Origin of the sequence: Pseudomonas sp. PDM30, assembly GCF_019218985.1 — a bacterium.
Taxonomy (GTDB): Bacteria; Pseudomonadota; Gammaproteobacteria; order Pseudomonadales; family Pseudomonadaceae; genus Aquipseudomonas; species Aquipseudomonas jessenii.
In genome coordinates, this window is sequence record NZ_JAHUWM010000007.1 from 170055 (window position 1) to 227725 (window position 57671).

46 protein-coding genes, 1 other RNA gene and 1 pseudogene (2 of these 48 cut by a window edge) are annotated in these 57671 nt (G+C 60.9%); 26 read left to right on the forward strand and 22 right to left on the reverse strand.

The genetic code is table 11. The features are described 5' to 3' along the window. On the reverse strand, positions 1 to 1072 hold the 5' portion of the coding sequence (fadB, locus tag KW840_RS18200) for a fatty acid oxidation complex subunit alpha FadB (protein ID WP_057715656.1). Its footprint begins 1076 nt before the window's first position; the window shows 1072 of its 2148 coding nt (coding positions 1–1072); its start codon is at positions 1070 to 1072; its stop codon lies beyond the left edge, outside the window. Positions 1073 to 1691: 619 nt separating this feature from the next. Next, positions 1692 to 2129, reverse strand: a complete 438-nt coding sequence (locus KW840_RS18205; RefSeq protein ID WP_218496701.1) for a hypothetical protein — start codon at positions 2127 to 2129, stop codon at positions 1692 to 1694. Between the two features lie 104 nt (positions 2130 to 2233). Here KW840_RS18205 and KW840_RS18210 point away from each other — a divergent pair, with 104 nt between their 5' ends. After that, the gene (locus KW840_RS18210) at positions 2234 to 2674 is read left to right on the forward strand and encodes a universal stress protein (RefSeq protein WP_046041383.1); all 441 of its coding nucleotides are present in this window, start codon (positions 2234 to 2236) and stop codon (positions 2672 to 2674) included. Here KW840_RS18210 and KW840_RS29035 read toward each other — a convergent pair. Beyond that, positions 2668 to 2802, reverse strand: a pseudogene (locus tag KW840_RS29035) (outer membrane lipoprotein carrier protein LolA); the annotation flags it as partial. The gene KW840_RS18210 and the pseudogene KW840_RS29035 overlap by 7 nt on opposite strands. A 56-nt stretch (positions 2803 to 2858) precedes the next feature. Further along, positions 2859 to 4778 carry an ATP-binding cassette domain-containing protein gene (locus tag KW840_RS18215; RefSeq protein WP_008022990.1) on the reverse strand — a complete coding sequence of 640 codons (1920 nt, stop codon included), beginning with the start codon at positions 4776 to 4778 and terminating at the stop codon, positions 2859 to 2861. Between the two features lie 215 nt (positions 4779 to 4993). Between KW840_RS18215 and KW840_RS18220 the strand changes: the two genes are divergently transcribed. Further along, on the forward strand, positions 4994 to 6922 hold the full coding sequence (locus KW840_RS18220) for a transglycosylase SLT domain-containing protein (RefSeq protein ID WP_057715658.1): 1929 nt from the start codon (positions 4994 to 4996) through the stop codon (positions 6920 to 6922). Positions 6923 to 6976: 54 nt separating this feature from the next. Here the strand turns inward: KW840_RS18220 and KW840_RS18225 are convergent, their stop codons facing one another. Next, entirely contained in the window at positions 6977 to 8020 is a 1044-nt protein-coding gene (locus KW840_RS18225) for a Fic family protein (RefSeq protein WP_154946515.1), read from the reverse strand. A gap of 68 nt (positions 8021 to 8088) precedes the next feature. Further along, the gene (locus KW840_RS18230; protein WP_218496888.1) at positions 8089 to 9864 is read right to left on the reverse strand and encodes an ABC transporter transmembrane domain-containing protein; all 1776 of its coding nucleotides are present in this window, start codon (positions 9862 to 9864) and stop codon (positions 8089 to 8091) included. Between the two features lie 251 nt (positions 9865 to 10115). Between KW840_RS18230 and KW840_RS18235 the strand changes: the two genes are divergently transcribed. Then, positions 10116 to 10295, forward strand: a complete 180-nt coding sequence (locus tag KW840_RS18235; RefSeq protein WP_057715660.1) for a PA1571 family protein — start codon at positions 10116 to 10118, stop codon at positions 10293 to 10295. Positions 10296 to 10385: 90 nt separating this feature from the next. Here the strand turns inward: KW840_RS18235 and pdxB are convergent, their stop codons facing one another. Beyond that, positions 10386 to 11528 (reverse strand): 4-phosphoerythronate dehydrogenase PdxB, encoded by a 1143-nt coding sequence (gene pdxB, locus KW840_RS18240; RefSeq protein ID WP_057715661.1) that lies wholly within the window; start codon positions 11526 to 11528, stop codon positions 10386 to 10388. Positions 11529 to 11783: 255 nt separating this feature from the next. Between pdxB and KW840_RS18245 the strand changes: the two genes are divergently transcribed. Further along, the gene (locus KW840_RS18245) at positions 11784 to 13178 is read left to right on the forward strand and encodes an MATE family efflux transporter (protein WP_057715662.1); all 1395 of its coding nucleotides are present in this window, start codon (positions 11784 to 11786) and stop codon (positions 13176 to 13178) included. Between the two features lie 126 nt (positions 13179 to 13304). On the opposite strand, the gene tusA is transcribed toward KW840_RS18245, so the two are convergent. Together tusA and rlmM are read right to left on the reverse strand one after the other, a co-directional pair. Continuing rightward, positions 13305 to 13556 carry a sulfurtransferase TusA gene (gene tusA / locus KW840_RS18250; protein ID WP_056721984.1) on the reverse strand — a complete coding sequence of 84 codons (252 nt, stop codon included), beginning with the start codon at positions 13554 to 13556 and terminating at the stop codon, positions 13305 to 13307. 191 nt (positions 13557 to 13747) lie between these two features. After that, a complete protein-coding gene (rlmM, locus tag KW840_RS18255; RefSeq protein WP_057715663.1) occupies positions 13748 to 14821 on the reverse strand; it encodes a 23S rRNA (cytidine(2498)-2'-O)-methyltransferase RlmM in 1074 nt (357 codons plus the stop codon). Between the two features lie 222 nt (positions 14822 to 15043). On the opposite strand from rlmM, the gene acnA reads away from it, so the two are divergent. The 3 genes from acnA to KW840_RS18270 all read left to right on the forward strand — a co-directional run bounded on the left by acnA (position 15044) and on the right by KW840_RS18270 (position 20441). Continuing rightward, entirely contained in the window at positions 15044 to 17785 is a 2742-nt protein-coding gene (gene acnA / locus KW840_RS18260; protein ID WP_218496703.1) for an aconitate hydratase AcnA, read from the forward strand. Positions 17786 to 17978: 193 nt separating this feature from the next. Beyond that, the gene (locus KW840_RS18265; RefSeq protein WP_218496705.1) at positions 17979 to 18770 is read left to right on the forward strand and encodes a CPBP family intramembrane glutamic endopeptidase; all 792 of its coding nucleotides are present in this window, start codon (positions 17979 to 17981) and stop codon (positions 18768 to 18770) included. Positions 18771 to 18875: 105 nt separating this feature from the next. After that, a complete protein-coding gene (locus tag KW840_RS18270; RefSeq protein WP_218496707.1) occupies positions 18876 to 20441 on the forward strand; it encodes a PAS domain-containing methyl-accepting chemotaxis protein in 1566 nt (521 codons plus the stop codon). A gap of 188 nt (positions 20442 to 20629) precedes the next feature. Here KW840_RS18270 and KW840_RS18275 read toward each other — a convergent pair whose 3' ends face one another. Further along, a complete protein-coding gene (locus tag KW840_RS18275) occupies positions 20630 to 21307 on the reverse strand; it encodes an alpha/beta family hydrolase (protein ID WP_218496709.1) in 678 nt (225 codons plus the stop codon). Positions 21308 to 21401: 94 nt separating this feature from the next. Here KW840_RS18275 and ccoN (KW840_RS18280) point away from each other — a divergent pair, with 94 nt between their 5' ends. From ccoN (KW840_RS18280) to ccoP (KW840_RS18315), 8 genes are all read left to right on the forward strand, one after another. Next, on the forward strand, positions 21402 to 22826 hold the full coding sequence (gene ccoN, locus KW840_RS18280) for a cytochrome-c oxidase, cbb3-type subunit I (RefSeq protein ID WP_057715668.1): 1425 nt from the start codon (positions 21402 to 21404) through the stop codon (positions 22824 to 22826). A 10-nt stretch (positions 22827 to 22836) separates the two neighbouring features. After that, positions 22837 to 23445 (forward strand): cytochrome-c oxidase, cbb3-type subunit II, encoded by a 609-nt coding sequence (ccoO, locus tag KW840_RS18285; RefSeq protein WP_057715669.1) that lies wholly within the window; start codon positions 22837 to 22839, stop codon positions 23443 to 23445. An 18-nt stretch (positions 23446 to 23463) separates the two neighbouring features. Next, positions 23464 to 23661: a cbb3-type cytochrome c oxidase subunit 3 gene (locus KW840_RS18290; protein WP_218496891.1), complete on the forward strand. Its 198-nt coding sequence runs from the start codon at positions 23464 to 23466 to the stop codon at positions 23659 to 23661. Then, positions 23658 to 24611, forward strand: coding sequence for a cytochrome-c oxidase, cbb3-type subunit III (gene ccoP, locus KW840_RS18295; RefSeq protein ID WP_218496711.1), 954 nt, complete (start codon positions 23658 to 23660; stop codon positions 24609 to 24611). Before KW840_RS18290 ends, ccoP (KW840_RS18295) begins: the two co-directional genes overlap by 4 nt. A 482-nt stretch (positions 24612 to 25093) precedes the next feature. Then, the gene (gene ccoN / locus KW840_RS18300; protein WP_008050393.1) at positions 25094 to 26536 is read left to right on the forward strand and encodes a cytochrome-c oxidase, cbb3-type subunit I; all 1443 of its coding nucleotides are present in this window, start codon (positions 25094 to 25096) and stop codon (positions 26534 to 26536) included. After that, entirely contained in the window at positions 26536 to 27144 is a 609-nt protein-coding gene (ccoO, locus tag KW840_RS18305) for a cytochrome-c oxidase, cbb3-type subunit II (RefSeq protein ID WP_009042961.1), read from the forward strand. Before ccoN (KW840_RS18300) ends, ccoO (KW840_RS18305) begins: the two co-directional genes overlap by 1 nt. Positions 27145 to 27149: 5 nt before the next feature. Next, a complete protein-coding gene (locus KW840_RS18310; protein ID WP_003175465.1) occupies positions 27150 to 27335 on the forward strand; it encodes a CcoQ/FixQ family Cbb3-type cytochrome c oxidase assembly chaperone in 186 nt (61 codons plus the stop codon). Next, positions 27332 to 28309: a cytochrome-c oxidase, cbb3-type subunit III gene (gene ccoP / locus KW840_RS18315; protein ID WP_057715672.1), complete on the forward strand. Its 978-nt coding sequence runs from the start codon at positions 27332 to 27334 to the stop codon at positions 28307 to 28309. The genes KW840_RS18310 and ccoP (KW840_RS18315) overlap by 4 nt, the downstream gene beginning before the upstream one ends. Before the next feature lie 241 nt (positions 28310 to 28550). Here ccoP (KW840_RS18315) and KW840_RS18320 read toward each other — a convergent pair whose 3' ends face one another. Then, positions 28551 to 28769, reverse strand: a complete 219-nt coding sequence (locus KW840_RS18320) for a hypothetical protein (RefSeq protein WP_131726882.1) — start codon at positions 28767 to 28769, stop codon at positions 28551 to 28553. Between the two features lie 417 nt (positions 28770 to 29186). On the opposite strand from KW840_RS18320, the gene ccoG reads away from it, so the two are divergent. The 8 genes from ccoG to KW840_RS18360 all read left to right on the forward strand — a co-directional run bounded on the left by ccoG (position 29187) and on the right by KW840_RS18360 (position 37681). Next, positions 29187 to 30602: a cytochrome c oxidase accessory protein CcoG gene (gene ccoG / locus KW840_RS18325; RefSeq protein ID WP_090454077.1), complete on the forward strand. Its 1416-nt coding sequence runs from the start codon at positions 29187 to 29189 to the stop codon at positions 30600 to 30602. Between the two features lie 11 nt (positions 30603 to 30613). After that, positions 30614 to 31153, forward strand: a complete 540-nt coding sequence (locus KW840_RS18330) for a FixH family protein (protein ID WP_218496713.1) — start codon at positions 30614 to 30616, stop codon at positions 31151 to 31153. Between the two features lie 119 nt (positions 31154 to 31272). Continuing rightward, the gene (locus KW840_RS18335) at positions 31273 to 33726 is read left to right on the forward strand and encodes a heavy metal translocating P-type ATPase (RefSeq protein ID WP_218496714.1); all 2454 of its coding nucleotides are present in this window, start codon (positions 31273 to 31275) and stop codon (positions 33724 to 33726) included. 22 nt (positions 33727 to 33748) lie between these two features. After that, positions 33749 to 33967: a cbb3-type cytochrome oxidase assembly protein CcoS gene (gene ccoS / locus KW840_RS18340; RefSeq protein ID WP_056721958.1), complete on the forward strand. Its 219-nt coding sequence runs from the start codon at positions 33749 to 33751 to the stop codon at positions 33965 to 33967. Continuing rightward, positions 33960 to 34643, forward strand: a complete 684-nt coding sequence (locus KW840_RS18345; protein ID WP_218496725.1) for a sulfite exporter TauE/SafE family protein — start codon at positions 33960 to 33962, stop codon at positions 34641 to 34643. Before ccoS ends, KW840_RS18345 begins: the two co-directional genes overlap by 8 nt. 201 nt (positions 34644 to 34844) lie before the next feature. Continuing rightward, positions 34845 to 36227, forward strand: coding sequence for an oxygen-independent coproporphyrinogen III oxidase (hemN, locus tag KW840_RS18350; RefSeq protein ID WP_218496893.1), 1383 nt, complete (start codon positions 34845 to 34847; stop codon positions 36225 to 36227). Positions 36228 to 36317: 90 nt separating this feature from the next. Continuing rightward, entirely contained in the window at positions 36318 to 37052 is a 735-nt protein-coding gene (fnr, locus tag KW840_RS18355; RefSeq protein WP_046041331.1) for a fumarate/nitrate reduction transcriptional regulator Fnr, read from the forward strand. Between the two features lie 80 nt (positions 37053 to 37132). Further along, the gene (locus tag KW840_RS18360) at positions 37133 to 37681 is read left to right on the forward strand and encodes an adenine phosphoribosyltransferase (RefSeq protein WP_008057870.1); all 549 of its coding nucleotides are present in this window, start codon (positions 37133 to 37135) and stop codon (positions 37679 to 37681) included. A 139-nt stretch (positions 37682 to 37820) separates the two neighbouring features. Here the strand turns inward: KW840_RS18360 and KW840_RS18365 are convergent, their stop codons facing one another. From KW840_RS18365 to dnaX, 5 genes are all read right to left on the reverse strand, one after another. After that, positions 37821 to 38969: an acyl-CoA dehydrogenase family protein gene (locus KW840_RS18365; RefSeq protein WP_057715678.1), complete on the reverse strand. Its 1149-nt coding sequence runs from the start codon at positions 38967 to 38969 to the stop codon at positions 37821 to 37823. A 208-nt stretch (positions 38970 to 39177) separates the two neighbouring features. After that, positions 39178 to 39780 carry a recombination mediator RecR gene (gene recR / locus KW840_RS18370; protein ID WP_057715679.1) on the reverse strand — a complete coding sequence of 201 codons (603 nt, stop codon included), beginning with the start codon at positions 39778 to 39780 and terminating at the stop codon, positions 39178 to 39180. A 79-nt stretch (positions 39781 to 39859) separates the two neighbouring features. Continuing rightward, positions 39860 to 40891, reverse strand: a complete 1032-nt coding sequence (locus KW840_RS18375; protein ID WP_057715680.1) for an NADP-dependent oxidoreductase — start codon at positions 40889 to 40891, stop codon at positions 39860 to 39862. Positions 40892 to 41168: 277 nt separating this feature from the next. Beyond that, entirely contained in the window at positions 41169 to 41507 is a 339-nt protein-coding gene (locus KW840_RS18380; protein ID WP_007971455.1) for a YbaB/EbfC family nucleoid-associated protein, read from the reverse strand. A 67-nt stretch (positions 41508 to 41574) separates the two neighbouring features. Next, a complete protein-coding gene (gene dnaX / locus KW840_RS18385) occupies positions 41575 to 43656 on the reverse strand; it encodes a DNA polymerase III subunit gamma/tau (RefSeq protein WP_218496728.1) in 2082 nt (693 codons plus the stop codon). Between the two features lie 123 nt (positions 43657 to 43779). On the opposite strand from dnaX, the gene KW840_RS18390 reads away from it, so the two are divergent. Next, positions 43780 to 44577: an ABC transporter substrate-binding protein gene (locus tag KW840_RS18390; RefSeq protein WP_057715682.1), complete on the forward strand. Its 798-nt coding sequence runs from the start codon at positions 43780 to 43782 to the stop codon at positions 44575 to 44577. Positions 44578 to 44637: 60 nt separating this feature from the next. On the opposite strand, the gene ffs is transcribed toward KW840_RS18390, so the two are convergent. From ffs to KW840_RS18420, 6 genes are all read right to left on the reverse strand, one after another. Continuing rightward, positions 44638 to 44734: signal recognition particle sRNA small type (gene ffs / locus KW840_RS18395), an RNA gene on the reverse strand. Positions 44735 to 44845: 111 nt separating this feature from the next. Next, positions 44846 to 46012, reverse strand: a complete 1167-nt coding sequence (locus KW840_RS18400; protein ID WP_218496730.1) for a putative zinc-binding metallopeptidase — start codon at positions 46010 to 46012, stop codon at positions 44846 to 44848. A 211-nt stretch (positions 46013 to 46223) separates the two neighbouring features. Then, positions 46224 to 48581: an NAD-dependent DNA ligase LigA gene (ligA, locus tag KW840_RS18405; protein ID WP_218496733.1), complete on the reverse strand. Its 2358-nt coding sequence runs from the start codon at positions 48579 to 48581 to the stop codon at positions 46224 to 46226. A gap of 91 nt (positions 48582 to 48672) precedes the next feature. Beyond that, positions 48673 to 49527: a cell division protein ZipA gene (zipA, locus tag KW840_RS18410; RefSeq protein WP_008050196.1), complete on the reverse strand. Its 855-nt coding sequence runs from the start codon at positions 49525 to 49527 to the stop codon at positions 48673 to 48675. 257 nt (positions 49528 to 49784) lie between these two features. Next, positions 49785 to 53273, reverse strand: coding sequence for a chromosome segregation protein SMC (gene smc / locus KW840_RS18415; protein WP_218496735.1), 3489 nt, complete (start codon positions 53271 to 53273; stop codon positions 49785 to 49787). Between the two features lie 2 nt (positions 53274 to 53275). Continuing rightward, on the reverse strand, positions 53276 to 53935 hold the full coding sequence (locus KW840_RS18420) for a GntR family transcriptional regulator (protein ID WP_057715686.1): 660 nt from the start codon (positions 53933 to 53935) through the stop codon (positions 53276 to 53278). A gap of 277 nt (positions 53936 to 54212) precedes the next feature. On the opposite strand from KW840_RS18420, the gene xdhA reads away from it, so the two are divergent. Both xdhA and xdhB read left to right on the forward strand, forming a co-directional pair. Beyond that, positions 54213 to 55667 (forward strand): xanthine dehydrogenase small subunit, encoded by a 1455-nt coding sequence (gene xdhA / locus KW840_RS18425; protein WP_057715687.1) that lies wholly within the window; start codon positions 54213 to 54215, stop codon positions 55665 to 55667. Then, positions 55660 to 57671: the 5' portion of a xanthine dehydrogenase molybdopterin binding subunit gene (gene xdhB, locus KW840_RS18430; RefSeq protein WP_150758869.1), read on the forward strand. The gene runs 388 nt beyond the window's last position; the window shows 2012 of its 2400 coding nt (coding positions 1–2012); the start codon lies at positions 55660 to 55662; its stop codon lies beyond the right edge, outside the window. Before xdhA ends, xdhB begins: the two co-directional genes overlap by 8 nt.

Consider the following 57671-nt stretch of genomic DNA (forward strand, 5'->3'; position numbering starts at 1 on the left):
CGGCTTCGGCCAGACCCTGCTCGATACCGTGCTCGTTGATGTCCTTCATCAGGATCGGCGTGCCTTTGGAAGCCGACTGATAGGCGATACCGCCACCCATGATGCCGGCGCCCAGTACGGCGGCCTGCTTCACGTCCTTGGCGATTTCGTCGTAGGCCTTGGCCTTTTTCTTCAGTTCCTGATCGTTCAGGAACAAGCCGATCAGGCTCTGCGCGGCAGAGGTCTTGGCCAGTTTGACGAAACCTGCAGCTTCAATTTCCAGCGCCTTGTCGCGACCGAAGTTCGCGGCTTTCTGGATGGTCTTGATCGCTTCAACCGGCGCCGGGTAGTTCGGGCCAGCCTGGCCGGCCACGAAACCCTTGGCGGTTTCGAAAGCCATCATTTGTTCGATGGCGTTCAGCTTCAGCTTTTCCAGCTTCGGCTGGCGCTTGGCCTTGTAGTCGAACTCGCCGGAGATGGCGCGCTTGATCAGTTCCAGCGCGGCATCCTGCAGTTGCTCAGGAGCAACCACTGCGTCGACGGCGCCGACTTTCAGCGCGTCTTCAGGACGGTTTTCCTTGCCGGCGGCGATCCATTCGATGGCGTTGTCGGCACCGATCAGGCGCGGCAGGCGCACAGTACCGCCGAAGCCCGGGTAGATGCCCAGCTTGACTTCCGGCAGACCGATCTTGGCCTTGGTGGACATGACGCGGTAGTCCGCCGCCAGGCACATTTCCAGACCGCCACCCAACGCGATGCCATTGATCGCGGCGACGGTCGGGACGTTGAGGTCTTCGAAATCGCTGAAAATCTTGTTGGCTTCGAGGTTGCCAGCAACAAGTTCTGCATCCGGCAGCTTGAAGTTGTCGACAAATTCGGTGATGTCGGCGCCGACGATGAACACGTCCTTGCCACTGCTGACGATCACGCCCTTGATCGAAGCATCTGCCTTGATGGTGTCTACGGCCTGACGCAGTTCGTTCAGGGTTAGACGGTTGAACTTGTTGACGGACTCACCCTTGAGGTCGAACTTCAGTTCGACGATGCCACTTTCAAGAGCCTTAACCGTGATGGCTTTACCTTCGTAAATCATCAACTGATCTCCACGATATGGAAGCTGAACAGTACACGTCGGACGCAGGCGAACGGCTTGGCAGGGACGTTGATCGTCAATGCTACGCCCATTCCCCCGGCACACCCGCCAACGCGATAGTCGGGATTCTGTAGGAGCGGTCTGAAATACAAACGCTCAATTCATACGCCCGTTTGATTTGGGTGCGTCACCTTCACGGAATTTCCGACAATTGTCAATCGCCCGAAACATGGGTTGAAACGCGACTTTCCGGTCATATCCGTACTGCGAAGACCTTAAACACGCTTGAGCATGCAAGGTCATTCATAGAATCAATTGTTAGAAAGTTCGCCCTAATTCGCTGCAGCTCGTGTTTAACAAGCTACGCTGGCGGAACCCAGGGGAAAATTGTGAACGCTTTTGGCGAATGCCCAGCGTAAGATCAGCCAACACCGTTTTTACCGGCCTGCCTGGCCAACTCCAGCCCGATGATGAATGTCGGGCTTTTTATTGCCTGCGAAAAACACCTGCAGGAGCGAACCTGCTCGCGATGGACGTCAACGATGACGCGGGAAGCCTGGCACCCCGCGGCGCTCTCAGGTTCATCGCGAGCAGGCTCGCTCCTACAAGGGATCGGGGTTCAGGCGAGGGCTTTGAGGGTGGCGTCGATCTGCTGCAACACCTCGGCCCCGCCCTTCTCGCCCCAGTACAACGTGATCATTTGCTTGTCCGCCTCGACTTTGTAGACGTTGGCCGGCAATTTTTCGAAATGATCGAGCAGTGCCCTGTCTTCACAGATTTCCTGCCATTGATTGACCCAGACACCCGGTGATTTTTGCCAGTAACTCCAGCACGCCGGCTGATTGCCACGTCGAGGACGATGGTACTGGGCGCAGGGGCTCGGCGGCTCCTGGCTGAGCCAGTGCGGCCACTCCTGAGGCGCCAATTGCATGGCCAGCCCGATGCGTCGAGCCTCCATCCGCAAGGCGATGCGCCCGCTCTGAACTCGCGACGGCCGCAACCATGCCAGCGGACTCAGCACCACCAGCAGGATTGACACCACTATCCAGACCGTCATATCTGTACTCCCGAATTTGAATGAGCCCATTGTGTCACTTTGGAACCAATGCGCTTGAAACCAGCCATACTTACCAATATTGCATCCCTCAGGAGGAGCACCTCATGCCCTACAACCATATTCTGGTCGCTGTAGATCTGACCGAAGAGTGCGACCCTGTGATTCACCGCGCTCGCGAACTGTCGGTGAGCAACGGTGCGAAATTGTCGCTGGTGCACATTGTCGAGCCGATGGCGATGGCCTTCGGCGGCGACGTGCCGATGGACCTGTCACAACTGCAACAGCAGCAGTTCGATCAGGCCAAGGAGCGCCTTGACCGCTTGATCCTGAAATACCCGGAGCTCTCCAGGGAATACAGCCACCTGACCTACGGCCAGCCACGCCAGGAGATCCACCACCTGGCCAAGGAGCAAACCTGCGACCTGATCGTGGTGGGCAGCCATGGCCGGCATGGTCTGGCACTGTTGCTGGGCTCCACCGCCAATGACGTGCTGCATGGCGCGCCTTGCGATGTGCTGGCGGTGCGTCTGCAAAACAAAAGCTGACAACACACCCCTGTAGGAGCGAGCCTGCTCGCGATGAACCTGAGAGCGCCACGGGGTGTCAGGCTCCCCGCGTCATCGTTGACGACCATCGCGAGCAGGCTCGCTCCTACAGGGGGATTGCATTTCATATGAAAAGCCCGGCGTTCATCACTGAACGCCGGGCTTTTTTTTGTTACCGGGTCAATCAGGCATCCAGCTCGGCCCAACGCTCGACCATGATGTCGAGTTCAGCCTGCAACTGCTCCAATTGAGCAATCACCGCAGCCGTTTCGGCCGCCGGACGCTGATAGAAGCCGGCATCCGCCATCTGTGCTTCAACGGCGGCAATCTGCTGCTCCATGGCCTCGATCTGCCCCGGCAACGCCTCCAGTTCGCGCTGCAATTTGTAGCTGAGCTTTTTCTTCGCCACTGGCGCTTCGACAGCTGCCGCAACCGGCGCAGGCTCGGCCTTCACCACCGCGGAGTTCAGGTCGGCCTTGCCGGACTTGCTCTCGGTCACGCCCAGTAGACGCGGCGAGCCGCCCTGGCGCAGCCAGTCCTGGTAGCCACCGACGTACTCGCGAACCTTGCCTTCACCTTCGAAGACCAGGGTACTGGTGACCACGTTGTCGAGGAATGCCCGGTCGTGGCTGACCATCAGTACGGTGCCGTTGAAGGTCAGCAAGACCTCTTCCAGCAGCTCGAGGGTTTCGACGTCGAGGTCGTTGGTCGGTTCGTCGAGTACCAGCAGGTTCGCCGGCTTGCTGAACAGCTTGGCCAGCAACAGACGGGCACGCTCACCACCCGACAGCGCCTTGACTGGCGTGCGGGCACGCTGCGGGCTGAACAGGAAGTCGCCGAGGTAGCTCAGCACGTGGCGGCTCTGGCCGTCGATATCGATGAAGTCGCGACCTTCGGCCACGTTGTCGATCACGGTTTTTTCCAGATCCAGCTGATGGCGCAACTGGTCGAAGTAGGCGACATCGATCCGGGTGCCCTCTTCCACTTTGCCGCTGGTCGGCTGCAAGCCGCTGAGCATCAGCTTCAGCAGGGTGGTCTTGCCGGTACCGTTGGCGCCGAGCAGACCGATACGGTCGCCGCGCTGCAGCACCATGGAGAAGTCCTTGATCAGGAACGGACCGTCCGGGTGAGCGAAACTCACGTTATCGAGGACCATTACCTGCTTGCCGGACTTGTCGGCGGTTTCCAGCTGGATATTGGCCTTGCCGGTACGCTCACGACGCTCGCTGCGCTCGACACGCAAGGCTTTGAGCGCACGTACACGACCTTCGTTACGGGTGCGACGGGCCTTGATGCCCTGGCGAATCCACACTTCTTCCTGGGCCAGGCGCTTGTCGAACAGCGCGTTGGCGGTCTCCTCGGCCGCCAGTGCGGCTTCCTTGTGCACGAGGAAACTGGCGTAGTCGCCGTTCCAGTCGATCAGGCCGCCGCGATCCAGTTCGAGGATGCGGGTTGCCAGGTTCTGCAGGAAAGAACGGTCGTGCGTGATGAACAGCACGGCGCCCTGGAAATCCTTCAGCGCTTCTTCAAGCCAGGCGATGGCACCGATGTCCAGGTGGTTGGTCGGTTCGTCGAGCAGCAGCAGGTCCGGCTCGGACACCAGGGCCTGGGCCAGCAGGACGCGACGACGCCAGCCGCCGGACAACTCGGCGAGGGTCTTGTCGGCCGGCAGTTGCAGGCGGCTCAAGGTGCTGTCGACGAGGGTCTGCAAGCGCCAGCCATCGCGGGCTTCGAGGTCGTGCTGGACGTGCATCAGCTTGTCCAGATCGGCGTCAGTGACGATGTTCTGGCTCAGGTGGTGATATTCGGCGAGCAAGGCGCCAACGCCGTCCAGGCCTTCGGCCACCACGTCGAACACTGTCCGCTCGTCGGCCACCGGCAATTCTTGCGGCAATTCGCCGATCTTGAGCCCGGGTGCGCGCCAAACGGAGCCGTCATCGGGCTTCTGGTCGCCCTTGACGAGCTTCATCATGCTGGACTTGCCAGTGCCGTTGCGGCCGATGATGCACACCCGCTCACCACGGGCGATCTGCCAGGACACCTTGTCCAACAACGGCATAGCGCCGAAAGCAAGGGACACATCGCTGAATTTGAGCAGGGTCATGAGCTTCTCCAAAAACCGGGCGCGCATTCTACCTGACTTGAGGCTTCAGAAGGCCGGCAATTTCACTCTCGTAGCACTCTGCATGACAAATGTTGCGAACTGATGCGGGAAGACCCGCAAAGCTTTCACCGGCTGCTGGCAAAAGGCTAAGCTACAGACAATTCAGCGCGGGCCTGGCCCGCGCTTGTCATGATTTTTCTCTGCCCGGACGTCTCATGCGCAGTCGCCTTTTCAATCTTTTATCTGCTTTTTTACTGTCTGCCGCTGCCGTTCAATCCGCCCAGGCGGTGGACCTGTCCACCCAACGCCAGTATTACGATGAAGCCAAGCGCGCCCTGGCCAAGGGTGATAGCGGCCCGTATTTCCGTTACAGCCAGGCCCTCGCCGATTATCCGCTGGAACCCTACCTGGCGTACGACGAACTGACCGCGCGCCTGAAAACCGCGAGCAACGCCGAAATCGAGAAATTCCTCGCCGAACACGGCGACCTGCCCCAGGCCAACTGGATGAAGTTGCGTTGGTTGCGCTGGCTGGCGGAACGGGGCGACTGGGCGACCTTCGTCAAGTACTACGACCCGAAAATGAACTTCACCGAACTGGACTGCCTGAATGCGCAGTACCAGATCAGCCACAACCTCAAAGCCGAAGGTTACGCCAACACTGAAAAGCTCTGGCTGACCGGTAAATCCCAGCCCGAAGCCTGCGATGCCCTGTTCGGCATGTGGGCCGCCGATGGCCAGTTGACCGAGCAAAAGCGTTGGGAACGCGCCAAACTCGCCGCCCAGGCGCGCAACTATCCCCTGGCCAACAGCCTGATCAACGGCATGACCACCCTCGCCCCTCGCGGCCGCTTGCTGGTGGACGTGGCGCAGAAACCGGAACTGCTCAACCAGCCGTCACGCTTTACCCCGGCCGATGAAGCCATGTCCGACGTGGTCAGCCTCGGCCTGCGCCGCCTGGCTCGTCAGGACCCGGACAGGGCCATGAATCTGCTCGACGGTTACGCCAGCAGCATGCATTTCTCCCGGGATGAAAAAGTGGCGATCGCCCGGGAAATCGGGCTGACCCTCGCCAAACGTTTCGACAGTCGAGCCCTGGACGTCATGACCAAATACGATCCGGAACTGCGCGACAACACGGTTTCCGAATGGCGCTTGCGCCTGCTCCTGCGCCTGGCGCGCTGGGACGATGCCTATCAGTTGACCCGCCGCCTGCCCCAGGACCTGGCCACCACCAACCGCTGGCGTTACTGGCAGGCCCGCACCCTGGAGCTGGCGCAACCGCAGAACCCGGAAGCCCAGACCCTTTATCGAAGCGTGGCTCGTGAGCGCGACTTTTATGGGTTCCTCGCGGCGGATCGCTCGCAGTCCCCCTATTCGCTGAACAACAAGCCGCTGGTGATGAGCCAGGCGCTGATCAACAAAGTGCGCAACACCCCCGGCATACGTCGCGCCCTGGAGTTCCACGCTCGCGGGCAAATCGTCGACGGGCGCCGCGAGTGGTACCACGTCAGCCGTCACTTCAGCCGCGACGAAATGGTCGCCCAGGCCAAACTGGCCTACGACCTGAAATGGTACTTCCCGGCCATTCGCACCATCAGCCAGGCGCAGTACTGGGACGATCTGGATATCCGTTTCCCGATGGCCCACCGCAACACGCTGGTGCGTGAAGCGAAGAATCGCGGCCTGCATCCGAGCTGGGCGTTCGCCATCACTCGCCAGGAAAGCGCCTTCATGGAAGATGCCCGCTCCGGGGTCGGCGCCTCGGGCCTGATGCAACTGATGCCCGCCACCGCCAAGGAAACCGCACGCAAGTTCAGCATTCCCTATAGCTCGCCACAGCAACTGTTCAACCCGGACAAGAACATCCAGCTCGGCGCCGCATACCTGAGCCAGGTGCACAGCCAGTTCAACGGCAACCGCGTCCTCGCCTCCGCCGCCTACAACGCCGGCCCGGGCCGAGTGCGCCAATGGCTGCGCGGTGCGGACCACCTGAGTTTCGACGTGTGGGTGGAAAGCATTCCGTTCGACGAAACCCGCCAGTACGTGCAAAACGTGCTGTCGTATTCGGTGATCTATGGCGAGAAGCTCAACTCACCGCAGCCAATCGTGGATTGGCATGAGCGGTATTTCGACGATCAATGATTCAAATCGACCCTCAAAAAAAGCCCGCATCTCAGATGCGGGCTTTTTTGTTGCTCAGAATTTCTTTGCCGACTTGAGTCGTGCGAAGACCTGTTTTCCAAGCTGGGTCAGGCGATACTTTTGTGCCGGACTACTTGGCGACTCAGGATGGGTCATCTCTATCCATTCGACCGCTAATGCAGGCCTGAGATAGTTAGCCCGAAAGGTCGCCCTGTGCACCAATCCGATGTCAGCCATCAATTCGCTGATCTTTCGCGGACCGTTAAGATGCAGTGCAGAAAGCAACTTCTCTACTGGGTCGGTTACTGGGTCGGTTACTGGGTCGATTTCTGGCTCACCCCGTACCGCCTCCGATAGTGCAAGGCTCATGGCTTGCAACATGAACTCTACGAAAGGCGTTGATTCCGCCAAATGATCGGCCGCCGACAATGCCGCGTAGTACGCCTCCTGCTGATCCCGAATCACGGCCTCAACCGGCAAATAAGATAATACCGGGCGCCACTGACTGAGTATCAGGGTTTGCCAAAGGCGTCCCATACGTCCGTTACCGTCAGCGAAGGGATGGATGAACTCAAATTCATAATGAAAGACGCAGCTGGTAATCAGCGGATGCCAGTCCGAGGCACCAAGCCACGCCAACAAGTCATCAATCAAGTGCACAACGCGACTCGGCGGCGGCGCCATATGGATCAACTTATCGCCACGATAGATACCCACGCCGGTTCGACGAAACTGCCCGCATTCATCAATCAATCCGCCCATCAGCAATTCATGGGCACGCAGTAAATCGGTCCGGCTGCTTGGCTGCCAATCAGGCATGGCTTCGTATGCAGCAAACGCATTTCGTACTTCCTGGATTTCCCGAGGCAACCCCAGCACACGCTGCCCTGCCAGAACGGCAGTCACCTGCTCGATGCTCAGCGTATTGTTTTCGATGGCCAAAGAAGCCTGAATCGTTCGAATCCGATTGCCACGACGTAACTGAGGTGTCTGCAGGCGTTCGTCCATAGCCGTAAGCTGACCGATCTGTTCGCTGATATCGGCGATCAGCGACAACATTTTCGTCGTCAAGGTCAACGGTGGTTGATAACGGCTCATATCCTCATCCGGGCTCATAACAGAGGACGACATAATGCCCGAACCGGGCGTCATTCATCAGTAGTCATTCATGCCGCTTCATGTCCATCACTGAACTGCAACGCCGCCAACCGCGCATACAACGCATTGCTGGCAATCAGCTCCAGATGCGTGCCCACCGCCACCAGTTTCCCCTGGTCCATCACCGCAATTCGGTCGGCGTTTTTCACCGTGGCCAGGCGATGGGCGATCACCAGGGTGGTCCGGTTTTTCATCAGTGTCGGCAGCGCCTGCTGGATCAGGTGTTCGCTTTGGGCGTCGAGGGCGCTGGTGGCTTCGTCCAGGAGCAGGATCGGCGCGTCCACCAGCAACGCACGGGCAATGGCCAGGCGTTGGCGCTGGCCGCCGGACAAGCCGAGACCACCGTCCCCCAGATGAGTCTGGTAACCATTGGGCATGGCTTCGATAAAGTCATGGGCGTAAGCGACTTTTGCCGCTTCCTGTACCTCGGCCAACGTCGCCTGCGGATTGCCGTAGCGAATGTTTTCTTCAATGCTGCCGAAAAACAGCGCCGGGGTTTGCGACACCAGGGCAAAACAGCGACGCAGGTCCAGCGGGTCGAGTTGAGTCAACGGCACGCCATCGAGCAGGATGCGCCCCTCGGCCGGGTCGTAAAAACGCAGCAGCAAGTCATACACCGTGGATTTTCCGGCCCCCGATGGCCCGACCAGCGCCAGCGTCTCACCGGCATTGACGGTCAGGCTCAACCCGTCGACAGCATAATTTTCCGGCCGCGACGGGTAGGAAAAACGCACATTGTGCAGTTGTAGTTGGCCATTGACCCGCTCCGGCAGCTTCACCGCGTCCGCCACCGGCGGCAGGATGATGTTTTCCGAACGCAGCAACTCGGCAATCCGCTCGGCCGCGCCGGCTGCCCGCTGCAACTCGCCAATCACTTCGCTCAACGTGCCGAACGCGCTGCCGACAATCAGGCTGTAGAACACGAACGCCGCCAGCTCGCCAGCGGAAATTCGCCCGGCGATGACGTCCATGCCACCAACCCAGAGCATCACCCCGACGGCACCCAAGACCAACACGATCACCAGGGTAATCAGCCAGGCCCGCTGGAAGATGCGCTTGCGCGCGGTGTTGAACGCCTCTTCCACCGTCACGGCAAACCGTCGCTCGTCCTGGGCCTGATGGTTGTAGGCCTGCACGGTCTTGATCTGCCCCAGGGTTTCGGACACATAACTGCCGATATCGGCAATCCGGTCCTGACTCAGGCGTGAGAGGTTACGCACCCGGCGTCCGAAAATCAGGATCGGCGCGATCACCAGGGGCAAGGCAACCACCACGATGCTGGTGAGTTTGGGGTTAGTGATGAACAGCAGGACGATCCCACCGATCACCATCAGCAAATTGCGCAGGAACAATGACAGCGAAGAACCGATGACCGATTGCAACAGCGTGGTGTCGGCGGTCAGGCGGGACTGGATTTCCGAGCTGCGATTGTCTTCGTAAAACCCCGGGTGCAGGTAAATCAGATGATTGAACACGTTGCGGCGGATATCGGCGACGCAGCGCTCGCCGATCCACGACACCAGGTAAAACCGTGCAAAGGTTCCGATCGCCAATCCCGCCACCAGTAACATGAACAGACCGATGGACTGATTGAGCAGATGCGGTGACTGGGTCATGAACCCCTCGTCCACCAGCAGGCGGATGCCTTGCCCCATGGACAAGGTGATGCCAGCGGTGACGATCAGCGCCAGCAAGGCGCCAAAGGCCTGCCAGCGATATGGCGCGATGAAGCGACTGGCCAGGCGAATGGCACGGCGGTGACGGGCAGAGAGCATCGTAATCATCCTGGACAAGGCAATCATTAGGGTCAGCCTATACCGCTCAATGGGGTGGCTTGCTGCAAATCACAATGAGTCGGGTTAATTATGTCCGCCAACACTAGAGGCTAGACGCTATTGGTCTAAAGTTCGGGTAGCCACGTGGTGGCATTTCTGGTGGACTGGTTCTGCCCCCCAGGAAAGATCGCAGGGAGTTGTCATAGCCCGGTCACCTGGCGGTTCTACAGTAAGCACACAACCTGATGAGGAGACAGGCCATGTCCTTGCAACACAGCAGCGATGACAAGATTCAAGTGATCCGCACGCAACCAGACCAGTCTCTGGGTTGCTCGATTATTGACGAGCAGGGTCGCGAAGTACCGATCACTGAAGAAATGATCCAGAAAGCTTGCAGCGAACTGGATAAGCGATTGGTCAAACCTGCCAAACAAAAGTGATATAGCCACCGTCTTCTTGACCCGGCCCATTGTTGGCCGGGTTTTTTATGGGCGCCTGTCCGGACATTGTGGGGCGCCCTTCGCGGTCTATCAGACTGCCGTTGCCCCCAACGCCGCCACAATCCTCTGCAACTCAGGCGCATCCCCCTCGATCCGCACCTGCAATCCGTCGATCTCTCGACGCGAAGGATAATTCTTGCGCAACGCATCAAATGCCGCTCGCTGTTCGCTGACACTGCCGACAAGGCTGCGACGGAAGTCCGCATCGTCACGTCGCGGGTCATACACGCCACGGCACAGCATCGCCAACGCCCAGGCCGGGTCACTTTGCGCATTGAGGGTCACGTGCGACAGCCACGGCGCCGGCAGCAAATCGCCCAGGCTGACCCGGGCTGGCTGCCCAAGGAAATCGCAATAGGCCTGATAAATCTGCGCGGTGCCCCGCTGCTTGCCGTCGAGGCTGTAGCCGGCAATGTGTGGCGTTGCCAGCACGCAGAGTTCGGCCAGCGCCACGTCGACTTCAGGTTCGCCTTCCCAGACATCGAGCACCGCTTGCAGGTCTTCGCGCTCCAGCAGCACGTCGCGCAGTGCTGCATTGTTGACCACCGGCCCGCGACTGGCATTAATCAGCCAGGTGCCGGACCTGAGCTGGTTCAGGTGTTTTTCATCGAACAAATGCCAGGTCGATTGCTGACCCTGTTTAGTCAATGGCGTGTGCAGACTGATGACGTCGCACTCGTCGATGATCTGCTCGAGGCTGACGTAGTCTCCACCTTCCGCAGTTTGCCGTGGCGGATCGCACACCAGCACCTTCCAGCCCAGGCCTTGCAATACCTTGACCAGGCGTCCACCCACTTCGCCGGCACCGACCACGCCGTAGGTACGCCGGGTCAGGTCGACACCCTCGATTTCGGCCAGGGTCAGCAGACTGCCGAGCACATAGTCGACCACACCACGGGCATTGCAGCCCGGCGCGCTGGACCAGGTAATACCGGCCTGCTGAAAGTAATTCAGGTCCAGATGATCGGTGCCGATGGTGCACGTACCGACAAAGCGCACCTTGCTGCCCTCGAGCAGCGCGCGATTGACGTTGGTCACCGAGCGCACCAACAGCACATCGGCCTGCTCGACCGTGGCACGGTCGATGGCGCGACCCGGTACCCGGCGGATTTCACCGAAGCCTTCGAAGAAGGCATCGAGCAGAGGGATATTTTCGTCGGCAACAATCAGCATGGCAGGCTCCTTTGGCGGGTTGGCAGTGTAGGCGCAGAATTCATCTCTGTGTAGGAGCGAGCATGCTCGCGATGAGCGTTAACGATAACGAGGGCTGCCTGAATGAACGCGGTGCCCTCACATTCATCGCGAGCGAGCTCGCTCCTACAGGGAGAGCGGAGCGATTACAAATACCCAACACAGTCTTTTCCTGACCGAAGCGTCAACGCGTAGAATGCGCAGCCCTGCGCATCAAAACCTCTGGACGCTTCGCTTGTGAATTCCGTGACTGACACTACCGCCGCCCCACGCACGACCCCGGTTCGCCTGGAACTCAAAGGCCTGCTCGGCCTGGCCCTGCCGATCATGATCGCGCAACTGGCCACCACGGCCATGGGCTTCGTCGATGCGGTGATGGCCGGCCGCGTCAGCCCACGGGACCTGGCATCGGTGGCCCTGGGCAACTCGATCTGGATTCCGGTCTACCTGTTGATGTCCGGCGTCCTGCTGGCAACCACACCCAAGGTCGCGCAACGCTTTGGCGCCGGGCAGTTTGACGAAATCGGCCCGCTGGTACGCCAGGCGCTGTGGCTCGCATTGTGTGTCGGGTTGATCGGCAGCGGCCTGTTGCTCGGCGCCGAGCCGATCCTGCACTGGATGAAAGTCGATCCGCAATTGATCGAGCCGAGCATGGGTTACCTGCACGGGATCGCCTTCGGCTTGCCGGGCATGGCGTTCTATTACGTGCTGCGCTGCTACAGCGATGGCATGGGTCGGACCCGTCCGAGCATGGTCATCGGCTTGTGCGGCCTACTGCTGAACATCCCGCTGAACTACACGTTGATCTATGGCCATTTCGGCGCACCGGCCCTGGGCGGCGTCGGTTGCGGCTGGGCCAGCGGCATCGTGATGTGGTTCATGGCGTTGAGCATGGCCGGCTGGACCTTCTGGGCCCCGTTCTATGCCCGCACCCGTGTACTGGTGCGCTTCGACCGGCCGAAATGGGCCGTGATCAAGCGCCTGGTCAGCATTGGCCTGCCGATCGGTATCGCCGTATTCGCCGAGTCCAGCATCTTCGCGGTCATCGCCCTGTTGATCGGCAGTCTCGGCTCCACCGTGGTGGCCGGGCATCAAATCGCCCTGAATATCAGCTCGTTGCTGTTCATGATTCCTTATTCGCTGGGCATGGCGGTGACCGTGCGGGTCGGCCAGGCACTGGGGGCCGGCAATCCCTGGCAGGCGCGCTTCGCGGCGAAGGTCGGGCTCGGCGCGGCACTGGTGTTCGCGGCGTTCTCGGCGGCACTGATCCTGCTCCTGCGCGAACCTATCGCCTCGATCTACACGCCTGACAAGGCCGTGATCCAGATTGCGTCGATGTTGATTGTGTATGCCGCGCTGTATCAGTTTTCCGATGCCATCCAGGTGATCTGCGCCGGCGCGCTGCGTGGGTACCAGGACACCCGGGTGACGATGATCCTGACCTTGTTCGCCTATTGGGGCATCGGCCTGCCGGTCGGCTACGTGCTGGGACTGACCGATTGGTTCGGTCCGGCCAGCGGCCCGAGCGGGCTGTGGGAAGGGTTGATTGCCGGTTTGAGCTGTGCGGCGCTGATGCTGTCGATCCGACTGACGCTCAGTGCGCGCCGGCGGATTCGTAACAGCCAGGGTTGATCGCCACAACCCTGCAGGAGCGAGCTTGCTCGCGAAGGTCGTGAACGATAACGCGCGAAAACCAGATGCCCAACGGCGCCTTCGTTATTTTCGCGAGCAAGCTCGTTCCTACAGGGGGGTTGTTGGTTAAACAGACTTCTTGCGAATCCAGTAGAGGTAGGTGCCCTCATCTTCGTGCTGTGCCACCAGTTCATGGTCGAGAAACACACAGAACTTGGGAATGTCGCGACGGGTCGACGGGTCGGTGGCGATCACTTTGAGCAGGCCGCCGGGCACCAGATCACGGATGTGTTGATGCAGCATCATCACCGGCTCGGGGCAATTGAGGCCAGTGGCGTCGAGGGTGCCGTCTACCGGCGTATCAAGCATTTCACTCATGATTCACTCCTGAAGCTGGCCGGCATTGTCGCGCATTGCCGGGTGTAACGTCATCTGTGGCATTACGCCGCCCCCTTGTAGGAGCGAGCCTGCTCGCGATGATCGTTAACGATAACGCTGGATGCCTGACACCCCAATGCGCTCTCAGGTCCATCGCGAGCAGGCTCGCTCCTACAGGGGATTGCGGTGTTTCAGCGGGACTTGGGTTTCTTCACGTCCAGTCGACGCAAATGGCAAGTCACTTCCTCGCGGTCGTGGTACAGCTGCTTGCAGCCAATCTCGACCTTGATACCCCGGGCCTTGAAGCCATCGGCAATGCGCTCGAGCAAACGCTTCACTTCGGCATAGCGCTGTTTCATCGGCAGCTTGAGATTGACCACCGCCTCGCGGCAATGGCCGTCGCCGATCCACTCTTCCAGCATCGCGGCGTTGCGCGCCGGCTTCTCGACGATGTCGCAGACCATCCAGTCCACCGGTTGCTTGGGCTTGAAGGTGAAACCGTCAGCCATCAAGTGCTGCACCAGACCGGTGTCCATCAGGCTTTCGGCCATCGGGCCGTTGTCGATGGCCGTGACCAGCATGCCACGGTTGACCAGTTGCCAGGTCCAGCCACCAGGGGCGGCCCCCAAGTCAACGCCGGTCATGTCGCCATGCAGGCGCTCGTCCCACTGGTCGCGCGGGATGAAGTGGTGCCAGGCCTCTTCCAGCTTCAGGGTCGAGCGGCTCGGCGCCTCGCGGGGGAACTTCAAACGGGGAATGCCCATCGGCCACATCGCCGAGTTGTTCGACTCCGCCAGGCCCATGAACACTTCACGACCGCTCTTGAACGTCAGCAGCAAACGCGGTTTGTGGGCATCTTCCACCAGCTTGCCGGCCGCCATCAGCGCCTTGCGCAGGTGCACTTCGAATTTCTTGCAGAAGTTCGACAGTTCCTTGCCGTCGTTGGTGTCGACCATTTCCAGCCACAGGCTGCCGCACAGCGGAAAGTCCGCCATGTGGGCGAGGATCACACTGATGCGGTCGGTTTCCGGCAGATCGATGAAAATCCCCCGGGCCCACTGGCGCGGGAAGATCAGCTCGGCAAAACGCTGCCCGCGCATCAGGCGCTCGGCGCCGTCTTCTTCGGTGCAGACAAACTCGGCGCAGGCAGTTGCCGCCTTGGCCTTGGCATAACCGGCCACGTTCAAGCGCGCGGCGAGGTCGGAAATCTCGGAACAGACTTCGCCTTCGAAGCCCGGCCGGCAATGCATAAAGAGGGTGTTCATTAATACTCCTGGACCCTGTAGGAGCGAGCTTGCTCCCACAAAGAGAGACCGCTTGCCCTGAAGCAAAGCCTGTCACGAAAACCGGCGCATGATAGCCGAGATCGGAAGCTGGAGCTTGTCGATAGAACCCGGTTATTAGCCAGCTACTGAAAACAGAGCTAGGTTTAATGTTCTGCCCATCCCCTCAGTCCGTAGCCGTGCGGACTCAAAGGAGTGATTGCAATGCCGTCCCTCGATAGCCTGAATACGCTCAAGACCCTGCAAGTCGGCAACAAGACCTACCACTACTTCAGCCTGCCCGATGCCGCCAAAAGCCTGGGTGATCTGGACAAGTTGCCGATGTCGTTGAAAGTCCTGCTGGAAAACCTGCTGCGCTGGGAGGACGAAAAAACCGTCACCGGTGCCGACCTCAAGGCATTGGCCGCGTGGCTCAAGGAGCGTCGTTCCGACCGCGAGATCCAGTACCGCCCCGCGCGGGTGCTGATGCAGGACTTCACCGGCGTACCGGCGGTGGTCGACCTGGCCGCGATGCGCGCGGCGATGGCCAAGGCCGGCGGCAATCCGCAACGGATCAACCCGCTGTCGCCGGTGGACTTGGTGATCGACCACTCGGTGATGGTCGACAAGTTCGCCAGCAGCAGCGCCTTCGAGCAGAACGTCGACATTGAAATGCAGCGCAATGGCGAGCGCTATGCGTTCCTGCGCTGGGGCCAGAGTGCCTTCGACAATTTCAGCGTGGTGCCGCCGGGCACCGGGATCTGCCACCAGGTGAATCTTGAATACCTCGGCCGCACGGTCTGGACCAAGGACGAGGACGGCCGCACTTACGCCTTCCCGGACACTCTGGTTGGCACCGATTCCCACACCACCATGATCAACGGCCTCGGCGTGCTTGGCTGGGGTGTCGGCGGTATCGAGGCGGAAGCGGCGATGCTCGGGCAACCGGTGTCGATGCTGATTCCCGAAGTCATCGGTTTCAAACTCACCGGCAAGCTCAAGGAAGGCATCACCGCCACCGACCTGGTGCTGACCGTGACCCAGATGCTGCGCAAGAAAGGCGTGGTGGGCAAATTCGTCGAATTCTACGGCGACGGCCTTGCCGACCTGCCCCTGGCCGACCGCGCGACCATCGCCAACATGGCCCCGGAATACGGCGCCACCTGCGGTTTCTTCCCGGTGGACGACATCACGCTGGAATACCTGCGCCTGTCCGGCCGGCCCCCGGAAACGGTGCAACTGGTCGAGGCCTACAGCAAGGCCCAGGGCCTGTGGCGCCTGCCCGGCCAGGAACCGGTGTTCACCGACAGCCTGGCGCTGGACATGGGCAGCGTCGAAGCCTGCCTCGCGGGGCCGAAACGCCCGCAGGACCGGGTGACGCTACCGAATGTCGCGCAAGCGTTCAGCGACTTCACCGACCTGCAATTCAAGCCCACCAGCAAGGAAGAAGGCCGCCTGGAAAGTGAAGGCGGTGGCGGTGTTGCCGTCGGCAATGCCGATATGGCCGGCGAAGCGGATTACGATTACGAAGGCCAGACCTATCGCCTGAAAAACGGCGCCGTGGTCATCGCCGCGATCACCTCCTGCACCAACACCTCCAACCCCAGCGTGATGATGGCCGCCGGGCTGGTGGCGAAGAAGGCCGTGGAAAAAGGCCTGCAACGCAAACCCTGGGTGAAGAGCTCGCTGGCCCCCGGCTCGAAAGTGGTCACCGACTACTACAAGGCGGCCGGCCTGACCCAGTACCTCGATGAATTGGGCTTTGCCCTGGTCGGCTATGGCTGCACCACTTGCATCGGCAACTCCGGGCCGCTGTCGGAGCCCATCGAGAAAGCCATCCAGCAAGCCGACCTCACCGTGGCCTCCGTGCTCTCGGGCAATCGCAACTTCGAAGGCCGGGTGCATCCATTGGTGAAAACCAACTGGCTGGCCTCCCCGCCGCTGGTGGTGGCCTATGCGCTGGCCGGCACGGTGCGCACCGACCTCAGCCGCGAGCCTCTGGGCGATGGCAAGGACGGCAAACCGGTGTACCTGCGGGACATCTGGCCAAGCAGCAAGGAAATTGCCGACGCCGTGAATCAGGTCAACACCGCCATGTTCCACAAGGAGTACGCCGAAGTGTTTGCCGGTGACGAACAATGGCAGGCGATCAAGGTTCCGCAGGCGGCGACCTATGTCTGGCAGGACGACTCGACTTACATCCAGCACCCGCCGTTCTTCGACGACATCGGCGGCCCAGCGCCCGTGGTCAAGGATGTCAGCGGCGCCAGGATCCTCGCACTGCTTGGCGACTCGGTGACCACCGACCACATTTCCCCGGCCGGCAACATCAAGGTCGACAGCCCGGCAGGGCAATACCTGCGCGACAAAGGCGTGGAACCGCGGGACTTCAACTCCTACGGCTCGCGGCGTGGCAACCATGAAGTAATGATGCGCGGCACCTTCGCCAACATTCGCATACGCAACGAAATGCTCGGCGGCGAAGAAGGCGGCAACACCCGCTACATTCCCACCGGGGAAAAAATGTCGATCTACGACGCCGCCATGCGCTATCAGGCTTCGGGCACGCCACTGGTGGTGATCGCCGGCCAGGAATACGGCACCGGCTCGAGTCGCGACTGGGCGGCCAAGGGCACCAACCTGCTGGGGGTGAAAGCAGTCGTCGCCGAAAGCTTCGAACGGATTCACCGCTCCAACCTGGTGGGCATGGGCGTGCTGCCGTTGCAATTCAAGCTGGATCAGAACCGCAAGAGCCTGAAACTGGGCGGCAGCGAAACCCTGGACATCCTCGGCTTGACCGGCGTCGAGCTGACGCCACGGATGAACCTGACGCTGGTCATCACCCGCGAAGACGGCAGCCGCGAGAAGATCGAGGTGTTGTGCCGCATCGATACACTCAATGAGGTGGAGTACTTCAAGTCCGGAGGGATTCTGCATTATGTGTTGCGGCAGTTGATCGCGTCTTGACCGACCGCTGACAAAGACACCGCCTTCGGGCGGTGTCTTTGTTTGGGCCACGAAAAGCCATGTGGGAGCGAGCTTGCTCGCGATATGGAGAGAACATTCAACATTGTTGCCGACAGTCGGTAAGCTATCGTGCGCAAGCTCGCTCCCACAGGGGGTTGGCGGTGCATCGCAAATCCCGACAAAAGGACTTCAAATGATTGCCCTGCCATGGACGCTTCTGGCCCTGCTTTCCTTCGGCTACGGCCTGGCGCTGACCTACGGCCATCTCGGCTGGCTCTCGGCAATCTCGGTGTTCCTGTTGCTGGTCGCAGGTGTCGCCGTCCGCCAACGCGACATCCCTTTTGCCCGCAACCTCGGCCACGGCCTGTTCATCGTTCTGGCCCTGGCATTGGCGACGCATTGGCTACCCGGCTTCTATAACGGTCGCGCCATCGACCCCCAGCGTTTTACCGACAATGCCGTGTCATTCGCCATGCACCTGAACCTGGACAAACCGCTGATCGGCTTCTGGCTGTTACTGGTTTGCCCGTGGATTGTCGGCCGCCGTTCGCTTCGGTTGTCACTGTATGCCACCGTACTGGCCCTGGCCTTGAGCGCCATGCTGGCATTGGGTGGCGCGCTGTTGCTGGGCGTAATCGCCTGGGCGCCGAAATGGCCGGATCAAGCCTGGCTGTGGTTGCTGAACAATCTGCTGCTGGTGACGCTGGTCGAAGAGGCGCTGTTCCGTGGCTACATCCAGGGCGGCCTGACCCGGTATCTCAAAGACCGGCCCTACGGTGAACACCTCGCCCTGCTGCTGGCGTCATTGGTCTTCGGCCTGGCCCATGCCGGCGCGGGGTGGCGGTGGGTATTGCTGGCAACGCTGGCCGGGGTCGGCTATGGCCTGGCCTATCGGCTCGGGGGGCTGGGTGCCGCCATCGCCAGCCACTTTGGCCTGAACCTGCTGCACTTCGGTCTGTTCACCTATCCGATGCTCGCCGGCTGACGCAAGGGTCATTTTGCGACGCATTGCCGATTATCGAAAAATAATCTCAACAATCCGCCAGCCTTGCCGATACAGCACTTGAAAGCCTTGCGGATTAAAAAAGCCATGCGTAACAACCAGCCAATTACACAACGCGAGCGGACCTTCCCGGCTCAGCAACGGTTGATTTCCACCACCGATGCCAAGGGCATGATCACCTACTGTAACGATGCTTTCGTCGAGATCAGCGGGTTCTCCCGAGAGGAATTGATCCGTGCACCGCACAACCTGGTCCGTCACCCCGACGTCCCGGCGGCGGTGTTCGCACACATGTGGGACACGCTGAAACAAGGCTTGCCATGGATGGGCATTGTCAAGAATCGCTGCAAGACCGGTGATCATTACTGGGTGAACGCCTACGTGACACCGATCTTCGAAGGCAATCAGGTGATCGGTTATGAGTCGGTGCGGGTCAAGCCCACCGCCGAACAGATCCGCCGTGCCGAAGCGCTCTACCAGCGCATCAACCAGGGCAAGTCAGCCATTCCCTCCTCGGATAAATGGTTGCCGATCCTGCAGGACTGGCTGCCGTTCATCCTGGTCAGCCAATTGAGCTTCATGATCGGTGCATCGCTGAACTCCCACTGGGGGTTTGCCCTGGCTGCCGGTCTTTCGGTGCCACTGGGCCTGATGGGCCTCCAGTGGCAACAGCGAGGCCTCAAGCGTTTGCTGCGCCTGGCCGAGCAGACCACCTCCGATCCGTTGATCGCACAGATGTACACCGACAGTCGCGGCGCCCAGGCGCGTCTGGAAATGTCCATCCTCAGTCAGGAAGCACGCCTGAAAACCTGCCTGACGCGTCTGCAGGACACGGCCGAACACCTGACCGATCAGGCCCGACAGTCCGACGCCCTGGCGCACAACAGCTCCAGCGGCCTGGAACGTCAACGGGTCGAGACCGAGCAAGTGGCCACCGCGGTCAACCAGATGGCCGCGACCACCCAGGAAGTCGCCAGCCACGTGCAACGCACCGCCGACGCCACCCAGGAAGCCAACCGCCTGACCGGTCGTGGTCGTGACATCGCCGGGGAAACCCGCGAAGCCATCCAGCGCCTGTCGGTAGTCGTCGGTGAAACCGGCGTGACCGTGACCCAACTGGCCAAGGACAGCAACGAAATCGGTGGCGTGGTCGACGTGATCAAAGGCATCGCCGACCAGACCAACCTGCTGGCCCTGAACGCCGCCATCGAAGCGGCCCGTGCCGGCGAAATGGGTCGTGGTTTTGCGGTGGTGGCCGACGAAGTCCGTCAGCTGGCACAACGCACCAGTGAGTCCACCGGGCAGATTCACGCACTGATCGCCAAGCTCCAGCACACCGCCGGCACTGCCGTGCAAACCATGGAAGCCGGGCATCGTCAGGCGGAAGAAGGCGTGGCGCGGGTACTGGAAGCGGACCAGGCCCTGGTGGGGATCAGCGAAGCGGTGGCCAACATCACCGACATGACCACCCAGATCGCCGCCGCGACCGAAGAGCAAAGTGCCGTGGCCGAAGAGATCAGCCGCAACATCAGCAACATTTCGGAACTGGCGGACCAGACCTCGGAACAAGCACAGAACTCGGCGTTGCTGAGTGAAGAGCTGACCAAGACTGCCAATACACAGTATTCGTTGGTGGAGCGGTTTAACCGCTGATTGCTGCTGGAATGATAAAAACCCGGACAGTGAGAGCTTCCGGGTTTTTTATTGAGCCGGTGACAGTGATGTTGTCTGGTAGTCCCTCATCGCGAGCAAGCTCGCTCCCACAGGGTTTTGAGCCACACCACAAATCACTGTGGGAGCGAGCTTGCTCGCGATGGGGGCCTTACAGCCCGCACAAAACCTCACTGAAGGAATGAAGCCACCTTCTGCGCCGCCGCCGCCAAATGCTGCTCATGGTTAAACCCCGAAGCCTTCAGCGGCTTCAAGTCATGATCCCCCGCCACCAGCCAGAACACCTCGATACCCGGCGATAGCGCGTAACCCTCGACCGCCTCCCGGTTGCCCAACGCATCGCGCTCACCTTGCACGATCAAGGTCCGCGCCTTCAGCGCCGCCAAATGCTCAACCCGTGGCTTCTCCGGTTTGCCCACCGCATAGAACGGATAACCCAGGCACACCAGCCCATCCGCGCCCAACTCATCCGCCAGCAGACTGGCCATGCGCCCGCCCATGGACTTGCCGCCGATGGCCAGCGGCCCAGTGACATGGCGTCGCACCCGGGCATACACCTCACGCCAGCATTCCAGCAGTTTCGGCGCGGGGTTCGGCGGACGTCTACCGCCATCGAGGCGCCGTTGCGCCATGTAGGGAAACTCGAAGCGCAACACGTTGACGCCTTGAGCGGCGAGGCGTGCAGCCATGTCGCTCATCCAGTCGCTGTCCATCGGTGCGCCGGCGCCATGGGCGAGGATCAGCGTCGCCGCTGCCTTGCCAGCGGCGGCATTCCACAACCATCCATGATCCCGCACGCACTGCGCCCATTGATCCCCGTCAATACCGGCCTTGTGCCCTTTGTCCATGCTTGCCTCGCTTTTAGTCTGCCTATAACTCCGGCCGAAGGGTGCACTGCCTTGCGCTGCGCGCTCACTTCGGCTGAACCGTGGATGGGGAACCATGAACACTTCTATCAGTACCGCCTACAACTACAAGGTGGTCCGCCAATTCGCCATTATGACGGTGGTGTGGGGCATCGTCGGCATGGGGCTCGGGGTTTTTCTCGCTGCCCAGTTGGTCTGGCCCGAACTCAACTTCAATTTGCCGTGGACCAGCTTCGGCCGCCTGCGCCCACTGCACACCAACGCCGTGATCTTCGCCTTTGGCGGCTGCGCGTTGTTTGCCAGTTCGTTCTATTCGGTGCAACGCACCTGCCAGACCCGGTTGTTTGCGCCGAAAATCGCCGCGTTCTGTTTCTGGGGCTGGCAGCTGGTGATCCTGCTGGCGGCCATCAGCCTGCCGCTGGGCTACACCAGCTCCAAGGAATACGCCGAGCTGGAATGGCCGATCGACATCCTGATCACCATTGTCTGGGTCGCCTACGCCATCGTGTTCTTCGGCACGATCATGCAGCGCAAGACCAAGCACATCTATGTCGGTAACTGGTTCTTCGGTGCGTTCATCGTCACCGTGGCGATCCTGCACATCGTCAACAACATGGAACTGCCCGTCAGCTTCACCAAGTCCTACTCGCTGTACTCCGGCGCCACCGATGCGATGGTGCAATGGTGGTACGGACACAACGCCGTAGGCTTCTTTCTCACCGCCGGTTTCCTCGGGATGATGTATTACTTCGTGCCGAAACAGGCCGAACGTCCGGTGTACTCCTATCGTTTGTCCATCGTGCACTTCTGGGCACTGATCACCCTTTACATCTGGGCCGGTCCGCACCACTTGCACTACACGGCGCTGCCGGACTGGGCGCAGTCGCTGGGCATGGTGATGTCGCTGATCCTGCTGGCGCCGAGCTGGGGCGGGATGATCAACGGCATGATGACCCTGTCCGGTGCCTGGCATAAGTTGCGCAGCGACCCCGTCCTGCGCTTCCTCGTGGTGTCGCTGGCGTTCTACGGCATGTCGACCTTCGAAGGGCCGATGATGGCGATCAAGACGGTCAACGCCCTCTCCCACTACACCGACTGGACCATCGGCCACGTACACGCAGGCGCCTTGGGCTGGGTGGCGATGATCTCCATCGGCGCGCTGTACCACATGATCCCGAAAGTCTTCGGCCGCGAGCAGATGCACAGCATCGGCCTGATCAACGCGCACTTCTGGCTCGCCACCATCGGCACCGTTCTGTACATCGCCTCGATGTGGGTCAACGGCATCGCCCAGGGCCTGATGTGGCGTGCGGTGAACGAGGACGGCACGCTGACCTACTCCTTCGTCGAAACCCTGGTGGCCAGCCACCCAGGCTTCGTCGTGCGGCTGGTGGGTGGCGCGATCTTCCTCAGCGGCATGTTCCTGATGGCCTACAACACCTGGCGCACCGTGCGGGCCTCGCAGCCTGCCGAAGTCGCCGCTGCCGCGCAGATGGCCTGAGGAGTCCGCCATGAAACACGAAACTATCGAGAAAAACGTCGGCCTGTTGCTGCTGCTGATGATCCTGGCCGTGAGCATCGGCGGCCTGACCCAGATCGTCCCGCTGTTCTTTCAGGACGTGACCAACAAACCGGTGGAAGGCATGAAGCCCTACACCGCGCTGCAACTGGAAGGTCGCGATATCTATATCCGCGAAGGCTGTGTCGGCTGTCACTCGCAGATGATCCGTCCGTTCCGCGCCGAGACCGAACGCTACGGGCACTACTCGGTGGCCGGTGAAAGCGTGTGGGATCACCCGTTCCTGTGGGGCTCGAAACGCACCGGGCCGGACTTGGCCCGTGTCGGTGCGCGCTACTCCGATGACTGGCACCGCGCGCACTTGTACAACCCGCGCAACGTCGTGCCGGAGTCGAAGATGCCGGCGTACCCGTGGCTGGTGGCCAACCCGGTCGACAGCAGTCATACCGAAACCAAGATCAAGGCCATGCGTACCCTGGGCGTGCCGTACACCGACGAAGACATCACCGGCGCCGTCGCTTCACTCAAGGGCAAGAGCGAAATGGATGCGTTGGTCGCCTACCTGCAAGTGCTCGGCACTGCCATCAAGAGCAAGAGGTGAGCCATGCCCCTGTCTTTTATAGAGATCGAATTGAGCACTGGAATGATCCGCGGCCTCGGCACCGTCGTGGTGTTCGTGGCCTTCGTCGGCCTGACACTGTGGGTATTCAACGGCAAGCGCGGCCCGGAATTCGCCGAAGCGCGCCTGCTGCCGTTCGCCGACGAGCCACAACCCGACATCACTGACGAATCAGCAACAAGGAGTACCCGGCCATGACCACCTTCTGGAGTACGTGGATCTGCGTACTGACCATCGGCAGCCTGATCGGCCTGACCTGGTTGCTGCTCAGCACCCGCAAGGGCGAAACCAAGGGCAGTGTCGACCAGACCATGGGCCACAGCTTCGACGGTATTGAGGAGTACGACAATCCGTTGCCGCAATGGTGGTTCATGCTGTTCGTTGGCACCTTGGTGTTTGCCGTCGGCTATCTGATCCTCTATCCGGGCCTGGGCAACTGGAAAGGCATCCTCCCCGGCTACGAAAACGGCTGGACCGGGGTGCACGAATGGGAAAAGGAAATGGCCAAGGCTGACACGAAGTTCGGGCCGATCTTCGCCAAATTCGCGGCAATGCCCGTGGAAGAAGTGGCCAAGGACCCGCAGGCTCTGAAAATGGGCGGCCGCCTGTTTGCCTCCAACTGCTCGGTGTGCCACGGCTCGGACGCCAAGGGTGCATTCGGCTTCCCCAACCTGACCGACAGCGACTGGCGCTGGGGCGGCAACCCGGAAACCATCAAGACCACCGTCATGGCCGGCCGGATGGCGATGATGCCGGCCTGGGGTGAAGTCCTGGGGGAGGACGGTGTGAAAAACGTCGCTGCGTATGTGCGCCATGGCTTGGCCAAGCTGCCATTGCCTACCGACAGCAAAGCCGACCTGCAAGCAGGACAGCAAGCCTTCAGCACCACCTGCGTCGCCTGTCACGGAGCCAACGGCCAGGGCACTGAAGCCATGGGCGCACCGAACCTGACCCACCCGGCCGGCTTCATTTACGGTACAAGCCTGACACAGCTTGAACAGACGATTCGGCATGGTCGCCAAGGCCATATGCCGGCGCAGAATGAACTGCTCGGCAACGATAAGGTGCAGTTGCTGGCTGCGTATGTGTACAGCCTGTCCCACGGTTTGAATACCGAGCGCCTGCAGGCTGAAGACAACCGCAAATAAATTCCGACCGCTCTGCTGCCGCATTCTCCCGGATGCGGCAGTTCCCTGCCCCTTTGCGACCCATTGTCGCACCCTCGCACAGACTTTCTTTCGGAACCCCGGATTCGAGTCTAAGCTTCCCCCGATGCGGACTGGCCGGTGCCGGTTCCAGGTCGACCCTGAACGATGTGTTCGACGAATCTGCCCGATGACAGGCCGCAAAGGCTGGTAGATACCGGCTGTCGCGCCAGTTGCCTTCGGTCAGCCAAACGTTGCGTTTGAACACACCCCGTTACATCCGACCTGACCCCCTCGCCTGATCAGTCCGCCGGGACGTTTTGCCCACGGGCAATTTTGTCCCTACGCGGCGCATGGAAAGGCCGCAGAATCAGCTTTTGAAAGCATTGACCCAGGTCATGGCGCGTTGCAATGACCCCCTGCTTTCTCCATACTTGCGGCCGATTTTTAATCCTAATAAAACACCCAAACCGTGGAACCTTAGAATGAGCACAGCAATCAGTCCGACTGCTTATAACTATAAGGTAGTCCGCCAGTTCGCCATCATGACGGTGGTCTGGGGGATCCTTGGCATGGGGCTTGGTGTCTTCATCGCCTCGCAACTGGTCTGGCCGGAGTTGAACTTCGGTCTGGCATGGACGAGCTTTGGACGCCTGCGCCCGTTGCACACCAACCTGGTGATTTTCGCCTTCGGTGGATGTGCACTGTTTGCCACTTCTTATTACGTCGTGCAGCGAACCTGCCAAACGCGACTGATTTCCGACAGCCTCGCCGCCTTCACCTTCTGGGGATGGCAAGCGGTGATCGTCGGCGCGATCATTACCTTGCCGATGGGTTTCACCACCACCAAGGAATACGCGGAACTGGAATGGCCCCTGGCTATTCTGCTGGCCATTGTCTGGGTCACCTACGGTCTGGTGTTCTTCGGCACCATCGTCAAGCGCAAGACCAAGCACATCTATGTGGGTAACTGGTTCTACGGCGCGTTCATCGTCGTGACCGCGATGCTGCACATCGTCAACCACATGTCGCTGCCGGTCAGCCTGTTCAAGTCCTACTCGGCCTACTCGGGTGCGACGGACGCGATGATCCAGTGGTGGTACGGCCACAACGCCGTGGGCTTCTTCCTGACCACCGGCTTCCTGGGCATGATGTACTACTTCGTGCCGAAACAGGCCGAACGTCCGATCTACTCCTATCGCCTGTCGATCGTGCACTTCTGGGCGCTGATCACCCTGTACATCTGGGCCGGTCCGCACCACCTGCACTACACCGCGCTGCCGGACTGGGCTCAGTCCCTGGGCATGGCAATGTCGATCATCCTGCTGGCGCCAAGCTGGGGCGGCATGATCAACGGCATGATGACCCTGTCGGGCGCCTGGCATAAGCTGCGCACCGACCCGATCCTGCGCTTCCTGGTCGTCTCCCTGGCGTTCTACGGCATGTCGACCTTCGAAGGCCCGATGATGGCGATCAAAACCGTCAACTCCCTGTCGCACTACACCGACTGGACCATCGGCCACGTACACGCCGGCGCTCTGGGCTGGGTTGCGATGATCTCGATCGGCGCCATCTACCACATGATCCCGAAACTGTTCGGTCGTGCGCAGATGCACAGCACCGGCCTGATCAACACGCACTTCTGGCTCGCGACCATCGGTACCGTGCTCTACATCGCCTCGATGTGGGTCAACGGCATCACCCAGGGCCTGATGTGGCGTGCAATCAACGATGACGGCACCCTCACCTACTCGTTCGTCGAAGCGCTGCAAGCCAGCCACCCGGGCTTCATTGTCCGCGCCCTGGGCGGTGCGTTCTTCGCCACCGGCATGTTGTTCATGGCCTACAACGTATTCCGTACCGTACGCGCCTCGAACCCGGCTGAAGCCAAAGCCGCCGAACAGATTGCCGTAGTTGGAGCTCACTGATGAAGCATGAAGCAGTCGAGAAGAATATTGGCCTGCTGGCCTTCTTCATGGTCATCGCCGTCAGCATCGGCGGCCTGACCCAGATCGTTCCGCTGTTTTTCCAGGATGTCACCAACAAGCCGGTCGAGGGCATGAAGCCCCGCACCGCCCTTGAACTGGAAGGCCGGGACGTTTATATCGCCAACGGTTGTGTCGGCTGCCACTCGCAGATGATCCGCCCGTTCCGTGCTGAAACCGAACGCTATGGCCACTACTCGGTCGCCGGTGAAAGCGTCTGGGACCACCCGTTCCTGTGGGGTTCCAAGCGTACCGGTCCGGACCTGGCCCGCGTCGGCGGTCGTTACTCCGATGACTGGCAGCGTGCGCATTTGTACAACCCGCGCAACGTGGTGCCTGAGTCGAAAATGCCAGCCTACCCGTTCCTCGTGGAAAACAAGCTCGACGGCAAAGACACCGCCAAGAAAATGGAAGTCTTGCGCACGCTCGGCGTCCCTTACACCGACGAAGACATCGCCGGCGCCAAGGATGCTGTGAAGGGCAAAACCGAAATGGACGCGCTGGTGGCCTATCTGCAAGGCCTGGGCACCATCATCAAAAGCAAACGGTGATCTAAATGGATATCGGGATGATTCGTGGCCTGGGCACCGTCGTTGTGATGGTGGCCTTCATCGGTCTGGCGCTGTGGGTATTCAGCCCCAAGCGCAAGTCTGAGTTTGAAGACGCGACCTTGCTGCCTTTTGCGGATGATCCCGAAGCCATCAAGCACGTCGAGCAAGCTTCTAGGAGTAACAAAGAATGACTACATTCTGGAGTCTGTACGTCACAGTCCTCAGTCTCGGTACGATCTTTTCCCTGACCTGGCTGTTGCTGTCGACCCGCAAGGGCCAGCGCAGCGAGCAGACAGACGAGACCGTCGGGCACTCCTTCGATGGCATCGAGGAGTACGACAACCCGCTGCCGAAATGGTGGTTCATGCTGTTCGTGGGCACCATCATCTTCGCACTGGGTTACCTGGTGCTGTATCCGGGCCTGGGTAACTGGAAAGGCCTGCTGCCGGGTTATGGCTACCTCGACAACGAGAAGCAGACCCCGTTCGCCAACGGCCAGACCGGCTGGACCGGCGTTCACGAGTGGGAAAAGGAAATGGCCAGGTCGGACGCCAAGTTCGGTCCGATCTTCGCCAAGTTCGCGGCCATGCCAATCGAAGAAGTGGCCAAGGACCCGCAAGCCCTGAAGATGGGCGGCCGCCTGTTCGCCTCCAACTGCTCGGTTTGCCACGGTTCCGACGCCAAGGGCGCCTACGGCTTCCCTAACCTGACCGACGCCGACTGGCGCTGGGGCGGCGACGCGCAAGCCATCAAGACCACCATCATGGGCGGCCGTCACGCGGTGATGCCTGCATGGGCTGAAGTGATCGGCGAGCAAGGCGTGGCCGACGTGGCCGCGTTTATCCTGACCAACCTCGATGGCCGCAAGCTGCCGGAAGGCGCCAAGGCCGACCCGGCTGCCGGGCAGAAACTGTTCGCCACCAACTGCGTGGCGTGCCACGGTCCGGAAGGCAAGGGTACGCCAGCGATGGGCGCACCTGACCTGACTCACCCGGCAGCGTTCATCTACGGCTCGAGCTTCGCTCAACTGCAGCAGACCATCCGTTACGGCCGTCAGGGCCAGATGCCTGCACAAGAGGCAATGCAGGGTAACGACAAGGTTCACCTGCTGGCCGCTTACGTCTACAGCCTGTCTCACGGTGAGAAGGCAGCGGACGCCGAGTAAGGCAAACGCTTGAAGCAACAAAAAACGGCCCCGCCAATGTGAATTGGCGGGGCCGTTTTCATTTCAAGTCTACGCACGCTTATTTGCGCATAGTTCCGTGGACTTGCTGGCGAGTCATCCGGGTTATTATTTCTCACGCACTCTTCGATCAACCAATGTAAAACGGCTTCGCCATTTTTAGTTGGCGAAACCGTTTTAGACGCTCATGAACACACTTCGCATTCATGCGTATTGGTTGTAATCAAGGAAGGTTACCGCCACCCAGACTGTCCAGACCACCAGTCCCTTTCTTGTTGCCTGAAGAGCGATTTTCCTGAACTTTTTTCGCCGTCGGCGCCACCATATCCACAGTCGTGGCTGGTGCCGGAATCGTGCAGTCTGTACCAGGCTCATGAGCTTCGACAGTGACTGGTCCAACAGACTGAGTTGCCCAGGTGCAATCTTTATCATTAATAGACATTTTTACTTATCCTTAAGTAGATTTTTAAATATACGACACGCAATACCACAATCAAATCTTATTGCTGCCGCAGTGACAACTTATTAAAACAAGAACCAAACATCCATCGACCAACAATCACAAAGTATGACCAAAGTTAAAAACATATTCTTTATACAGCAGACTTTTGATATCTCTTTCCACCCAGGCACCCGTCGACGCTCGACGGAGAAAAAAGATAAATCGTCTATAGTCAATTGACCTGCATCATGTTTTGTTACATCTGCTACACCATTCATGATTTTTCCCCAACGCGACCAAAGGTCGCACCCGCAGGCTAGAGCGACAGGCGTATCATTGCGCCACTGCAACACCCCTTTTTGACCGCGGTCGGCACGTACTGACCGAGGCATTTTTCCACTGCCGTGGGATGCAATGATGAGCAACCAGATTCCGGTACACGACGTCACTCCACCCACCAAAAACGCGAACAACAGCGTCGACCTCTACGCCTCCAGGGAAAAAATCTACACCCGCGCCTTCACCGGCCTGTTTCGCAACCTGCGGATGACCGGCGGAGCCCTGTTGTTCCTGCTGTACTTCGGCACGGTGTGGCTGGACTGGGGCGGTCATCAGGCCGTGTGGTGGAACCTGCCGGAGCGCAAGTTCTTCATTTTCGGCGCCACCTTCTGGCCTCAGGATTTCATTCTGCTCTCCGGCATGTTGATCATCGCCGCCTTCGGCCTGTTCTTCATCACCGTGTACGCCGGACGGGTCTGGTGCGGCTATACCTGCCCGCAAAGCGTCTGGACCTGGATTTTCATGTGGTGCGAAAAAGTCACCGAAGGGGACCGCAACCAACGCATCAAGCTCGACAAGGCGCCGATGAGCGCCAACAAATTTGTGCGCAAGTTCAGCAAACACAGCTTGTGGCTGTTGATCGGCTTCGTTACCGGCATGACCTTCGTCGGCTACTTCTCACCGATCCGCGAACTGGTATTCGAATTTTTCACCGGCCAGGCGGATGGCTGGTCGTACTTCTGGGTCGGTTTCTTCACCCTCGCCACTTACGGCAACGCCGGCTGGTTGCGCGAACAGGTGTGCATCTACATGTGCCCGTACGCACGCTTCCAGAGCGTGATGTTCGACAAGGACACCCTGATCGTTTCCTACGATCCGCGCCGTGGCGAAGGCCGTGGACCGCGTAAAAAAGGTATCGACTACAAGGCCCAGGGCCTGGGCGACTGCATCGACTGCACCATGTGCGTCCAGGTCTGCCCGACGGGCATCGACATCCGCGACGGTCTGCAAATCGAATGCATCGGTTGCGCCGCCTGCATCGATGCCTGCGACGCCATCATGGACAAGATGGACTACCCGCGCGGACTGATCAGCTACACCACCGAGCACAACCTGTCCGGACAGAAAACCCATAAACTGCGCCCGCGCCTGATTGGCTATGCCATTGTGCTGCTGGCGATGATCAGCCTGCTGGTAACGGCATTCTTCATGCGTGCGCTGGTGGGTTTCGATGTCAGCAAGGACCGCGTGCTGTACCGCGAGAACGCCGAAGGCCGGATCGAAAACGTCTACAGCCTGAAAATCATGAACAAGGACCAGCGCGACCATACCTACCTGCTCGAAGCATCCGGCCTGCCGGATCTCAAATTGCAGGGTCGACGCGAGATCAAGGTCGCGGCCGGCGAGATCGTCAGCCAGCCTGCCGAGCTGTCCGTTGCACCGGAAAAACTGCCGTCGAGCACCAACGAGGTGAAATTCATCCTCAAGGACGCCGATGACGACAGCGTCCACATTGAAGCCAAGAGCCGGTTCATCGGCCCACAGAATCGTTGAGAGAACTGAACATGCCCGCAGCAAATGCCGCAAGCCCCTGGTACAAGCACCTCTGGCCGTGGATCATCATCGGGATCCTGGCCTGCTCGGTGGCCCTGACCTTGTCCATGGTGACCATCGCGGTGAACAACCCGGACAACCTGGTCAACGACAACTACTACGAGGCCGGCAAAGGCATCAACCGCTCCCTCGACCGTGAGCTGCTGGCCCAGACCCTGAAAATGCGCGCCAGCGTTCATCTCGACGGCATGACTGGCGAGGTTGACCTGCGCCTGAGCGGCGACAGCCAGCCCAAGACCCTGGAGCTGAACCTGATCTCGCCGACCCAGCCGGAAAAGGATCGCAAGATCATCCTGACCCGCAGCGAAACCGAACAGGGCCGCTACATCGGCCAGTTGAGTGACAAGATCGAAGGCCGGCGTTTTGTCGAGTTGCTTGGCACTCAGGACGAGCACATCTGGCGCATGTTCGAAGAGGAACCGGTCAGCCATGACAAGGATCTGCTGCTCGGTGATGAGCCGCTGCAAGGTGCCGAAGACCTGAAAAAGTAAAGCCGCGCTTCGCGCATCGCGAGCAAGCTCGCTCCCACAGTTGATCCCTGTGGGAGCGAGCTTGCTCGCGATGAGGCCCTATCCGACGATAGAGATTCAGCAGTACTAGTGAATACTCCATGACCACCACCCCACTCCCCTGCTACCACTGCGCCCTGCCCGTCCCGGCCGGCAGCCGCTTCACCGCTGCGGTCCTGGGGCAAACCCGCGAATTCTGCTGCCCGGGCTGCCAGGCCGTGGCCGAGGCCATTGTCGCCGGTGGCCTGGAAAGCTATTACCAGCACCGCAGCGAAGCCTCGGCCAACCCTGAAGCGCTGCCGGTGCAACTGGTGGATGAACTGGCGCTGTACGACCGCGCCGATGTGCAGCAGCCCTTTGTCCGCCACGATGGCGAACTGGCCGAAACCACGCTGCTGATGGAAGGCATCAGTTGCGCGGCCTGCGGCTGGCTGATCGAAAAACACCTGCGCACCTTGCCGGCCGTGGCCGAAGCGCGCCTAAACCTGTCCAACCATCGCCTGCACGTACGCTGGGCCGATGGGCAGTTGCCGCTGAGCCAGGTACTCAGCGAACTGCGTCACATCGGGTACGCCGCACACCCGTATCAGGCCGACCGGGCCAGCGAACAACTGGCCAGCGAAAACCGCCTGGCCCTGCGCCAGCTCGGCGTGGCCGGTCTGCTGTGGTTCCAAGCGATGATGGCAACCATGGCCACCTGGCCTGAATTCAACATCGACCTCAGCCCCGAACTGCACACCATCCTGCGCTGGGTCGCGCTGTTCCTCACCACCCCGATTGTGTTCTACAGCTGTGCGCCGTTCTTCAAAGGCGCCATGCGCGATCTGCGCACCCGCCACCTGACCATGGACGTTTCGGTGTCGCTGGCCATCGGCAGCGCCTACATCGCCGGAATCTGGACGTCCATCACCGGGGTCGGCGAACTGTATTTCGATGCCGTCGGCATGTTTGCCCTGTTCCTGCTGGCCGGGCGTTATCTGGAACGCCGCGCCCGCGAGCGCACCGCCGCCGCCACCGCGCAGCTTGTGAATCTATTGCCCGCCTCGTGCCTGCGATTGACAGCCGACGGCCAGAGCGAACGCATTCTGCTCAGTGAACTGCGTGTCGGCGATCAGGTGCTGGTTCATCCGGGCGCCATTCTCCCGGCTGACGGCAAGATCCTCGACGGCCAGTCGAGTGTCGACGAGTCGCTGCTGACCGGCGAATACCTGCCGCAACCACGCACCCTCGGCGACGCGGTCACCGCCGGCACAATGAACGTCGAAGGCGCACTCACCGTCGAGGTCCAGGCCCTGGGCCAGGACACTCGCCTCTCGGCCATCGTTCGCCTGCTCGATCGCGCCCAGGCCGAAAAACCGCGCCTGGCGGAAATCGCCGACCGCGCCGCGCAATGGTTCCTGCTGTTGTCGCTGATCGCTGCCGCCGCGATTGGCCTGTTGTGGTGGCAGCTGGATGCCTCGCGAGCCTTCTGGATCGTGCTGGCGATGCTGGTGGCGACCTGCCCGTGCGCCTTGTCGCTGGCGACGCCGACCGCCCTCACCGCCGCCACCGGCACACTGCACAAACTCGGTCTGTTGCTGACCCGCGGCCATGTGCTGGAAGGCCTGAACCAGATCGACACGGTGATTTTCGACAAGACCGGCACCCTCACCGAAGGACGCCTGGCGCTGCGCTCGATCCGCCCCCTCGGCGCGCTCGACAGCGATCAATGCCTGAGCCTCGCCGCCGCCCTGGAAAACCGCTCCGAACATCCGATCGCCCGCGCTTTCGGTCGTGCGCCGACAGCTGCCGAAGAAGTCCACAGCACACCGGGCCTTGGCCTGGAGGGGCTGGTTGATGGGCGGCGTCTGCGTATCGGCCAACCGGGTTTTGTCTGCGAACTCAGCGGCGCCATGGTGCCATCGATGCCGGAAGAGCCCGGCCAATGGCTGCTACTCGGCGACAGCGAGGGGCCGCTGGCCTGGCTCGTCCTCGACGATCGCTTGCGTGCCGATGCACCCGCGCTGCTCGCTGCGTGCAAGGCCCGTGGCTGGCGCACGCTGCTGCTGTCCGGCGACAGCTCGCCGATGGTCGCCAGCGTGGCGGCGGAACTGGGTATCGATGAAGCCCGTGGTGGCTTGCGTCCGGACGATAAACTGCAGGTCCTGCAACAACTGCACAAGGAAGGTCGCAAGGTGTTGATGCTCGGTGACGGGGTCAATGACGTGCCGGTGCTGGCGGCTGCGGATATCAGCGTCGCCATGGGCTCGGCCACCGACCTGGCGAAAACCAGTGCCGACGCCGTGCTGCTGTCCAACCGCCTCGACGCGCTGGTGCAAGCCTTCAGCCTGGCGCGGCGCACCCGTCGGGTCATTATCGAGAACCTTCTGTGGGCCGGGTTGTACAATGGCCTCATGTTGCCCTTCGCCGCCCTCGGCTGGATCACTCCGGTGTGGGCGGCGGTGGGCATGTCGATCAGTTCGTTGACCGTGGTGTTGAACGCGCTGCGCCTGACTCGCATGCCGAGCGCGCCCGCCCCCGGCACCACGCCAGAAACCCGCCCGCTGCCGGCCTGAGCCGCGCGGGCATGGAGTCCAGATGCCAGCTCTTTACGTGATGATTCCCGCTGCGCTGCTGATCGTGGCCATCGCCGTCTATATCTTCTTCTGGGCGGTGGACAGCGGTCAGTACGACGACCTTGACGGCCCGGCCCACAGCATCCTGTTCGACGACCAGGACCCGAACCACACTGCCGCCGTCGACGAGGCCAGCGGCCAACCGGCCAAAACGGACGACAAGGCCCCGCCCCATGCTTGAATTGACGCCACTGCTGGTGTCTGCGGTGATCCTCGGCTTGCTCGGCGGCGGCCATTGCCTGGGCATGTGCGGCGGCTTGATGGGCGCGCTGACCCTGGCGATTCCCAAGGAGCAACGCAGCCGCCGCTTTCGTCTGCTGCTGGCCTATAACCTGGGCCGGATTCTGAGCTATGCCTGTGCCGGACTGCTGATCGGCCTGGCCGGATGGGCCGTGGCCAGCAGCCCGGCGGCGATGTTCCTGCGCATCCTCGCCGGCTTACTGCTGATTGCCATGGGCCTGTACCTGGCCGGCTGGTGGAACGGCCTGACCCGTATCGAAAGCCTCGGTCGAGGCCTGTGGCGGCACATCCAGCCAGTCGCCAACCGGTTACTGCCGGTGTCGAACGTTCCGCGCGCGCTGCTGTTGGGCGCGCTCTGGGGCTGGCTGCCGTGCGGCCTGGTCTACAGCACCTTGCTATGGTCGGCCAGCCAGGGCAACGCGCTGGACAGTGCGTTGTTGATGCTCGCGTTCGGGCTCGGCACCTGGCCAGTGCTGCTGGCGACAGGCCTTGCCGCCGAGCGCATCACCGCACTGTTGCGCAAGCGCAGCGTGCGGATGGCGGGCGGGATGCTGGTGATGCTGTTTGGCATCTGGACGTTGCCGGGGCCGCATCAGCATTGGTTGATGGGGCATTAAACCGGCGGCGCGCCCATCGCGAGCAAGCTCGCTCCCACAGGGGGAGTCGCTGTGTACACAAAACCTGTGGGAGCGAGCTTGCTCGCGATGAGGCCCTCACAAACGACAAAGATTCTGACCTTGATGCAAATCAAGATGCCCCACCCCGCCCTCGCATAAAGTGGCTGACACTGCCAGCCTATCCGGGGGAATGCCCGCATGATGCTCGACGCCATTCGTTGGGACACCGATCTGATCCGCCGTTATGACCTGGCGGGACCACGCTACACCTCGTACCCGACCGCCGTGCAATTCAACAGCCAGGTCGGCACCTTCGACCTGTTTCATGCCCTGCGCGACAGCCGCAAGGCCCAACGCCCGTTGTCGCTGTATGTGCACGTGCCGTTCTGCGCGAACATTTGCTATTACTGCGCCTGCAACAAGGTCATCACCAAGGATCGCGGGCGGGCGCAGCCGTACTTGCAGCGCCTGGAACAGGAAATCCAGTTGATCGCCTGCCACCTCGACCCTACGCAGAAAGTCGAGCAATTGCACTTCGGTGGCGGCACACCGACCTTTCTCAGCCACGACGAACTGCGCCAATTGATGGCGCACTTGCGCAAACACTTCAATTTGCTGGACGACGACTCCGGCGACTACGGCATCGAGATCGACCCGCGCGAGGCCGACTGGTCGACCATGGGCCTGCTGCGCGAACTGGGTTTCAATCGGGTCAGCATCGGCCTGCAAGACCTCGACCCGGCGGTGCAGCGTGCAGTCAATCGCCTGCAAAGCCTGGAAGAAACCCGCGCGGTGATCGACGCCGCCCGCACCTTGCAGTTTCGCTCGATCAATATCGACCTGATCTACGGCCTGCCGAGACAGACGCCGGAGAATTTCGCCCGCACCGTGGAAGAGGTCATCCGCCTGCAACCGGATAGATTATCGGTGTTCAACTACGCCCACCTGCCGGAACGCTTCATGCCCCAGCGGCGCATCAACAGCGATGAACTGCCGACACCTGCGCAGAAACTGGAAATGCTGCAGCGCACCATCGAGCAACTGATCAGCGCCGGCTACCGCTACATCGGCATGGACCACTTCGCCCTGCCCGACGACGAGCTGGCGATTGCCCAGGAAGAATCGACCCTGCAACGCAATTTCCAGGGCTACACCACCCACGGTCATTGCGATCTGATCGGCCTCGGTGTGTCGGCGATCAGCCAGATCGGCGACCTGTACTGCCAGAACAGCAGCGACCTGAACCAGTACCAGAACGCGCTCGCATCCATGCAACTGGCCACCAGCCGCGGCCTGCTGTGCAATGCCGATGACCGGCTGCGGCGTGCGGTCATCCAGCAATTGATCTGCAATTTCAGTCTCGAATACGCTGACATCGAGCAGGCCTTCAACATCGATTTTCAAGGCTATTTCGGCGATCTCTGGCCCCAGTTGCAATACATGGCCAAAGACGGGCTGATCGAACTCGATCGCGACAGGATCACCATCCTGCCCGCCGGGCGACTGTTGGTGCGCTCGGTGTGCATGGTGTTCGACGCGTACCTGGAACAACACAGTCGCCAGCGATTTTCACGGGTAATCTAATTCTGCAAGCTAGCACCCCAGACTGGCCTCGATATCCTATGGTGAGTTACCCTTACGTCTTATGTGTGAATTCCCACAAGGATTGAAGAAATGTCCGAGCCAGTAAAACTGCGCGCTCATAATCAAGCCCATTGCAAGGATTGCAGCCTGGCCCCTCTTTGCCTGCCACTTTCGCTGAATCTGGAAGACATGGATGCGCTGGACGAAATCGTCAAACGTGGCCGGCCGCTGAAAAAAGGCGAATTTCTGTTCCGTCAGGGCGATACCTTCGATTCTGTCTACGCGGTCCGTTCTGGCGCCCTCAAGACCTTCAGCCTGAGCGACACCGGTGAAGAACAGCTCACCGGCTTCCACCTGCCCAGCGAACTGGTCGGCCTGTCGGGCATGGACACAGAAAAGCACCCTGTGTCGGCACAAGCCCTGGAAACCACCTCGGTGTGTGAAATTCCTTTCGAGCGTCTCGACGAACTGGCCCTGCAATTGCCGCAGTTGCGCCGTCAGCTGATGCGGGTGATGAGTCGCGAAATCCGTGACGACCAGCAGATGATGCTGCTGTTGTCGAAAAAGACCGCCGACGAACGCATCGCCACCTTCCTGGTCAACCTTTCGGCACGTTTCCGCGCCCGGGGTTTTTCCGCCAATCAGTTCCGCCTGAGCATGTCGCGTAACGAAATCGGCAACTACCTGGGCCTGGCGGTGGAAACCGTATCCCGCGTCTTTACCCGCTTCCAGCAAAACGAGCTGATTGCGGCAGAAGGCAAGGAAATCCGGATTATCGACCCGATCCAGCTGTGCGCCCTGGCCGGTGGCTCACTGGAAGGCTGAAACAAAACGTTGCGGCTGAGCGAAACGGGTCAGCCGCCGTTATACTGCGTCGTTTGCAGCCCTGCCAGGACACCACGACGATGGTCTTCGACTCCTTCGACATCAAATCCCTCATCCGCCCTGTCATCGACTTCCCGAAACCGGGTGTGATCTTTCGCGACATCACCCCGCTGTTCCAGTCGCCCACGGCCCTGCGCCTGGTGATGGACAGCTTCGCCCACCGTTATGTCGAGGCTGACTTCACCCACATCGGCGCGATGGACGCCCGTGGCTTCCTGATCGGTTCGGTACTGGCCTATCAGTTGAACAAGCCGCTGGTGCTGTTCCGCAAGCAAGGCAAGCTGCCAGCCGACGTGCTGGCCGAGGGCTATGCGACCGAATACGGCGAAGCCTTCCTGGAAGTGCACGCCGACAGCCTATGCGAGGGGGATTCGGTGGTGATGTTCGATGACCTGATCGCCACCGGCGGCACCCTGATTGCCGCCGCCAACCTGATCCGCCGCATGGGCGCCCGGGTGCATGAAGCGGCGGCGATCATCGATCTGCCGGAGCTAGGTGGCTCGCAGCGTCTGGAAGACATGGGCATTCCTACGTTCTGCCTGACGCAGTTTGCGTTGAGCGACAAGTAAGCGGCGCCGGTCAGACCGCCATCGCGAGCAAGCTCGCTCCCACATTCGACCGCGTTCTGTCAGAAAGAATGCAATCCACTGTGGGAGCGAGCTTGCTCGCGATGGCGTCAGCGGCAACACCACTAAATTCAAGATCGGCTCAAAGCCCCATCTGCTTGCTGATGATCTCGTTCATCACTTCCCGCGTCCCGCCGCCAATCGACAGGATGCGGTTATCGCGGTACAGCCGCTCCACCAGGCTCTCGCGCATGTAACCCAGCCCACCGAGTATCTGCACCGCATCGTTCACGATCCGGTCCGCAGTATCCGTCGCAAAATTCTTGGCCATGGAAATCTCCTTGATCACACTCTGCCCCGCCGCCATTTTCGCGGCCTGGCGGTATGTGAACTCCCGGGACACCTCCAGCGCGGTCGCCATCTCGGCGAGGCGATGCTTGATCACCTGAAACTTGCCGATCGGTTTGCCAAAGGCTTCGCGCTCGAGCGCCCATTTCAGGCTCTCTTCCAGCGCCAGCTGTGCGGTCATGTTGGCCATCAATGCTAGGGCCAGGCGTTCGCTCTGGAAGTTGCCCATGATGCAAGCAAAGCCCATGTTCTCGGCGCCGATCAGGTTTCCTGCGGGCACTGGGCAATCATCGAAGAACAGTTCAGCGGTGTCTGACGCCCACCAGCCCATTTTCTTCAGCTGCCGTCCTACGGTGAATCCCGGTGTGCCCTTCTCGATCAGTAACAGGCTGATGCCACCGAAACCCGGTTCGCCCGTTCGCACTGCGACGGTATAGAAATCCGCGCGCACGCCGCTGGTGATAAAGGTCTTGCTGCCACTGACCCGGTAAAAGTCACCGTCGCGCACGGCACGGGTTTGCAGGTTGGCGACGTCGGAACCGCCGCCGGGCTCGGTGATGGCCAGGGCGCTGATCTTCTCTCCCGACAGCACCTGGGGCAGCACTCGGTCCCGCACTTCGGGTCGGGCCCACTTGAGGATGGGCGGCAAGCCGATATCCAGCGACCCCAGGCCGGCAACCAACCCGCCTGAGCCACAACGCATCAACTCTTCACTGGCGGCAACCTTTGCGAACAGATCCCCTTCGTGGCTGCCTCCGTAGGCCTCCGGGTACCCGATGCCGAGAATCCCCGCCGCGCCGGCCTTGAGGTAGAGCTCGCGAGGAAAGCTTTCGGCTTCTTCCCACTGCGAGATGTCAGGAAGAATCTCGCGCTCGACGAAACGTCTGACGCTGTCGCGGACCAATTGGTGGCTGGGGTCGAAGTATTCCTGAAAGGCAGACATCGGCGAGCTCCACTGAAGGGGTCAGTGAAGTTAACCGAGCGCTTGCTTGGTTTTCAACAGGATTGTGTCATTCAGACGGACCGCGCCGCCTGCATCGCGAGCAAGCTCGCTCCCACAGGGGTTCTGCGGTGCACACAAAACCAATGTGGGAGCGAGCTTGCTCCGGGCGGCGATCCGACGATGGCGTCAGCATGGACGCCACATGAACTCAGAGCGAAATCGGCTTACGCCCGGCAAACGAATGCGCCAGCGTCCCGCCATCCACCAGCTCCAGCTCGCCACCCAGCGGTACGCCATGGGCGATGCGCGAGGCGATCAGGCCTTTGCTGCTGAGCAATTGGGCGATGTAGTGCGCCGTGGCTTCACCTTCCACGGTCGGGTTGGTGGCCAGAATGACTTCGGTGAAGGTGCCGGCCTCTTCGATCCGTGCCATCAACTGCGGAATGCCGATGGCTTCCGGCCCCAAGCCGTCGAGCGGCGACAGATGGCCCTTGAGCACGAAATAGCGCCCGCGAAAACCGGTCTGCTCCACCGCATAGACGTCCATCGGCCCTTCCACCACGCAGAGCAAGGTGTCGTCGCGACGGGTATCGGCGCATTGCGGGCACAGATCATCTTCCGTCAGCGTACGGCACAAGCGGCAGTGACCGACCCCTTCCATGGCCTGGCTCAGGGCCAGCGCCAGGCGCGAGCCGCCGCTGCGGTCACGCTCGAGCAACTGCAACGCCATGCGCTGGGCGGTTTTCTGACCCACGCCTGGCAGAATTCGCAGGGCGTCGATCAGTTGGCGAATCAAAGGGCTGAAGCTCATGGTGGAAAAGTCCGACAAAACAACGAGACGCGGTTTATACCCGCGCCTCGGTTGAGCGTCAAATTGCAGCGTGAATTACTCAGTCCCGGGAAACCCGAACCACCAGCTTGCCGAAGTTGCGCCCTTCCAGCAGGCCGATAAACGCATCAGGCGCCTGTTCCAGGCCATCGACCACGTCTTCGCGGAACTTCACCTTGCCATCGCGCACCCAGGGCGCCATGGCACTGAGGAATTCCGGCTGGCGATCACCATAGTCATCGAACACGATGAAGCCCTGGATGCGCACTCGCTTGGTCAACAGGGTGCGCTGCAACAGTGGCAGATGATCCGGGCCGCTCGGCGCCTCATGGGCGTTATAGGACGCGATCAAGCCACACAGCGGAATCCGTGCCTTGGGGTTGAGCAATGGCACCACGGCGTCGAATACCTTGCCGCCGACGTTTTCATAATAGATGTCGATGCCCTTGGGACAGGCTTGCGCCAGTTCGTCGGCAAAGTCCGGGCTCTTGTGGTCGATGCAGGCGTCGAAGCCCAACTCGTCGACCACATAACGGCACTTTTCCGCACCGCCCGCTACACCGACCACGCGCAGCCCCTTGATCTTCGCCACCTGGCCGACCACCGAGCCCACCGCCCCGGACGCCGCTGCGACCACCAGGGTTTCGCCGGCCTTCGGCTGGCCGATGTCCATCAGCCCCATGTAAGCGGTCATACCCGGCATACCCAGTACCCCGAGAGCCATCGAAGGGCTTGGCAGCGCGGGAATCGGAATGATGCTGCGACCGTCATTGATGCTGTGGCTTTGCCAACCGGTGGCACCGACCACCAGATCACCTTCCTGAAACTTCGGATTGAGCGAGCGCTCGACCCGGCTGACAGCGCCCCCGGTCATGACTTCGCCGATTTCCACCGGTGCGGCGTAGGACGGTGCGTCACTCATGCGCCCGCGCATGTAGGGATCCAGCGACAGGAAAACGGTCTTGAGCAGCACCTGACCGTCGGCCAGGTCCGGTAGCGCCACCCGCTCCATACGGAAGTTTTCCGGCGTTGGCGCGCCCACCGGGCGAGAAGCCAGGACAATGCGTTGATTGAGGGTCATGGGGTCGGACATGGCAGCGTCTCCTGTGATCGATGAGGTTCAGTGATGTAGGGAGCAGACCTTTGTGGCGGTATGGCGTTCGATGTTTATTCAGCAAGACCGAGGCGAATTCTTCGCGGGCAAGTCGGATCGCCGCACCGCCGCTCCCACATTTGGAATGCACCCCCCCTGTGGGAGCGAGCTTGCTCGCGATGACGGCATTCCAGACACTACATCTCCAATGCCGAAAACAAAAATGCCAGGCGCTATGCCTGGCATTTTTGTAACTCATCTGCCGCCTGAAGGCGAATCAGAATGGCAGTTTCATGCCCGGCGGCAGTTGCATGCCGGCAGTCATGCTGCCCATTTTGTCCTGGCTGTTGGCTTCGATCTTGCGCACGGCATCGTTGACCGCGGATGCGATGACCGCTTCCAGCATTTCCTTGTCGTCTTCGCTCATGCCTTCGACCAGGCTTGGGTCGATGGTCACGCTCTTGACGTCATGACGACCGGTCATCACCACGGTGACCATATCGCCACCGGCCTTACCGGTGACTTCGGCGTTGGCCAGTTCTTCCTGCATCTTGGCCATTTTTTCCTGCATCTGCTGCGCCTGCTTCATCAGGCCGGCCATGCCACCTTTCATCATGGTAATCACCTCAAAAGTACTTGGATTAAAACAGCGCCCGGCCCATGCGGCCAGGTGCCTTCAGTTATTAGCTCTGAGTGACCAGGGCGTCGACAGGTTCAATAGTATCGTTACGGACCACTGCACCGAACTGCTGCATCATTTGCTGGATGAACGGATCACCGTGGATCGATTCCTCTGCCTCGCGCTGACGGTTGGCGCGGCGGCGCGAAGCCGCTTGTGCCGGGGTTTCCTGCTCGGGCTTGATCAGCTCGATGCTCAGGGTCAGCGTGCGCTGGTGATACTGGTTCAGCGCATCGTTGAGGCGCCGCTGTTGAGTGGCGTTGAACAAGGCACTGTGGGCCGGGTCCAGGTGCATCAGCCAATTGTCGCCATCGACCGCGATCAGCGTGCAGTTGGCGGCGATACTGCCGGTCATGCCGGAGATCGGCAATTTCGGGAACAGCTCCAGCCATTGCAGGGCCAGACCGGTGGCCGGCATCGCCGCGGGCTCAGGCTCGGGCTCCGGAGCCGGGTCGGCGGCATGCTCGCTGGCCAGTTCGTCGAGGTAACTGTAGGCCGAATCCATGTCCGGCTCGATGTAATCCTCGTCCAGCGGCGGCTCGTCATCCAGGTCCATGCCCGGCGTCGCGGCATCGACGTCGGCCACCGAAGGTTCCGGGATCGGCGCGGCGGCCCACTCCGGGGCGTCCGGCACCACGCTGTCCGGCGTCGGCAACGGCATTGGCGGTAATTCGGGTTGTTCGCTGGCGGTTTCCAGCACCGGCTCTGCCGCCGGTTGCTGGACGGGCGCTGGCTCGACCGGGTCATTCCACGGCAGGTCGACAACCTCTTCGACCACGACCGCTTCAACCACAGGCACAGGCGCAGGTTCTGGCACAACGACTGGCGCAACCGGTTCCGGTGCAGGCACTGGAGCTGCCACTGGCGCAGCCGCTATCGGTGCAACGGCCGCAGCGACTACCGGCGCAACAACTGGCGCGGCAGCCACTGAGTTTGCGGAATCAACTGTGGCCTGGCTGATCCCCACTGGCTTTAGCGGTTGCCTCGGGGCATCCGCGGTGTCTGCGGGCCGGAACGCCAGCATCCGCAGCAACACCATTTCAAAACCGCCCCGGGGATCCGGCGCCAGCGGCAGGTCGCGGCGCCCGATCAGGCCCATCTGGTAGTAGAACTGCACGTCTTCGGCCGGCAACGCCTGGGCCAGTGCCAGCACGCGATCGCGGTCGCCGTGACCGTTATCGACACCTTCCGGCAAGGCCTGGGCGATGGCAACGCGGTGCAGCACATTGAGAATTTCCGAAAGCACGCCGTTCCAGTCCGGGCCTTGTTCGGCCAGATGGCGGACGGCTTCGAGCAACGCCTTGGCATCGCCTTCGATCAGGGCATGCAGGACGTCGTAGACCTGCCCGTGATCGAGGGTCCCGAGCATCGCCCGCACGTCGGCGGCCATGACCTTGCCTTCACCGAAGGCAATCGCCTGGTCGGTCAGGCTCATGGCATCACGCATCGACCCGTCGGCGGCACGGCCCAGCAGCCACAGCGCATCGTCTTCGAACGGCACGTTCTCGACACCCAGTACGTGGGTCAGGTGCTCGACAACGCGTTCCGGCGTCATGTTCTTCAGGGAGAACTGCAGGCACCGCGACAGAATCGTTGCAGGAAGTTTCTGCGGGTCAGTGGTCGCCAGGATGAACTTGACGTAGGGTGGCGGCTCTTCAAGGGTTTTGAGCAGTGCGTTGAAGGAATGGCTGGAGAGCATGTGCACTTCGTCGATCAGGTAGACCTTGAAGCGCCCGCGGCTCGGGGCGTACTGCACGTTGTCGAGCAGTTCGCGGGTATCTTCGACCTTGGTACGGCTCGCGGCGTCGATCTCGATCAGGTCGACAAAGCGGCCTTCGTCGATTTCGCGACACACCGAGCATTCGCCACAGGGGGTCGAAGTGATACCTGTCTCGCAGTTAAGGCATTTGGCAATGATCCGCGCGATGGTGGTCTTGCCGACCCCACGGGTACCGGTAAAGAGATAGGCGTGGTGCAGCCGCTGGCTGTCCAAGGCATTGATCAGAGCCTTGAGCACATGGGTCTGGCCGACCATTTCGCGGAACGAGCGCGGACGCCATTTACGTGCAAGAACCTGATAACTCATCGAAAACCGTCGCAGCGAAGGAAGCAGAAGCGGCTAATGCTAGCGGAGCAAGGGACAAATTGCATCCGGTGCGCTCGTGTATTGTGGCTAAGCTGCACATCGGGGGCTTTTAACGGAGTGTTTATGCGGCTGGCCTTGGGGGCATTGCTGTTGATCAGCCTGGACGGCGTGGCTGCGCAAGCACCGCTGCGCTTCGTGATATCCGACAGCTGGACCATGCCCATGGTGCAGCTTGAACGGGGCAAGCCGACCCAGGGCATCTTGTATGACGTGATGCTCAGCCTCGCGACTCAGGTCGGCGTGCCGGCCGAATTCCATGTGTTGCCTCGCGGGCGGGTGGAAAACGCCATGGCGCAAGGCGAGGTCGATGTCCGCTGTTATGCCGCGCAATCGTGGCTGCCCGATCAGCCTGACGATTATCTCTGGAGCATCCCGCTCTTCATTCAACCTGACTTGTTGATCACCCGGCATGCGCCGCCCGGCGCAGTCAACCCCGCCGACTTGCCGGAACAGCCCATTGGCACCGTGCTCGGTTACAGCTACCCGACCCTGCAGCCGCTGTTCGACACCGGCCAACTGCAGCGCGACGACGCACGCAATCAGGAACAAGTGCTGGAAAAGCTCCTGGCCGGCCGCAATCGCTATGCCGTCAGCAATCAATGGAGCCTGGACTGGTTCAATCACCGCCTGCTGCCGGAGCAGCAACTGCAAGGCGTGGCAGTGCTGCAGGAAAACCAAATCGGTTGCTACGTTCGCAACGACCCGAAGATCCCGGTGCAGAGCATCCTGCGCACCTTGGCGCGAATGAAGATGTCCGGGGAGATCGATGAGGTTGTTCGGCTGTATATCGGTGGCGAGCCTGCGGCTGTGGATAAACCGCAAACGGCAAAAAACCGCCCCGGAGAAGATCCTGGCAGCTAGCGAAAGTCTGATTTCAGAAAGATAACGCGAGAGAACACTCGCGTGGCGTTAAGGTGGTAACCCTACCAGCCACACCCCGGCACACAATGTCACCGCTGCGGCTGCTCCCTTCCAGGCCTGACCGGGTTCACGGCTGATCGTTGCGGGGGGACCGATAGGGTCACCATAACGACGCTCACCTGTCGGCGAGCCGCGCCATTGTACCTATCTGAGGCGAAGTTACAACCGTTGGTTTCGGATTAAAAACATGAGGGGCTTCAAGCACTTGCTATTGCGCCTCAAGCACCTCGTCCGCCCTGCCGCCCTCCTGCTGAATCACCAGGTGAATAAAGTGCAGCTTGGCAATGACCGCTGGCGGCAGGACGAACGGATAGAAATCCGGCTGCCCCATGCTGCGTGACAATTCGTTGAGCATGCCGGCCAGTTCGATCCAGGCATTGACGAACGACAGGAACGCCGCGCCGCCGGGATGCTGCGGATCGTAAAGGGTTTGAGGTGGAAACGGCTGATAGTCGAAGTCCATTTCCCGGGCACTCATGCCAAACCCCAGCGCGGTGTCCACCGCATCCATCATGTGCAGGTAATGCGCCCAGGTTTCCGCCCAGTCTTCCCACGGATGCATGGTCGCATAGGCGCTGACGTAGTGCTGCTGCCAGTCGAGCGGTGCGCCCTGCTGATAATGCCGCTCGAGGGCTTCGGCATAGCTGGCGCGCTCATCGCCGAACAATCCGCGAAAAGGCTCAAGCCACTGGCCATGGGCGATCAATCGATCCCAATAGTAGTGCCCGACTTCGTGACGAAAATGCCCGAGCAGCGTGCGATAGGGTTCGCGCATTTGCACTCGCACCTGCTCACGGTGCGCATCGTCGGCTTCCTTGATATCGAGGGTGACCAGGCCATTGGCGTGCCCGGTAGTGGGCGGTTTGCCTTCGAGGTCCACGCCGATGAAATCGAAGGCAAGGCCCGCGTCTTCATCGACGGCTTTGGGAATCACCTGTAACCCCAGGCTGACCAGTTGCGCGACCAGACGCCGCTTGGCGGTTTCCACCTTGCGCCAGCGCTCGTGGTTGTCGGCTATCGATAGGTCAGGAATGGTGCGATTGAGGCTGCAGGCAATGCACAAGACGTCACGGTCATTGGCAGGCAGCAACCAATTACAGGCCGCCGGGGAGTCGAGATTGGCGCAGCGTCGAAACAGGCCCGCCCCGGGATCGGCATCCAGCCGCCAGGTGCCTGCCTGCACACCCGGTTGCAGCGCAGACAAGCGACTCTGCTCCGGCTGATAACCCAACGCCGCTGAACAGGCCAGGCACTGGCTGTTGCGAAAGAACAGCGACTGCCCGCAACGACAGGACCAGACCTTGCTGTTGCGCGAGCTTTCGCCCATGAACGGCGCGGCGATGCGCGAGCTGAGTTGCTCGAAGAAAGGGTACATGGCGATCTCTCCCTGGGGCTTGCCAAGACTAGATCATTTCCAAGAAATGATTGCTCCCATGGTGCGAATGGAATGCTTGCACCTGATAGCAAGTCGAGCGCAACACCTGTGGGAGCGAGCTTGCTCGCGATGGCGGCAGATCAGCCTATATTAATGTCGGCAGTAACGCCCTCATCGCGAGCAAGCTCGCTCCCACATTTAAATCGCGCCTTTAATCGGTCTTGCCATACTCGCGCAACGTTTTGATAAGTGCCTCTTCATCCAGCACTTTCAAGCCCAGCTCATTGGCCTTGGTCAACTTCGAACCGGCACCCGGCCCAGCCACCACGCAATGGGTCTTGGCCGACACCGAGCCGGCGACCTTGGCGCCGAGGCTTTCGAGCTTGTCCTTGGCCACATCGCGGCTCATCAGTTCCAGGGAGCCGGTCAGCACCCAGGTCTGCCCGGCCAGTGGCAAGCCTTCAACGACCTTCTTCTCGCTCTGCCAGTGCATGCCGAAATCGGCCAGTTGCTTCTCCGCCGCTTCGGCCAATTGGCGATTGGCCTCGACCGCGAAGAACTCGCGCACCGAATTGGCCTGTTTTTCCGGCAGCGCCTGGCGCATATCGAGCCAGTCAGCATCGATCACCGCCTGCAGCGAGCCGAATTTGTCCGCCAGTTTCTGCGCCCCGCCCGGCCCTACCAAGGGGATATGCAGTTTGTCGAGGAAACCGCCCAGCGTGGTGCTCGCCGAAAACTCGGCACCCAACTCGCCCTGATCCTGAATCTGCAGGCCATGCCTGAGCAAATCAGCGATCACCTGCTGGTTATGCTCATCCTCGAAGAAACTGTGGATCTCGTGCGCGACTTCCAGGCCAACATCCGGCAAGTACGTCAGCACCTGCGGCAAGGCCTGTTGCACCCGCTCCAGCGAACCCAGGGAGCGGGCCAGGACCTTGGCTGTCTCCTCGCCGACATCAGGAATCCCCAGGGCGTAGATGAACCGCGCCAGCCCCGGCCTCTTGCTGTCTTCGATGGCGCCGAGCAGGTTCTTGCTCGACAGTTCGGCAAAGCCTTCCAGATCGACGATCTGCTCGAAGGTCAGGGCGTACAGATCCGCAGGCGAGCTCACCAAGCCTTCGTCGACCAGTTGCTCGACACTCTTCTCACCCAGGCCTTCGATGTCCATGGCGCGACGGGACACGAAGTGAATGATGGCCTGTTTGAGTTGCGCACCACAGGCCAGCCGACCGACGCAGCGATACACCGCGCCTTCACTGACCGTTTCGCGCCCCTTGCTGCGCTTGATCAGTTGCGTGCGCTCGACATGGGAACCGCACACCGGACATTGCTCGGGAATCTGTACTGGTCGGGCGTTTTCCGGACGACGCTCCATGACCACTTGCACCACTTGCGGAATCACGTCACCGGCACGGCGGATGATCACCGTGTCGCCGATCATCAGGCCCAGGCGCGCGACTTCGTCCATGTTGTGCAAGGTGGCGTTGGCCACCGTGACGCCCGCGACCTTGACCGGTTTCAGACGCGCCACCGGCGTCACCGCCCCGGTGCGGCCGACCTGGAATTCCACATCGAGCAGCTCGGTGAGTTCTTCCATCGCCGGGAATTTGTGGGCGATGGCCCAACGTGGCTCACGAGCACGAAAACCCAGTTCGCGCTGGGAGGCAATGCTGTTGACCTTGAACACCACGCCGTCGATTTCATACGGCAGCGCGCTGCGACGCTCACCGATGTCGCGGTAGTAATCCAGGCACTCGGCGATGCCGTGCGCCAGTTTCAACTCATGACTGATCGGCATGCCCCAGGCCTGGAGTTGCTGCAAATTGCCGATGTGCGTATCGGCGATGTCCGCCGACACCTGGCCGATGCCGTAGCAGCAGAACTCCAGCGGGCGATTGGCGGTGATCTTCGAGTCCAGCTGGCGCAAACTGCCCGCCGCCGCGTTGCGCGGGTTGGCGAAGGTCTTGCCGCCGACTTCCAGTTGCGTGGCGTTGAGCCGCTCGAAACCGGCCTTGGACATGAACACTTCGCCGCGCACCTCCAAGGTCGCCGGCCAGCCGGTGCCGTGCAGCTTGAGCGGAATGTTGCGTACGGTGCGCACGTTGACGCTGATGTCTTCGCCGGTGGTGCCATCGCCGCGGGTCGCGCCGCGCACCAGCACGCCATCCTGATACAGCAGGCTGACGGCCAGCCCATCAAGCTTGGGCTCACAGCTATATTCAACGGTTGCGCCGCCACCGAACAGGTCGCCCGCCGGCAGGTCCAGGCCTTCGGTCACCCGGCGGTCGAACTCACGCATGTCGGTTTCTTCGAAGGCGTTGCCCAGACTGAGCATCGGCACTTCGTGACGCACCTGGGTAAACGCCGACAGCGCCGCGCTGCCTACTCGCTGGGTTGGCGAGTCACTGGTGATCAGTTCGGGATTGGCCGCTTCCAGAGCCTTGAGCTCGCTGAACAAGCGGTCGTACTCGGCGTCCGGAATGCTCGGTTCGTCGAGCACGTGGTAACGATAGTTGTGCTGATCCAGCTCAGCGCGCAGCTCTAAAATACGGTTCTTGGCGGCGGTCATGGGTGTTCTCTCATAAAGCAAAAGAGCAGCCGAGGCTGCTCAATCTGTTTTGCCGATCATCCCGCGCACCGCGCGGGAATAACCATTTCAATCAACGTTTTTGGGTCAGGGCGCGGCGTTCGAACTCGACAATGCGCTGACGGTAGTGCTCGATCGTCTGGGCGGTCAGCACGCTGCGCTGGTCGTCCTTGAGCTCACCGTTGAGCTCCTGGGACAGTTTACGCGCCGCTGCCACCATCACGTCGAAGGCTTGCTTCGGATGGCGAGGACCTGGCAGGCCCAGGAAGAAACTCACCGCCGGGGTGCTGAAGTGGTCGATGTCGTCCAGGTCGAATACGCCAGGCTTGACGGCGTTGGCCATGGAGAACAGCACTTCACCGTTGCCGGCCATGCTTTCGTGGCGATGGAAAATATCCATCTCGCCGAAACGCAAACCGCTCTCCAGAATGTTCTGCAACAGCGCCGGGCCCTTGAAGCCGGCAGCGTCGCGGCAGATCACGCTGATCACCAGCACTTCTTCAGCTTGCGGCTGATCCTTGTCGTTGACCGCTGGCGCGGACTTGGTGTCGTCCGGGAAATCGTCGTCGCGGCTGCTGAAGCTCGGGCCGCCGTCCAGATCCAGGCTGAGGTTCATGTCGCCCTGGGAAGGCTCGCTGTGGCCACGCTTGCCGCGTTTGGAGCCCGACTCGCGAGGCTCCCGGGCCGGCATGCTCACCGACGGCAGATCCTGCTCGTCCAGTTGCGGCTCTTTATGTGCGTCCAGCACGCGCGGCGGGCCCAGCAGCTCGGCGCTGCTGTCCTCGTCCGGCAGGTTGGACAGACTTCGATCAAGACGGAACTTCAGTTTTCCCTTGCCGCCGCGCATACGGCGCCAGCCATCGAAAAGAATACCGGCAATGACAATAATGCCGATGACGATCAGCCACTCGCGCAGACCGATTTCCATGTAATCCCGTGCCTCTATAAAAAATGCTGAAAAATAAGGGGTTTACAACCTGCAAACCGCTTTAAAACGTGGCGCCAACTCTATGTTCTGACAGGTGTTTTGCCCACGTATACGAAAAATTGACATTAAACTAGCACGACCAAAGGCAACTTTACACCGTCTACCACGTTGGCTAGCGCGAATATGTCGATTGGCCAGCAAGTCGAAGCCAGGAAAAGAGTCCTACAAACCGCAAACACTCTTCCTACAACCACGACTCAGGCATCCACCATCGCCATCGCCTCCTCGACATCCACCGCCACCAGACGTGAACAACCGGGTTCGTGCATCGTCACACCCATCAGTTGTTCGGCCATTTCCATGGCGATCTTGTTGTGGGTGATATAGATGAACTGCACTGTCTGTGACATCTCTTTTACCAATCGCGCGTAGCGTCCAACGTTAGCGTCATCCAGTGGCGCGTCAACCTCATCGAGCATGCAGAACGGCGCCGGGTTCAACTTGAAGATCGCAAAAACCAGAGCCAATGCGGTCAGGGCCTTTTCGCCGCCGGAGAGCAAATGGATGGTGCTGTTCTTCTTTCCTGGCGGCTGCGCCATGATTGTTACCCCTGTATCGAGTAGATCTTCGCCCGTCAGTTCCAAATACGCGCGGCCTCCACCGAAAACTTTTGGGAAAAGCGCCTGTAAACCGCCATTGATCTGATCAAAGGTATCCTTGAAACGGTTGCGGGTTTCCTTGTCGATCTTGCGAATCACGTTCTCAAGGGTTTCAAGGGCTTCCACCAGATCGTCGTTCTGCGCATCCAGATAACGCTTACGCTCCGATTGTTGCTGGTACTCATCGATGGCCGCCAGGTTGATCGCGCCCAGACGCTGGATCCTGGCGGCGATGCGCTCGAGCTCTTCCTCGGCTTCCTTCTCGCTGGCCTCGGCAGTCAGTGTCGCGAGTACGCCGTGGAGATCGTAGCCGTCTTCCAGCAATTGGTCCTGCAAAGTCTTGCGGCGTACGGTCAGGGCTTGCCATTCCATGCGCTGGGTTTCGAGCTGGCTGCGAATCAACTGGGATTGCTGTTCGGCCTGGCTGCGGCGCTTCTCGGCGTCACGCAGTTCGCGGTCGGCATCTTCGAGGGCGATCTGCGCGGTCTTGAGTTCTTCGTCGACGGTCATGCGCTTGTCGAGCAACTCCTCGAGTTTCAGGCGCAGCTCTTCCAGTGGCGCTTCGCCCTCCTCCAGATTGAGGCTCAGTTGCTCGCGTTTTTCAGTCAGGCGCTCAGACTGCATCTCCAGCCGCTCCAGCGCCTGGCGCGTCGAATCATGCTGCGCCTTGAGCGAGCCCAGACGCACCGCCAGCTGATGGGCGTGATCCTTGTGCTGCCGCGCTTCCTGACGCACCCGGTCCAGACGCTCACGCAGGCTGTCGCGCTGGGCCAGCAGCAACTCACGCTGCTCGGTGTCCTGCGCCATGCTGTCGAGGGCTTCCTGCAATTGCAGGCGCGCTTCGCCGATGTTTTCGTGTTCCAGCGCTCGCTGCTCATCGAGTTCGATGAGCTCTTCGTCGAGGCGGGTACGGCGCAGGGTCAATTGTTCGGCCTTGGCCTTGCCGGCAGACAATTGAGCCTTCAATTCACCTTGCTGACGTGCTTCATCCTGCAGCAAACGGCGCAGATGTTCGCGACCGTTCTCCTGCTGACGCTGCTGTGCCCTAAGATTCTGCAGTCGGGTTTCCAGGGTTTCGACAGCGGCTTCGCGCTCTTCGCGCTCCAGGCCCAGTTGCTGGATTTCCTGACCCCGGGCGAGCACGCCGCTTTCCGCTTCACTGGCCCGACGCACCCGCAGAAAATGCCGACCGACCCAGTAACCGTCGCGGCTGATCAGGCTCTGCCCGGCAGCCAATTGACTGCGCAAGGCCAAGGCCTGTTCGAGGCTGTCCACCGGCTTGACCTGCCCCAGCCATGGCGACAGATCGAGCTGCGCCTCGACCTTGTCCAGCAGGCTGCCCGGCACCCGTACGCCATCGCTGGACGGGCTGAGCAAGCGCAAGTCGCCCTGGGCAAACCCGGACAGATCGAAATCGTTGAAGTCGTCCACCAGCACCGCTTGCAGGTCGGCACCCAGCACGGTTTCCACCGCCAGTTCCCAACCGGCCTCAACCTTCAGGCCTTCTGCCAGGCGCGGGCGATTCGCAAGATTCTGTTCGCGCAGCCATTCGGCGGTACCGGTGCCCGGGTCGAGCGCGGCTTGCTGCAAAGCTTCGAGTGAAGCCAGTCGACCGTTGAGGCGCTGCAAATCGCCTTGCGCCTGCTGCTGCGCGGTCAGCGCTTGCTGCAATTCCTGACGCAACTGCTCAAGCTTTTCGACCTGGGCTTCTTCGCTGGTCTGCAAATCCTCGAGCGTCGCTTCGGATTCGGCGAGCTGCTCGCTGAGCGCCATGATCGCCGCGTCTTCCGGGTCCGCCGAGAGCAAGGCGCGTTCTTCGCCAAGACGCTTCTGGCGATCGGCCAGGCGCTCCAGGCTGGTTTCCAGCTGCTGAATCCGCGATTGCTGCACTTCGGCCTGACGGCGCGGCTCGGCGGCGGTGAGGTTGAACGTATCCCACTGCTCTTGCCAGCCGTGCATGGTGATTTCGGATTCTTCCAGCGCGGCAGCGGCCTCTTCGGCGGCGGCGCTGGTGACTTCCTGCTCCGGGGTGAGCATGTCCAGCTCTTCGCCGAGGGTCAGCAGCAACGTGCGGTCGTGGCCCAGGTGCGATTCGGTTTCCAGGCGCGCGCGCTCGGCCTCTTTCAGGTCATCCTGCAACTGGCGCAAACGCTGCTGACCGTGCTGGATGCTCTGCTCGACCCGGGCAATGTCGCCGCCGACCGAGTAGAAGCGCCCCTGCACCAGGTTGAAGCGCTCCGACAGGTCGTGGTGCCCGTCACGCAGGCGCTCGATGCTTGCGTCGGCATTGCGCTGTTCGGCCACCAAGGCTTCGAAAGAAACTTCCTGGTTGCCGATGATCGCTTCACGCTGGCCGACCTGATCGTTCAGCGCCTGCCAGCGCAGGGCCGACAGCTGGGCCTTGAGCTGACGCTCCTCGCCCTTGAATTCCTGATACTTCTTGGCGGCCTCGGCCTGGCGGTGCAAGCGTTCGAGCTGACGCTCAAGCTCTTCGCGCAGGTCGGTCAGGCGCTCAAGGTTCTCGTGGGTGCGGCGGATGCGGTTTTCCGTCTCGCGCCGGCGCTCCTTGTACTTGGAGATACCGGCGGCTTCTTCGATGAAGTTGCGCAGGTCTTCGGGCTTGGACTCGATCAGCTTGGAGATCATCCCCTGCTCGATGATCGAATAGCTGCGCGGGCCAAGGCCGGTGCCGAGGAAGATGTCGGTGATGTCGCGGCGCCGGCATTTGGTGCCGTTGAGGTAATAGGTAGTCTGGCTGTCGCGGGTCACTTTGCGGCGAATGGAGATTTCCGCATAAGCGGCGTACTCCCCGAGCAAGGTGCCGTCGGAGTTGTCGAACACCAGTTCGATACTCGCCTGGCTCACCGGCTTGCGGCTGGTGGAGCCGTTGAAGATGACGTCGGTCATCGATTCGCCGCGCAGGTTCTTCGCCGAACTCTCGCCCATCACCCAGCGCACGGCGTCGATGATGTTCGATTTGCCGCAGCCATTGGGCCCGACCACCGCCGCCATGTTACTGGGGAAGTTCACCGTGGTCGGGTCGACGAAGGATTTGAACCCCGCCAGCTTGATGCACTTGAGCCGCAAGTTCAGGCGTCCGTCAAGGCGGATATCACCAGATCGCAACTGCGCTGGGCGTAAGCCGTCAGCACTTCGCGAATCTGCACGAAGTCACGGGCCAGCACGGCAGCGAGCAAGCGCTCGAACAGCTCGAGGAATTCGCTCATCGACGCTTTGCGCTGCTCCAGCGCGAGAAAATACGCCCGGCTCATGGCCGGCTGCAGATTCTCGACTGTCTCCTGCAAGTACGGGTTGTTGGCGAACGGGTACGCGGCGCGCATCACGTTGAAGCTGTCGTCGACGAAAGTGCGGATGTCCTGACGCTCGTAGCTGGCAGTCAGGCGTTGCTGGATCTGCACGAACGGCGCCATGTCGGCCTGGGTTTTCCAGCCGCTGGCCACGGAGTTACCGAGCAGGATATAGAGTTCGCTCATCAGCGTGCACAGGCTCTGCACCTTGTGCGGTGTGAGCTCGGTGACGTGGGCGCCACGTCGCGGCAGGATCGCGATCAGGTGCCGACGCTCGAGGATCAGCAAGGCCTCGCGGACCGAACCACGGCTGACGTTGAGGGCCAGCGTGACCTTCTGTTCCTGGATGCGCTCTCCGGGCTTCATTTCGCCGCGAATGATGCGTTCGGCGAGGTGGTGAGCGATTTGCTCGGCGAGGCTGTCCGGCGCCTTGAACGTCATGGTTGTCCTTCAAACTCTTTGATCTGTACAAGCGGCGCAGTGTAGCGCAATTGCTGCGTCAGGGCGGAGTGCCCGCCCGGAGGTTTTTGGCACGATTCAAGCAAATTCAAGCAAAAAAGCAGGCTATCGAACCAGCGACAATAATTAAGGAACAGGTGGTTAATCGACAAATTGCAATTTCCTGACCTTTAAGTCAGAAAATCATTGACCGAAAAGTCAGACCTGCTAAATTCAGTTCCTATCGGTTAACAACAATAATGAGTCTGCGAGGCCTTCCGTGATCCAGTTTTTACTAAACCAGGAACTCCGTAGCGAGCACGCCCTGGACCCGAACCTGACCGTGCTCAATTATCTGCGCGACCATGTGGGCAAGCCCGGCACCAAAGAAGGCTGCGCCAGCGGTGACTGCGGCGCCTGCACCGTGGTGGTCGGCGAATTGCAGACCGATGATGACGGCCGCGAACACATTCGCTATCGCAGCCTCAACTCGTGCCTGACCTTCGTGTCGTCCCTGCACGGCAAGCAACTGATCAGCGTCGAAGACCTCAAGCACAAAGGTGAACTGCACAGCGTGCAGAAAGCCATGGTCGAGTGCCACGGCTCGCAATGCGGCTTCTGCACCCCCGGTTTCGTGATGTCGCTGTTTGCCCTGCAAAAGAACAGCGATGCACCGGATCATGCCAAGGCCCACGAAGCACTGGCCGGCAACCTCTGCCGTTGCACCGGCTACCGGCCGATCCTGGAAGCCGCCGAGCAGTCCTGCTGCGCCAAGCAACCGGACCAGTTCGACGCCCGCGAGGCCGACACCATCGCACGCCTGAAAGCCATTGCCCCGACCGATATCGGCGAACTCAATAGCGGCGACAAGCGCTGCCTGGTGCCGCTGACCGTGGCCGACCTGGCCGATCTCTACGACGCTTATCCACAGGCCCGCCTGCTGGCCGGCGGTACTGACCTGGCGCTGGAAGTCACGCAGTTCCACCGCACCCTGCCGGTGATGATCTACGTCGGCAACGTCGCCGAGATGAAGCGCATCGACCGCTTTGACGATCGCCTGGAAATCGGCGCCGCCACATCCCTTTCCGATTGCTACGAGGCCTTGAACGCCGAGTACCCGGACTTCGGTGAATTGCTGCACCGCTTCGCGTCCTTGCAGATCCGCAACCAGGGCACCCTGGGTGGCAACATCGGCAACGCCTCGCCGATTGGTGACTCGCCGCCCCTGCTGATCGCCCTCGGTGCGCAAATCGTGCTGTGCAAAGGCGAAACCCGCCGTACCTTGGCGCTGGAAGATTACTTCATCGATTACCGCGTCACGGCACGCCAGGAAAGCGAGTTCATCGAGAAGATCATCGTGCCCCGCGCCAGCGTCGAAAAACTGTTCCGCGCCTACAAGGTTTCCAAGCGCCTAGACGATGACATCTCGGCAGTCTGCGCCGCCTTCAACATTCGCCTGGAAAACGGCGTCGTCGCTGAAGCCCGCGTCGCCTTCGGCGGCATGGCCGCCATCCCGAAACGCGCCGCAGCCTGCGAAGCCGCATTGCTCGGTTCGCCATTCAACAACGCCACTGTCGAACGCGCCTGCGCTGCCTTGGCCGAAGACTTCACGCCGCTCTCGGACTTCCGCGCCAGCAAGGAATATCGCCTGCTCAGCGCACAGAACCTGCTGCGCAAATACTTCATCGAACTGCAAACACCGCACATCGAGACTCGGGTGACCGCTTATGTCTAATCATCACGCCGTAGAGAAGACCCAAGCCGAATTGGCTGAACTGTTCGCCAAGGACCTGACCACCGGTGTCGGCCGCAGCGTCAAGCACGACAGCGCCGCCAAGCATGTGGCCGGTGAAGCGCAATACATCGACGACCGCCTGGAGTTTCCGAACCAGTTGCACGTTTATGCGCGCATGTCGGACCGTGCCCACGCCCGGATCATCAGCATCGACACTTCGCCCTGCTACGCCTTTGAAGGCGTGCGCATCGCCATCACCCACGAGGACGTGCCAGGCCTGAAGGACATCGGTCCGCTGCTGCCGGGCGATCCGCTGCTGGCGATCGATACCGTGCAATTCGTTGGTCAACCGGTGATCGCCGTGGCGGCGAAAGACCTGGAAACCGCGCGCAAGGCGGCGATGGCCGCGATCATCGAATACGAAGACCTGGAGCCTGTGCTGGACGTGGTCGAAGCCCTGCGCAAGCGCCACTTCGTACTCGACAGCCACACCCACAAACGCGGCGATTCGGCCACTGCGCTGGCCACTGCCGAACATCGCATCCAGGGCACGCTGCACATTGGTGGCCAGGAACACTTCTACCTGGAAACCCAGATCTCTTCGGTGATGCCGACCGAAGACGGCGGCATGATCGTCTACTGCTCCACGCAAAACCCCACCGAAGTGCAGAAACTGGTGGCCGAAGTGCTGGACGTGTCGATGAACAAGATCGTCGTCGACATGCGCCGCATGGGCGGTGGTTTCGGTGGTAAAGAAACTCAGGCGGCCAGCCCTGCGTGCCTGTGCGCGGTGATCGCGCACCTCACCGGCCAGCCGACCAAGATGCGTCTGCCACGGGTCGAAGACATGCTGATGACCGGCAAGCGTCACCCGTTCTATGTCGAGTACGACGTGGGCTTCGACAGCACCGGGCGCCTGCACGGCATCAACCTGGAACTGGCCGGCAACTGCGGTTGTTCCCCTGACCTGTCGGCGTCGATCGTCGACCGCGCGATGTTCCACTCGGACAACTCGTACTACCTGGGCGATGCGACCATCAACGGTCACCGCTGCAAGACCAACACCGCGTCGAACACCGCCTACCGTGGTTTCGGTGGCCCGCAAGGCATGGTCGCCATCGAAGAAGTGATGGATGCCATCTCTCGCCATCTGGCCCTGGATCCTTTGGCCGTGCGCAAGGCCAACTACTACGGCAAGACCGAGCGCAACGTCACCCACTACTACCAGACCGTCGAGCACAACATGCTCGAGGAAATGACCGCGGAACTGGAAGAAAGCAGCCAATACGCCGAGCGCCGCGAAGCGATCCGTCGCTACAACGCCAACAGCCCGATCCTGAAAAAAGGCCTGGCGCTGACCCCGGTGAAATTCGGTATTTCCTTCACCGCCAGCTTCCTCAACCAGGCCGGTGCCCTGGTGCACGTCTACACCGACGGCAGCATCCACCTGAACCACGGTGGCACCGAAATGGGCCAGGGCCTGAACACCAAGGTCGCGCAAGTCGTGGCCGAAGTGTTCCAGGTGGAAATGGATCGCGTGCAGATCACCGCGACCAACACCGACAAAGTACCGAACACCTCGCCGACCGCCGCGTCCAGTGGCGCCGACCTGAACGGCAAGGCCGCGCAGAACGCCGCCGAAACCATCAAGCAACGCCTGGTGGAATTCGCGGCTCGCCAGTACAAGGTCAGCGAAGAGGACGTGGAATTCCACAACGGCCACGTGCGGGTTCGCGATCACATCCTGACCTTCGAAGCGCTGATCCAGCAGGCGTATTTCGCCCAGGTGTCGCTGTCGAGCACCGGCTTCTACAAGACCCCGAAAATCTACTACGACCGCAGCCAGGCTCGCGGCCGTCCGTTCTACTACTTCGCCTTTGGCGCGGCGTGCTGCGAAGTGCTGGTCGACACCCTGACCGGCGAATACAAGATGCTGCGCACCGACATCCTCCACGACGTCGGCGCCTCGCTGAACCCGGCCATCGACATCGGTCAGGTCGAGGG

What these genes read in the sequence shown, in the direction of transcription:
- KW840_RS18205 (WP_218496701.1), bottom strand. Translation starts at nt 2,129, where the DNA reads ATGACGGTCTGGATAGTGGTGTCAATCCTGCTGGTGGTGCTGAGTCCG.
- KW840_RS18210 (WP_046041383.1), top strand. Translation starts at nt 2,234, where the DNA reads ATGCCCTACAACCATATTCTGGTCGCTGTAGATCTGACCGAAGAGTGC.
- KW840_RS18215 (WP_008022990.1), bottom strand. Translation starts at nt 4,778, where the DNA reads ATGACCCTGCTCAAATTCAGCGATGTGTCCCTTGCTTTCGGCGCTATG.
- KW840_RS18220 (WP_057715658.1), top strand. Translation starts at nt 4,994, where the DNA reads ATGCGCAGTCGCCTTTTCAATCTTTTATCTGCTTTTTTACTGTCTGCC.
- KW840_RS18225 (WP_154946515.1), bottom strand. Translation starts at nt 8,020, where the DNA reads ATGAGCCGTTATCAACCACCGTTGACCTTGACGACGAAAATGTTGTCG.
- KW840_RS18230 (WP_218496888.1), bottom strand. Translation starts at nt 9,864, where the DNA reads ATGATTACGATGCTCTCTGCCCGTCACCGCCGTGCCATTCGCCTGGCC.
- KW840_RS18235 (WP_057715660.1), top strand. Translation starts at nt 10,116, where the DNA reads ATGTCCTTGCAACACAGCAGCGATGACAAGATTCAAGTGATCCGCACG.
- pdxB (WP_057715661.1), bottom strand. Translation starts at nt 11,528, where the DNA reads ATGCTGATTGTTGCCGACGAAAATATCCCTCTGCTCGATGCCTTCTTC.
- tusA (WP_056721984.1), bottom strand. Translation starts at nt 13,556, where the DNA reads ATGAGTGAAATGCTTGATACGCCGGTAGACGGCACCCTCGACGCCACT.
- rlmM (WP_057715663.1), bottom strand. Translation starts at nt 14,821, where the DNA reads ATGAACACCCTCTTTATGCATTGCCGGCCGGGCTTCGAAGGCGAAGTC.
- acnA (WP_218496703.1), top strand. Translation starts at nt 15,044, where the DNA reads ATGCCGTCCCTCGATAGCCTGAATACGCTCAAGACCCTGCAAGTCGGC.
- KW840_RS18265 (WP_218496705.1), top strand. Translation starts at nt 17,979, where the DNA reads ATGATTGCCCTGCCATGGACGCTTCTGGCCCTGCTTTCCTTCGGCTAC.
- KW840_RS18270 (WP_218496707.1), top strand. Translation starts at nt 18,876, where the DNA reads ATGCGTAACAACCAGCCAATTACACAACGCGAGCGGACCTTCCCGGCT.
- KW840_RS18275 (WP_218496709.1), bottom strand. Translation starts at nt 21,307, where the DNA reads ATGGACAAAGGGCACAAGGCCGGTATTGACGGGGATCAATGGGCGCAG.
- ccoN (WP_057715668.1), top strand. Translation starts at nt 21,402, where the DNA reads ATGAACACTTCTATCAGTACCGCCTACAACTACAAGGTGGTCCGCCAA.
- ccoO (WP_057715669.1), top strand. Translation starts at nt 22,837, where the DNA reads ATGAAACACGAAACTATCGAGAAAAACGTCGGCCTGTTGCTGCTGCTG.
- ccoP (WP_218496711.1), top strand. Translation starts at nt 23,658, where the DNA reads ATGACCACCTTCTGGAGTACGTGGATCTGCGTACTGACCATCGGCAGC.
- ccoN (WP_008050393.1), top strand. Translation starts at nt 25,094, where the DNA reads ATGAGCACAGCAATCAGTCCGACTGCTTATAACTATAAGGTAGTCCGC.
- ccoO (WP_009042961.1), top strand. Translation starts at nt 26,536, where the DNA reads ATGAAGCATGAAGCAGTCGAGAAGAATATTGGCCTGCTGGCCTTCTTC.
- KW840_RS18310 (WP_003175465.1), top strand. Translation starts at nt 27,150, where the DNA reads ATGGATATCGGGATGATTCGTGGCCTGGGCACCGTCGTTGTGATGGTG.
- ccoP (WP_057715672.1), top strand. Translation starts at nt 27,332, where the DNA reads ATGACTACATTCTGGAGTCTGTACGTCACAGTCCTCAGTCTCGGTACG.
- KW840_RS18320 (WP_131726882.1), bottom strand. Translation starts at nt 28,769, where the DNA reads ATGTCTATTAATGATAAAGATTGCACCTGGGCAACTCAGTCTGTTGGA.
- ccoG (WP_090454077.1), top strand. Translation starts at nt 29,187, where the DNA reads ATGAGCAACCAGATTCCGGTACACGACGTCACTCCACCCACCAAAAAC.
- KW840_RS18330 (WP_218496713.1), top strand. Translation starts at nt 30,614, where the DNA reads ATGCCCGCAGCAAATGCCGCAAGCCCCTGGTACAAGCACCTCTGGCCG.
- KW840_RS18335 (WP_218496714.1), top strand. Translation starts at nt 31,273, where the DNA reads ATGACCACCACCCCACTCCCCTGCTACCACTGCGCCCTGCCCGTCCCG.
- ccoS (WP_056721958.1), top strand. Translation starts at nt 33,749, where the DNA reads ATGCCAGCTCTTTACGTGATGATTCCCGCTGCGCTGCTGATCGTGGCC.
- KW840_RS18345 (WP_218496725.1), top strand. Translation starts at nt 33,960, where the DNA reads ATGCTTGAATTGACGCCACTGCTGGTGTCTGCGGTGATCCTCGGCTTG.
- hemN (WP_218496893.1), top strand. Translation starts at nt 34,845, where the DNA reads ATGCTCGACGCCATTCGTTGGGACACCGATCTGATCCGCCGTTATGAC.
- fnr (WP_046041331.1), top strand. Translation starts at nt 36,318, where the DNA reads ATGTCCGAGCCAGTAAAACTGCGCGCTCATAATCAAGCCCATTGCAAG.
- KW840_RS18360 (WP_008057870.1), top strand. Translation starts at nt 37,133, where the DNA reads ATGGTCTTCGACTCCTTCGACATCAAATCCCTCATCCGCCCTGTCATC.
- KW840_RS18365 (WP_057715678.1), bottom strand. Translation starts at nt 38,969, where the DNA reads ATGTCTGCCTTTCAGGAATACTTCGACCCCAGCCACCAATTGGTCCGC.
- recR (WP_057715679.1), bottom strand. Translation starts at nt 39,780, where the DNA reads ATGAGCTTCAGCCCTTTGATTCGCCAACTGATCGACGCCCTGCGAATT.
- KW840_RS18375 (WP_057715680.1), bottom strand. Translation starts at nt 40,891, where the DNA reads ATGTCCGACCCCATGACCCTCAATCAACGCATTGTCCTGGCTTCTCGC.
- KW840_RS18380 (WP_007971455.1), bottom strand. Translation starts at nt 41,507, where the DNA reads ATGATGAAAGGTGGCATGGCCGGCCTGATGAAGCAGGCGCAGCAGATG.
- dnaX (WP_218496728.1), bottom strand. Translation starts at nt 43,656, where the DNA reads ATGAGTTATCAGGTTCTTGCACGTAAATGGCGTCCGCGCTCGTTCCGC.
- KW840_RS18390 (WP_057715682.1), top strand. Translation starts at nt 43,780, where the DNA reads ATGCGGCTGGCCTTGGGGGCATTGCTGTTGATCAGCCTGGACGGCGTG.
- KW840_RS18400 (WP_218496730.1), bottom strand. Translation starts at nt 46,012, where the DNA reads ATGTACCCTTTCTTCGAGCAACTCAGCTCGCGCATCGCCGCGCCGTTC.
- ligA (WP_218496733.1), bottom strand. Translation starts at nt 48,581, where the DNA reads ATGACCGCCGCCAAGAACCGTATTTTAGAGCTGCGCGCTGAGCTGGAT.
- zipA (WP_008050196.1), bottom strand. Translation starts at nt 49,527, where the DNA reads ATGGAAATCGGTCTGCGCGAGTGGCTGATCGTCATCGGCATTATTGTC.
- KW840_RS18420 (WP_057715686.1), bottom strand. Translation starts at nt 53,935, where the DNA reads ATGACGTTCAAGGCGCCGGACAGCCTCGCCGAGCAAATCGCTCACCAC.